The 44135-nt window shown below is 40.9% G+C and carries 38 protein-coding genes; 25 read left to right on the forward strand and 13 right to left on the reverse strand.

Annotated features, from left to right (window positions below; translation table 11 throughout):
- Nucleotides 1-517 precede the first annotated feature (517 nt).
- From ndk to der, 9 genes are all read left to right on the forward strand, one after another.
- Nucleotides 518-949 carry a nucleoside-diphosphate kinase gene (gene ndk / locus KO534_RS17485; RefSeq protein WP_215931527.1) on the forward strand — a complete coding sequence of 144 codons (432 nt, stop codon included), beginning with the start codon at nt 518-520 and terminating at the stop codon, nt 947-949.
- 169 nt (nt 950-1118) lie between these two features.
- The gene (locus tag KO534_RS17490; protein ID WP_215931529.1) at nt 1119-2264 is read left to right on the forward strand and encodes a bifunctional tRNA (adenosine(37)-C2)-methyltransferase TrmG/ribosomal RNA large subunit methyltransferase RlmN; all 1146 of its coding nucleotides are present in this window, start codon (nt 1119-1121) and stop codon (nt 2262-2264) included.
- Nucleotides 2265-2306: 42 nt separating this feature from the next.
- Nucleotides 2307-3566, forward strand: a complete 1260-nt coding sequence (pilW, locus tag KO534_RS17495; RefSeq protein WP_215931531.1) for a type IV pilus biogenesis/stability protein PilW — start codon at nt 2307-2309, stop codon at nt 3564-3566.
- A gap of 9 nt (nt 3567-3575) precedes the next feature.
- Nucleotides 3576-4538 carry a RodZ domain-containing protein gene (locus KO534_RS17500; protein WP_215931533.1) on the forward strand — a complete coding sequence of 321 codons (963 nt, stop codon included), beginning with the start codon at nt 3576-3578 and terminating at the stop codon, nt 4536-4538.
- A gap of 31 nt (nt 4539-4569) precedes the next feature.
- Complete coding sequence (gene ispG, locus KO534_RS17505; RefSeq protein WP_215931535.1) at nt 4570-5691, forward strand: flavodoxin-dependent (E)-4-hydroxy-3-methylbut-2-enyl-diphosphate synthase; 1122 nt, start codon at nt 4570-4572, stop codon at nt 5689-5691.
- Nucleotides 5692-5813: 122 nt separating this feature from the next.
- On the forward strand, nt 5814-7094 hold the full coding sequence (gene hisS / locus KO534_RS17510) for a histidine--tRNA ligase (RefSeq protein WP_215931537.1): 1281 nt from the start codon (nt 5814-5816) through the stop codon (nt 7092-7094).
- Nucleotides 7095-7165: 71 nt separating this feature from the next.
- Entirely contained in the window at nt 7166-7789 is a 624-nt protein-coding gene (locus KO534_RS17515) for a YfgM family protein (RefSeq protein WP_215931539.1), read from the forward strand.
- Nucleotides 7790-7799: 10 nt separating this feature from the next.
- On the forward strand, nt 7800-9029 hold the full coding sequence (gene bamB, locus KO534_RS17520) for an outer membrane protein assembly factor BamB (RefSeq protein ID WP_215931541.1): 1230 nt from the start codon (nt 7800-7802) through the stop codon (nt 9027-9029).
- 93 nt (nt 9030-9122) lie between these two features.
- Nucleotides 9123-10574 (forward strand): ribosome biogenesis GTPase Der, encoded by a 1452-nt coding sequence (gene der / locus KO534_RS17525; protein ID WP_215931543.1) that lies wholly within the window; start codon nt 9123-9125, stop codon nt 10572-10574.
- Between the two features lie 98 nt (nt 10575-10672).
- Here der and KO534_RS17530 read toward each other — a convergent pair whose 3' ends face one another.
- Together KO534_RS17530 and xseA are read right to left on the reverse strand one after the other, a co-directional pair.
- On the reverse strand, nt 10673-11605 hold the full coding sequence (locus tag KO534_RS17530) for a GGDEF domain-containing response regulator (protein WP_215931545.1): 933 nt from the start codon (nt 11603-11605) through the stop codon (nt 10673-10675).
- Nucleotides 11606-11789: 184 nt separating this feature from the next.
- Nucleotides 11790-13133, reverse strand: coding sequence for an exodeoxyribonuclease VII large subunit (xseA, locus tag KO534_RS17535; RefSeq protein ID WP_215931547.1), 1344 nt, complete (start codon nt 13131-13133; stop codon nt 11790-11792).
- Between the two features lie 138 nt (nt 13134-13271).
- On the opposite strand from xseA, the gene guaB reads away from it, so the two are divergent.
- The 5 genes from guaB to KO534_RS17560 all read left to right on the forward strand — a co-directional run bounded on the left by guaB (nt 13272) and on the right by KO534_RS17560 (nt 18762).
- Entirely contained in the window at nt 13272-14741 is a 1470-nt protein-coding gene (gene guaB, locus KO534_RS17540; RefSeq protein ID WP_215931549.1) for an IMP dehydrogenase, read from the forward strand.
- Between the two features lie 78 nt (nt 14742-14819).
- On the forward strand, nt 14820-16397 hold the full coding sequence (gene guaA, locus KO534_RS17545; protein ID WP_215931551.1) for a glutamine-hydrolyzing GMP synthase: 1578 nt from the start codon (nt 14820-14822) through the stop codon (nt 16395-16397).
- Nucleotides 16398-16438: 41 nt separating this feature from the next.
- The gene (locus KO534_RS17550; protein WP_215931553.1) at nt 16439-16900 is read left to right on the forward strand and encodes a GNAT family N-acetyltransferase; all 462 of its coding nucleotides are present in this window, start codon (nt 16439-16441) and stop codon (nt 16898-16900) included.
- 57 nt (nt 16901-16957) lie between these two features.
- Nucleotides 16958-17512, forward strand: coding sequence for a YaeQ family protein (locus tag KO534_RS17555; RefSeq protein WP_215931555.1), 555 nt, complete (start codon nt 16958-16960; stop codon nt 17510-17512).
- A 122-nt stretch (nt 17513-17634) separates the two neighbouring features.
- The gene (locus tag KO534_RS17560) at nt 17635-18762 is read left to right on the forward strand and encodes a 1-acyl-sn-glycerol-3-phosphate acyltransferase (RefSeq protein WP_215931600.1); all 1128 of its coding nucleotides are present in this window, start codon (nt 17635-17637) and stop codon (nt 18760-18762) included.
- A gap of 97 nt (nt 18763-18859) precedes the next feature.
- Here the strand turns inward: KO534_RS17560 and KO534_RS17565 are convergent, their stop codons facing one another.
- On the reverse strand, nt 18860-19102 hold the full coding sequence (locus tag KO534_RS17565; RefSeq protein WP_215931557.1) for a hypothetical protein: 243 nt from the start codon (nt 19100-19102) through the stop codon (nt 18860-18862).
- Nucleotides 19103-19296: 194 nt separating this feature from the next.
- Here KO534_RS17565 and tadA point away from each other — a divergent pair, with 194 nt between their 5' ends.
- Nucleotides 19297-19800 (forward strand): tRNA adenosine(34) deaminase TadA, encoded by a 504-nt coding sequence (gene tadA / locus KO534_RS17570; RefSeq protein ID WP_215931559.1) that lies wholly within the window; start codon nt 19297-19299, stop codon nt 19798-19800.
- Here tadA and KO534_RS17575 read toward each other — a convergent pair.
- Nucleotides 19797-19949: a hypothetical protein gene (locus KO534_RS17575; RefSeq protein WP_215931561.1), complete on the reverse strand. Its 153-nt coding sequence runs from the start codon at nt 19947-19949 to the stop codon at nt 19797-19799. The two genes, tadA and KO534_RS17575, sit on opposite strands and share 4 nt — an antisense overlap.
- Nucleotides 19950-20204: 255 nt before the next feature.
- On the opposite strand from KO534_RS17575, the gene KO534_RS17580 reads away from it, so the two are divergent.
- On the forward strand, nt 20205-21632 hold the full coding sequence (locus KO534_RS17580) for a polysaccharide lyase family 7 protein (RefSeq protein ID WP_252732249.1): 1428 nt from the start codon (nt 20205-20207) through the stop codon (nt 21630-21632).
- A gap of 12 nt (nt 21633-21644) precedes the next feature.
- Here the strand turns inward: KO534_RS17580 and mltF are convergent, their stop codons facing one another.
- On the reverse strand, nt 21645-23138 hold the full coding sequence (mltF, locus tag KO534_RS17585) for a membrane-bound lytic murein transglycosylase MltF (protein ID WP_289849147.1): 1494 nt from the start codon (nt 23136-23138) through the stop codon (nt 21645-21647).
- Between the two features lie 220 nt (nt 23139-23358).
- Between mltF and purL the strand changes: the two genes are divergently transcribed.
- Together purL and KO534_RS17595 are read left to right on the forward strand one after the other, a co-directional pair.
- The gene (gene purL, locus KO534_RS17590; protein WP_215931565.1) at nt 23359-27249 is read left to right on the forward strand and encodes a phosphoribosylformylglycinamidine synthase; all 3891 of its coding nucleotides are present in this window, start codon (nt 23359-23361) and stop codon (nt 27247-27249) included.
- A gap of 294 nt (nt 27250-27543) precedes the next feature.
- On the forward strand, nt 27544-27714 hold the full coding sequence (locus KO534_RS17595) for a hypothetical protein (protein ID WP_215931568.1): 171 nt from the start codon (nt 27544-27546) through the stop codon (nt 27712-27714).
- A 19-nt stretch (nt 27715-27733) separates the two neighbouring features.
- Here the strand turns inward: KO534_RS17595 and smrA are convergent, their stop codons facing one another.
- Entirely contained in the window at nt 27734-28324 is a 591-nt protein-coding gene (gene smrA, locus KO534_RS17600; RefSeq protein WP_215931570.1) for a DNA endonuclease SmrA, read from the reverse strand.
- A 152-nt stretch (nt 28325-28476) separates the two neighbouring features.
- Here smrA and KO534_RS17605 point away from each other — a divergent pair, with 152 nt between their 5' ends.
- Nucleotides 28477-30405 carry a M1 family metallopeptidase gene (locus KO534_RS17605; protein WP_215931572.1) on the forward strand — a complete coding sequence of 643 codons (1929 nt, stop codon included), beginning with the start codon at nt 28477-28479 and terminating at the stop codon, nt 30403-30405.
- A gap of 78 nt (nt 30406-30483) precedes the next feature.
- On the opposite strand, the gene KO534_RS17610 is transcribed toward KO534_RS17605, so the two are convergent.
- Nucleotides 30484-30678, reverse strand: a complete 195-nt coding sequence (locus KO534_RS17610; RefSeq protein WP_215931574.1) for a (2Fe-2S)-binding protein — start codon at nt 30676-30678, stop codon at nt 30484-30486.
- Between the two features lie 271 nt (nt 30679-30949).
- Between KO534_RS17610 and KO534_RS17615 the strand changes: the two genes are divergently transcribed.
- A complete protein-coding gene (locus KO534_RS17615; protein ID WP_215931576.1) occupies nt 30950-31555 on the forward strand; it encodes a peroxiredoxin C in 606 nt (201 codons plus the stop codon).
- A gap of 63 nt (nt 31556-31618) precedes the next feature.
- On the opposite strand, the gene rnt is transcribed toward KO534_RS17615, so the two are convergent.
- On the reverse strand, nt 31619-32245 hold the full coding sequence (gene rnt / locus KO534_RS17620) for a ribonuclease T (RefSeq protein ID WP_215931578.1): 627 nt from the start codon (nt 32243-32245) through the stop codon (nt 31619-31621).
- A 181-nt stretch (nt 32246-32426) separates the two neighbouring features.
- Here rnt and KO534_RS17625 point away from each other — a divergent pair, with 181 nt between their 5' ends.
- The gene (locus KO534_RS17625) at nt 32427-33281 is read left to right on the forward strand and encodes a flagellar protein MotY (protein ID WP_436836592.1); all 855 of its coding nucleotides are present in this window, start codon (nt 32427-32429) and stop codon (nt 33279-33281) included.
- A gap of 67 nt (nt 33282-33348) precedes the next feature.
- On the opposite strand, the gene KO534_RS17630 is transcribed toward KO534_RS17625, so the two are convergent.
- Nucleotides 33349-33990, reverse strand: coding sequence for a TetR/AcrR family transcriptional regulator (locus KO534_RS17630; RefSeq protein WP_215931583.1), 642 nt, complete (start codon nt 33988-33990; stop codon nt 33349-33351).
- A gap of 153 nt (nt 33991-34143) precedes the next feature.
- On the opposite strand from KO534_RS17630, the gene KO534_RS17635 reads away from it, so the two are divergent.
- The 3 genes from KO534_RS17635 (at nt 34144) to KO534_RS17645 (ending at nt 40034) form a co-directional block, all read left to right on the forward strand.
- Nucleotides 34144-34995 carry a crotonase/enoyl-CoA hydratase family protein gene (locus tag KO534_RS17635; protein WP_215931586.1) on the forward strand — a complete coding sequence of 284 codons (852 nt, stop codon included), beginning with the start codon at nt 34144-34146 and terminating at the stop codon, nt 34993-34995.
- 46 nt (nt 34996-35041) lie between these two features.
- Nucleotides 35042-37090: an NADPH-dependent 2,4-dienoyl-CoA reductase gene (locus KO534_RS17640; protein WP_215931588.1), complete on the forward strand. Its 2049-nt coding sequence runs from the start codon at nt 35042-35044 to the stop codon at nt 37088-37090.
- Between the two features lie 214 nt (nt 37091-37304).
- On the forward strand, nt 37305-40034 hold the full coding sequence (locus KO534_RS17645; RefSeq protein ID WP_215931590.1) for a M16 family metallopeptidase: 2730 nt from the start codon (nt 37305-37307) through the stop codon (nt 40032-40034).
- Nucleotides 40035-40098: 64 nt separating this feature from the next.
- Here KO534_RS17645 and KO534_RS17650 read toward each other — a convergent pair whose 3' ends face one another.
- From KO534_RS17650 to KO534_RS17665, 4 genes are all read right to left on the reverse strand, one after another.
- Entirely contained in the window at nt 40099-41202 is a 1104-nt protein-coding gene (locus KO534_RS17650; RefSeq protein ID WP_215931592.1) for an NADH:flavin oxidoreductase, read from the reverse strand.
- Nucleotides 41203-41279: 77 nt separating this feature from the next.
- A complete protein-coding gene (locus KO534_RS17655; protein ID WP_215931594.1) occupies nt 41280-41579 on the reverse strand; it encodes a VF530 family DNA-binding protein in 300 nt (99 codons plus the stop codon).
- 10 nt (nt 41580-41589) lie between these two features.
- Complete coding sequence (locus KO534_RS17660) at nt 41590-42543, reverse strand: SAM hydrolase/SAM-dependent halogenase family protein (protein WP_215931596.1); 954 nt, start codon at nt 42541-42543, stop codon at nt 41590-41592.
- Nucleotides 42544-42647: 104 nt separating this feature from the next.
- Nucleotides 42648-43229 (reverse strand): Fe-Mn family superoxide dismutase, encoded by a 582-nt coding sequence (locus tag KO534_RS17665; RefSeq protein ID WP_215931597.1) that lies wholly within the window; start codon nt 43227-43229, stop codon nt 42648-42650.
- Nucleotides 43230-43521: 292 nt separating this feature from the next.
- Here KO534_RS17665 and KO534_RS17670 point away from each other — a divergent pair, with 292 nt between their 5' ends.
- Nucleotides 43522-43863, forward strand: a complete 342-nt coding sequence (locus KO534_RS17670) for a Grx4 family monothiol glutaredoxin (RefSeq protein WP_215931598.1) — start codon at nt 43522-43524, stop codon at nt 43861-43863.
- Nucleotides 43864-44135: the final 272 nt, after the last annotated feature.

The raw sequence follows: 44135 nt of genomic DNA on the forward strand, positions 1-44135 counted from the left end.
CATACCATTATTCCGGCGGTCTTTTGGCCGGAATCCACTTTTATTGTTTTTACATCAATAATTTATCAATAGATTATTAAAAGTTTTCTTAACTGATCGGCATTAGCGTTATCGCTCTTTTTTATTGAGTTGCAATTAATAACCAATATTTTCAATCATCATTGCCATTCGGTTATCCATAATAACGAGCTGTAAAATACCGCTATTACCGCACAGAAAATGAAAATATAAATAAACCCCTGTTTGCCATCACCTAAACTATAGTGTTTCTTTTTTAGATATATAAACCAAAGTAAACACAGTACAACAGGTATAAGTACTAAAAATTTAATCAAGATCACCTCGTCTTCAGAATACTTCAAGTTTGATTTTAGGGAGAACAGAATAATATGCAATCTATACTAGGTATTTGCTGGCTAATTGCATATAATCCGCGCGAATTTTTTAAATGTCTTATTAATTGTCCTTAACGACAAATTTGTAAGGCGAAATATCACTTATATTTGGAGTCAAGAAAATGGCCTTAGAGCGCACTTTTTCTATTATTAAGCCTGATGCTGTCGCAAAAAATGTTATCGGCGCTATTTACAACCGTTTTGAATCTGCCGGCCTAAGATTAGTGGCGTCTAAAATGCTTCATTTAAGCAAAGAACAAGCAGAAGGATTTTACGCGGAACATAGTGAACGTCCATTTTTTGGTGCTTTAGTTTCTTTCATGACCTCTGGTCCAGTTATGGTCCAAGTATTGGAAGGCGAAAATGCAGTATTGAAGAATCGTGAAATTATGGGGGCGACTAACCCTACAGAAGCACTAGCTGGTACTTTACGTGCAGACTACGCTGCTTCAATTGATGAGAATGCTTGCCACGGTTCTGATGCACCAGAATCAGCAGCACGTGAAATTGCTTATTTCTTCAGTGACGAAGAAATCTGCCCACGCACTCGTTAAGCTCAATTTAGCTTTGAATGAAGGGAGCTGCGGCTCCCTTTTGTGTTATTTATTAAAGATCTAAATCACCCTTGAACAAAATTCGAAAAAGTGATTTGGGTATCTATGCTGCAAAAGCTGAGTAATCGGTTAAAATGGCAGTAGTTTAGTCTGAGTATTGAGGTTTATTGTGTCAACTGAAGTGGTATCTGCCCAACCTAAAAAAATTAATTTACTTGATTTAACTCGAGAAAGTTTACGTGCCTTTTTTAAGGAGATGGGAGAAAAACCTTTCAGAGCAGAACAGGTTATGAAATGGATCTACCAACAAGGTGTGGCAGATTTCGATCAAATGACTAATTTGAATATGGCGTTACGCACTAAACTTCAATCCAAATGCGAAATTAAAGCACCAGAAATCGCCTATCAACAGAATGCCACAGATGGCACAATCAAATTCGCTTTGAAATTAGAAGGCGGTCAAGAAGTTGAAACGGTATGGATCCCTGACGGTGATAGGGCAACACTATGTGTGTCTTCACAAGTAGGTTGCGCGCTAGAATGTACTTTTTGTTCTACCGCACAGCAAGGGTTTAACCGTAATCTAAAAGTGTCTGAGATTATTGGCCAAGTTTGGCGAGTGGCTACCACAATAGGTTTAAACAATGACTCTGCTAAACGTCCCATCACAAACGTTGTGATGATGGGGATGGGAGAGCCATTGCTTAATGTAAAAAACGTCGTGCCTGCGATGGAATTAATGTTGGATGATCTTGCTTTTGGTTTATCCAAACGCAGAGTGACATTAAGTACCTCTGGAGTGGTTCCCGCACTCGATAAGTTGGGTGATCAAATAGATGTTGCTTTGGCTATATCTTTGCACGCGCCAGATAACGCATTGCGTGATGTATTGGTGCCAGTTAATAAAAAATATCCAATAGAAGTATTTCTAGCAAGTGTCAGAAAATACTTGGCTAAATCAAATGCCAATCAAGGTAAAGTGACAGTAGAGTACGTCATGTTAAATGGTATTAATGATAGTACTGACCAAGCCCATGAGTTGGCCCAAGTTTTGGCAGGTACACCGAGTAAAATTAACCTAATTCCGTTTAACCCATATCCTGGTTCACCCTATACCTGTTCTAGTAATTCGCGAATTGACCGCTTTGCTAAGGTTCTTATGGAGTACGGACTAATAGTGGTTGTACGTCGAACCAGAGGTGACGATATCGACGCCGCGTGTGGTCAGTTGGTAGGGGATGTGGTTGATCGCACTAAAAGAATGTTGAAAAAACAGATGAAGGGCGAGAATATTTCAGTCAAGATGACACAATAGCGTTTTTACTGGCAACATATCAAACAGGTCTCAATGAACTACATGCTAAAATTTATCAGTATCTTACTTGTTACGTTGACACTACTAAGTGGTTGCACTAGTCAAAATAGCCAAACATCTGGTGATAATTTTGATCAATTGAAAGCATCCAAAACTCGAGTTTCACTTGGTCTAACTTATCTTAAAAATGGAAACTATAGTCAAGCAAAATATAACTTAGATAAAGCATTAGAATTTGCTCCAAGGTCTGCTGACGCTAATTTTGCGATGGCTTATTATTATCAAAGTGTGAGCGAATTAGAACAAGCCGAAAATGCCTACCAATTCGCCATGGATCTAGACCCTAAGAACGCCAACATAGCCAATAGTTATGGCGCTTTTTTATGTCAAAACGGAAATTACGAAAAAGCTAAAACATATTTTCTCAAAGCAGTGAATACCAGTAGTTATGCTTCTAGTGCCCAGACCTATGAAAATTTAGCCATGTGTAGTCAAAACCAGGGCAGACTAGAAGACAGCATTCAATACCTTCGCAGTGCGGTTAATCATCAACCAGGAAGAGCAAGTAGTCTTTATTTGTTAGCGCAAACTCTGGTCGAAACACAACAGTGGCAAGAGGCGAGAGGCATTTTAAGACGCTACGAGAAGGTTTCTCAGATTAATCCGCAAAGTTTGTTATTGGCAATGGAGATTGAAAAAGGTTTGGAAAACCAAACTGCAGCTAAAGGTTATCTAGACATGTTGTTGAGGATTTTCCCCAATGATCCCATCACCAAGAATGCCTTGGCAAAATGGCAAACCACTTCAAAAATTCACAACGATTCTGGAACACAACCGGTACTAATAGTTGTAGATGAAACCTCACCGGAGGCAGCTGAATTACAAAGTACGACTATACCCGCTGATAAAGTCGTTATAGTGTCGGAACAACAGGTCGAATCACTGAAGAATGTGAAACAAGTAAAGATTGTAGAGGATGATGTAATCAAAGAGGGAGTTATAGTAGAAGGAGCTGAAATTGAAGCTGCAACAATTGTTGTTGAATCGCCAAAAACAGCCACTGAAGTTAAGCCAGAAAAAATAGGCACACTAGAGTTACCTGAGCAAGTCCGCGAAGTACAAGCGGATTCTTCGGAACCCCCCAAATTCCATGTTGTTGCCAAAGGCGAGAATTTATATCGAATCTCGCTTCTGTATAACATCAAAATGCAACGTCTGATAGACTGGAATGGTTTGGTCGATGAGTCGGCTATTTACGAAGGTAAGAAGTTATCTTTAGTTGCCCCAAGTGTTGTAGAGTAAAACTAAACTATGATTGAAAAAGAAGAAGTGCAACAACCTGAAACGGTTATATTAGGGCCGGGGCAGATTTTGAAACTGGCGCGTGAAAAGGCTAATTTGTCGAGTCAAGATATTGCCGACAAAATGAAATTAAAAAAGACCTTAGTCGAGGAAATTGAACAAGACAACTATGACATTAATATTTCTCTTACGTTTATTAGAGGGTACTTAAAGTTATACGCAAAACACGTCAAAGTAGATGAATCAGAGATACTAGCAGCGTTTGAAAGTCTAAGTACTCAGAAGAAGGAACCAGCAAAGCTACAGAGCTTTTCTCGTCGCATGGCCAACCAGGCCAATGATGACAAGTTAATGCTAGTGACTTATTTGATTGTGGCTGCGGTTATTGCTTTGGCCGTTATTTGGTGGTTTCAGCAAAGTTCTAATGAAACAACAACAGAATCCGCTGTGAATAATTACCCAGAGACTATTCCTAAAGACAGCCTATCCAATGAAATGTCTACCCCTGATGAAATATCAAACACTGGAACTGATACCCTAAATCCTGAATCCTTGGAAGATGGCATTGCATTGCCCTCAACTGCTGAAGAACCTGCAAATAATAAGACACTAACCGTCGCTGAACAGGCAAGTCTAGTCGAAAAGCCTGCGGAAATTTTAGAACAATCAGCAAAGGTAACCGAGCCGGTAGAAGTTGAAGTCACACCTGCTATTGAAACCGCAGCACCAGTCGAGCTTATCTTTGAGTTTGCCGGAGATTGTTGGATGAATTTGGCCGATGCAACGGGTGAAAACATTGCATACGGTGTCAAAGTAAAAGGAAGAGTCATGCCGGTAACGGGAATCCCTCCTTTTGAGGTGACTTTAGGTGCACCTGAGGTAGTGAATATACGCTATGCAGGCGAACCATTAGACATGTCCTTTTTACCAGCCGGTCGAATTGCTAAATTTGAATTACCCTTGTCTGAATAATTGGACAAATTAAAAGAGCTAAGTGTTAACTATGTTTGCTGAATCTCCCATTAAACGACGACTTTCTAAACGTATCAATGTAGGTAATGTACCTATAGGTAGTGGTGCACCCATTGCTGTGCAGTCAATGACCAATACTTTGACTACTGATGTTGACGCAACAGTGGCGCAAATTAAGCGTATTCAAGCGGTAGGTGGCGAATTAGTGAGGGTCTCGGTTCCTACCATGGATGCCGCTGAAGCCTTTAAGGTCATTAAACAACAAGTTTCTGTTCCTTTGATAGCTGATATTCATTTTGATTACCGTATTGCATTAAAAGTTGCAGAATATGGCGTCGATTGTCTGCGAATTAACCCTGGTAATATTGGAAGTCTCGACAGGATCCGTTCAGTAGTGGATTGTGCCAGAGATAAGAATATCCCAATCCGTATTGGGGTAAACGGTGGCTCTTTGGAAAAAGAGATACAGGAAAAGTATGGAGAGCCTACGCCAGAAGCTCTGCTTGAATCGGCAATGCGTCACGTAGACATTTTGGACAAGCTTAATTTCGATCAATTTAAGGTCAGTGTTAAAGCTTCTGATGTGTTTTTAGCTGTAGGGGCCTATCGTTTATTAGCCAAACAAATTGAGCAACCTTTACACTTGGGGATTACCGAAGCAGGTGGTCTGCGAGCTGGTGCGGTAAAAAGCTCGGTTGGCTTAGGAATGTTATTAGCCGAGGGAATTGGCGATACAATTCGTATTTCCTTGGCTGCCGATCCTATTGAAGAAATCAAAGTGGGTTTTGACATATTGAAATCCTTACGAATTCGTTCAAGAGGCATAAATCTTATTGCTTGCCCAAGTTGTTCTCGACAAGAATTTGATGTGATAAGTACCGTTAATGCTCTAGAGCAAAGACTCGAGGACTTATTGACTCCGATGGATGTGTCAATAATCGGCTGTGTAGTAAATGGCCCTGGAGAGGCTGAAGTGTCCGATTTGGGGTTAACTGGCGCCCGTAATATGAGTGGTTTTTACTTAGACGGGAAACGCCAAAAAGAGCGTCTCTCGAATGATGATCTAGTCGAGCAACTAGAAAAACGTATTCGAGCTAAAGCCAATCAATTAGATCAAAGCCGTAAGATAGAGATAAAACAGCTAGGCGAGTAAACTACCATCGCGAAATTCACATCAATTATTATTGGATTTTCGGCTACTATATTTTACGTTTATCCATAAAGCCCCTATAATGCGGGGCTTTTTTTAATTTTTGCAATAAGAGAATATTTTTAGTGTCGAAACAAATTCAGGCTATTCGAGGAATGAACGACTGCTTGCCAACTGAAACCAAGCTTTGGCAGTATGTAGAGTCGAATATTCGTCAGGTCGTGGCTAGTTATGGGTACCAAGAGATTCGTACGCCTATAGTCGAAAGCACAGATCTATTTAAACGCTCTATTGGTGAAGTCACCGATATAGTAGAAAAAGAAATGTATACCTTTGCCGACCGTAATTCAGACAGTCTTACTTTACGCCCAGAGGGCACCGCTAGTGTTGTGCGTGCTGGAAACGAACATGGATTGTTGTACAACCAACAACAGCGTCTTTGGTATTTGGGACAAATGTTTCGTCATGAAAGACCGCAAAAGGGACGATACAGACAATTTCATCAATTTGGTGTTGAGGTTTTTGGTTTAGCCGGCCCAGATATTGATGCTGAAGTGATAATGTTAAGCGCAAGACTCTGGAAGAAGTTTGGAATAAGTCAAAACGTTACTTTGGAAATTAACTCACTAGGGTCAGCGGCAGCAAGAGTTGCGTATAAAGAACAGTTGGTAGCGTTTTTGAAGACTCGTGAATCCGAGTTGGATGAAGACAGTTTACGACGTTTACAGAGTAACCCTCTACGTGTCCTCGACAGTAAAAACCCCCAAGTACAAAATGCCGTAAAAGATGCGCCAAAATTAATTGACTGTCTTGATGAAGAGTCAGAAAAACATTTTAAAGGATTGTGTGAACGTTTAGACAACTTAGGTATCGAATATCGAGTTAACCCTGCTTTGGTTCGTGGCTTAGATTATTATAATCGAACAGTATTTGAATGGGTAACTGATAGCTTAGGAGCGCAAGGCACAGTCTGTGCGGGTGGGCGCTATGACGGTTTAGTTGAACAGCTTGGTGGTAAGGCTACTCAAGGCGTGGGTTTCGCTATGGGGTTGGAGCGGCTAGTGTTGATGTTACAGACATTGGGATTAGACAAAAATCTCGATTCTCAAGTCGACATTTATATCACTGCAATGGATGAGTCTGTCGAACTTTATGCACGCCAGACCAGTGAAACTTTGCGAGACGCTTTACCGCAAATAAAAATGATGAATCATTGTGGTGGAGGGAACTTTAAAAAACAAATGAAGCGTGCTGATCAAAGTGGCGCAACAATAGCGTTAATAATTGGTCAGGATGAAATGGCGACTCAGACAGTTGCGATTAAACACTTGCGTGAACAGCAACCACAACAAGCCGTTTTAGTGAGCGAATTAGCAGAATTTATACAAAAGCAATTTAACATTTAAAACTATAAATTTTAGAATTAACATTATGCGCTATCAAAATTTCGATGGCCAAGCAGTAATAGGAATGGATGATGGAACAGTACGAAACTGAAGAACAACAAATTGAAGCCATTAAACGCTTTTGGAAAGAAAATGGCGTCGCACTTGTCATTGGTGCTCTTTTAGGCTTAGGTGGACTTTTGGGATGGCGTTATTATAACGATTCGCAAATAGCTGCCAAAGAGCAGGCGTCTTTTGCTTATGAGCAAGCTTCACAAGAGTTGTTAAAAGGTGAAGTGGGTTTCAGTAAAGCCAAAACATTTATAGATGCCCATAGCGATAGTGGTTACGCGATGCTTATGGCGTTAGAAATGGCACAACAGGCTATCGAACGTAAGGATCTTGCCGAAGCGGCCAAACACCTAGAATTGGTAGCAAGCAATGCTAAATTATCAGCCATTCAGTCGGTGGCACAGCTGCGTTTAGCACGTATTCAAATTGAACAAGGTAAACTAGAACTTGCCTTAAAAAGTGCAGACAAAATTACAGACGAAGCGTTTAAAGGCCAAAGTCAGGAAATTCGAGGTGATGTTTACCAAGCGCAACAATTATTTGATAAAGCTAGGGCGGCATATAGTGCAGCTCTAGAAACGAATGGGCGCGACCAAGTTTTGAAAATGAAGCTAGATAATTTAGCCATTGCAGCTAACGGCTAAGGTGAAAATAGTGAAGCATTCTTTTTTATTCTTGCTGTTAACTAGTTCTATTTTGTTATCGAGCTGTACCACAATTAGTAATTGGTTTTACGATGAAGAAGAGTTGGAAATCCGTAGGCTTAAACCTATTGATGCGCAGTTTACCCCAACTGCAATTTGGTCAGTGAGTTTAGGTTCTGGTATTGGAAAGTTCTATTCGAAACTGAGCCCCGCCGTTGCTTACGACAAAGTTTTTGCCGCAAGTCGCCAAGGCGTAGTGGCAGCTTTTGATCAAGCAACAGGAAAAAAAGTTTGGTCTAAAGACTTTGCTACTTACGATGACGAAGGGCTTACATCTGGATTAACTAATCTATTTTCAAATGGTTTATCCGCTAAAATTGCTGGTGGTTTAAGTGTTGCCTATGAAACCGTATTTTTTGGCACCGAGAATGGTGAAATTATTGCTCTCGATGCCAATACTGGTGAGCAAAAGTGGATTACCACAGTTAAGGGTGAAGTTTTAGCGACTCCCGCTGTTGACTCAGGAATTGTCCTAGTTAATACCGGTTCAGGATTAATATTTGCGCTCGATGCAGACAGTGGTGAAGAAATTTGGTCTAGTGAGTCTGACGTCCCACCGTTATCTCTACGTGGTGTTTCTTCGCCCACTGCAGTGAATGGCGGTGCTATTATCGGCACTGCTACTGGTAAGCTTATAGTTAACATCCTTGAAACAGGGCAGACAGCTTGGGAGCAAGTGATTTCGGCAGCTACTGGCGTGACTGAATTAGAGCGAATTGTGGATATCGATAGTGAACCGCTAGTGGCGGGAGGCAATGTTTATGTTATTTCATATGATGGCTCACTTGCCGCTGTTGAATTGCGTACGGGCCGAGTTATTTGGAAACGGGAATATAAGTCTTATCGCCGCATGTCTTTAGCGGGTAGTACTTTATACTTGGTCGATGTAGACAGTAATTTGTTTGCGTTAGATAGCCGCAATGGCGTGGAGTTATGGAGACAAGGAGCCCTTAAAGAACGTTTGTTAACTGGCGCTTCGCCAGTGGGAAATTATTTGGTAGCAGGTGACAAATACGGTTATTTGCATTGGTTTAACCAAGCTGATGGAAAAATTGTGGCTCGCTTAGAAGTTGGAGGTGATGATGAGGACGAAAGTATTTATCACTCACCTGTAGTAGATGGCGATACGCTATATACCCAAACTAGAGATGGTAAATTAGTCGCCGTCACCACACCATAAAGCAGTTTGTGTGATTTCTTCTAGGGATCACACCATTAAATTTTAACGGCTTGGAATATTTCCAAGCCGTTTTTGTCTACAGGATATGTAATTATGTTACCCGTTGTTGCCTTAGTTGGGCGCCCAAATGTTGGAAAATCTACCTTGTTTAATCGTCTCACTCGTACACGAGACGCCTTGGTGGCTGACTTTCCCGGCTTAACTCGGGATAGAAAATACGGGCAAGCCAAATACGAAGGGTTGCAATTTATTGTTGTTGATACCGGCGGCATAAGTGGCGATGAACAAGGTATCGATGTGGCAATGGCGGAACAATCACTATTGGCAATTATAGAAGCCGATGTGGTGTTGTTTTTAGTTGATGCGCGTACTGGTATGACGGCGGCGGACCAAGGTATCGCAGAACACCTTCGTAAGCAGGAAAAACCAGTTTATGTGGTGGCTAATAAGGTTGATGGGATTGATGGTGATAGTGAAAGTGCCGATTTCTTTGCCTTGGGTTTGGGTGATGTAAATCAAATTGCCGCCGCACATGGCAGAGGTGTCACTCAATTATTGCAACATTCGTTGGCACCTATCGCTGAACAATTTCCTGATATGCACATTCCTGAAGAAAGTGATGAAGAGCTGCAAGAAGAAGACGCAGATGCCCAATTGGCAAAGTTACAGGCTCTACCTATAAAATTAGCCATTGTTGGTAAGCCCAATGTAGGTAAGTCAACGCTTACTAATCGTATTCTAGGTGAAGATCGAGTAGTGGTTTATGATCAACCCGGTACGACGCGGGACAGCATTTTTATTCCAATGGAGCGAGATGAGCGAGAGTACATTCTGATTGATACCGCTGGTGTAAGAAGACGAAGAAATATATCAGAAGCGGTAGAGAAATTTTCTATTGTTAAAACACTTCAGGCTATTGAAGAGTCTAATGTCGTATTGTTTGTGGTTGATGCGCAAGAAGGGATCACCGATCAGGATTTAAGTTTACTAGGGTTTATTCTAAACGCTGGTCGTTCTTTGGTCGTGGCGGTTAATAAGTGGGATGGTTTAAATAAAGATGTGAAAGATGAAATCAAGCGCGAGTTAGACCGCAGATTAGGTTTCATTGATTTTGCTCGTTTACACTTTATTTCTGCTTTACACGGCACCGGAGTAGGGCATCTATTTGAATCAGTTCAAGAAGCCTATGCTTCTGCCACGAAGCGCGTCAATACGTCTATGTTGACACGAATTATGGATATGGCCCAAGAGGATCATCAACCTCCTGTGGTGCGTGGAAGACGGGTTAAAATGAAATATGCTCACGCTGGTGGTTACAATCCCCCTCTAATCGTTATACATGGAAATCAGCTAAAGGATTTACCGGATTCCTACAAACGATACTTAATGAATTATTTCCGAAAATCATTAAAGGTCATGGGCACACCTATCAAAATTGAGTTTAGAGAAGGCGCCAATCCCTATGAGACAGATCATAGTACTCTGAACGACTCGCAACGTCGTAAACGTCGACAACTTATGCGAATGCATAAAAATACTAAGTAGCCACAAATCTAAGTATTAGGAATACTTTTGGGGAGTAGAAGTTGGTCTATCGATTCGTTGTACAAGATATGTTGAACTCTTAGTACAAGGTGGCTACTTTAGTAAAACTGGTAGCCAATTTCACTTTCATTGTAAGGGCGTTTACTTTGTGACAGGTTTTGAATAACCAATTCTATTAAATTTGTATTTTTCTGTAGACCTTCAATTGAGGCTAAACCAGAAACAATATCTATTTTTTCAAACGCAGACTCGTCACTGTCGCACTTAAACTGTGAAATTGAAGTCATGACTTTTTGAATAATATGTTTGGCTCCAAATATGTATGTATCAGGCAATAATACCGCTAATTTGGTTTCACTAAATCTCATTAATGTATCTGTAGGTCGACTTAACTCTTTTGAAATCAACTCAGCAAACATTTTTATGTGTTTTGCTGCTACTGGCAATGTTTTGGATTTAAACAGCTCCCCATTTTTTACTTCAAACATTACAAGGGATAACGGTGCGTCATTTCTTTTCGCTAGTGCCATCTGCTTTTGGTAAAAGTCGTTAAAATATCGCCGGTTGTATAAACCTGTTTGTTGATCTACAAACACTAAGTTTTCTATCAAATCGTGTTGCATCTTAATTTGGATATGCGACCGAATGCGTTTGACCAATGTTTGAATCACTATAGGTTTGCAAACAAAATCTGTCGCTCCCGCATCCCAGCATCTAATTTCTTGGTCTGTATTAGTGTCTTCAGTGGAAAATATTATTGGGCAATTGAGCATACTTGGAATAGCTTTGAGCATTTTGCAAGTTAACATTCCGTCCAAATCGGGCATGTGTAAATCCAAAATGACCAAGTCAGGAGCATGAACGGCACAAAAACCGATGGCGTCCTCACCTGATGGAGCAGAAAATGTACGGTAATATGGGGATAAAGCTTGCACAAAAAAATCAACTGTCGATGGGTCATCATCTACAACCAGAACAACTGCATTCAACATTTCCGAATCAGTAAATGATAAAGAATCGTTGTTTATCATGAGAAAACTAAACCCTATTCGTTAACTATGCGCAAAATTTGGTCCGTTAACTTAGCGTAAAATGTAACCATTTCCTACTTAAATTAGTTAAAAAATTTAGTAAGGTAATTAAACTTCTCACGTACTTCGGCTATGCTAAGCGATGCGACAGAATCGAGTAAGTAATGTCGTTAATTCGTGTAATTTAGTCTATTTGTTTAATTTCACTATATATTTTACCGTCTTCTAATCGAGTGACTATTTTATCTCCCTCTTGAACTTGACGAGTGCTTTTAAGTATTGTTTGTTCCTTAAAGCTAATGCTGTACCCTCTAGCTAAGGTAGCTAGTGGGCTTACCGTATCCAGTACATGCATATTATTTGCTAGTTTTTGCTTTTTGTTTTCGATGAGTTGATAGCAACTTTTTTGTAATTTAGTTTGCAACTCTTGCAATCCTAATTGGTGCCGTTGAAGTTGTTTTTGTGGCGAAGACAACACAAGTCGATTATGGATGTATTGCTGCTGCTGTTGGCCGCGGAGTAGTTGCTGATTGAATACAGAATACAGAGTGGCTTGAAGTTGGTCGACATACTGACTTTTTTGTTCAAGCTGTTTTTGAGGATGATTTTGCAGTAGGCGCTGCATAGCCGTTTGATGGTGGTGTGACCAAACTTGTTGTAAATGGCGAAAGGCTTTTATTAATTTATCCTGTTGGATTACCGTCTTATCGAATAATGCTGTGTGATCTTGACTCACCAATTCGGCCGCTGCGGATGGAGTTGGTGCGCGTACATCCGCCACAAAATCTGCAATACTCACATCGACTTCATGGCCTACCGCACTTATTATGGGAATAGATGAGTGAAATATTGTTCGTGCTACTTGTTCATTGTTAAAACACCATAGGTCCTCTAGTGAGCCGCCACCTCTTCCCACAATTAATACATCCACTTCATTTCTTTTATTAGCCAACGAAATCGCTGCACAAATCATTGAAGCTGCATTATCACCTTGCACTTGGCTAGGATAAATAATCACTTCGATAGCCGGATTGCGGCGTTTTAATACCGTTAAAATATCATGAAGTGCCGCACCGGTGGGAGAGGTGACAATACCTACTTTTAAAACAGAAGCGGGAAGTGGTTTTTTATGTTCTTGCGCAAAAATTCCTTCTGACGCTAGTTGTTGTTTTAACATCTCGAATTGTTGTTTAAGCCTACCTTCTCCCTCAGGCTCCATATGCTCAACAATTATTTGGTAATCACCTCTTGGTTCATACAAACTAATATTGGCTTTAACTAATACCTTGTCCCCTTCTTTAGGTCTCTGGTGCACTCTACGATTAGCCCCCTTAAACATTGCCCCTTTAACTTGAGCGCGGTCGTCTTTAAGTGTGAAGTACCAATGCCCAGAACTAGCAGAAACGAAATTGGATATTTCCGCTGAAAGCCAAATTTGCCCAATTTCAGCCTCTAAAACAGAACGGGCCAATCGATTCAGCTTGCTTACTGTAAGAATGTTTTTTGCGGTGTTTTGTGCGGAAAACATGAATTGAAGGGATCTCTAATATAACTTTGCCAATTAGTTTACCTGATTTACTGCCAATTCTGATATATATCTAGACTGATATACCTAAAACCGCTAGAATTGCGCCGCAATTAAATCCGCATTTATAGGTGATATTGCATGTTAAGAATCGCTAAAGAAGCCCTAACCTTCGATGATGTTTTGTTAGTACCAGGGCATTCAACAGTTCTCCCTCATACCGCTAATCTGAATACAAGATTGACTCGTGGTGTAAGTCTAAATATCCCCTTAGTTTCTGCTGCAATGGACACGGTTTCAGAGGCACGTTTAGCTATTGCCTTAGCGCAGGAAGGTGGTATCGGATTTATACACAAAAATATGACACCTGAACAGCAGGCCGAACATGTTCGGATTGTGAAAAAGTACGAAAGTGGTGTGGTATCTGACCCCGTTACTGTGCTTCCAACCGCCACTATTGGTGAGATCAATGCATTAAGTAAAATACACGGATTTTCTGGTTTTCCAGTGGTCGACGAAGATAACAATCTTATCGGCATTGTGACAGGCCGCGATTTACGCTTTGAAAACAGTTTAGAACAACCCATTTCTAGTGTTATGACTAAGAAAAATGATTTAGTCACTGTTAAAGAAGGTGCTCCCTCTGACCAAGTATTGGAACTGATGCATGAACATCGCATTGAAAAAATACTAGTAGTGGATGATGCGTTTAAATTGACCGGTATGATCACCGTTAAAGATTTTCAAAAGGCAGAAAGTAAACCTAATGCTTGTAAAGATGAATTAGGTCGTTTGCGGGTAGGCGCTGCAGTAAGTGTCGGCCCCGGTACTGATGAACGCATTAAAGCTTTGATTGAAGCGGGTGTCGATGTATTGTTAATTGATACTTCACACGGTCATTCTCAAGGTGTGATCGATAGAGTCACTAAAGTGCGCAAAGACTACCCAGAAGTGCAGATAATCGCTGGTAACGTTGCCACCTCTGAAGGGGCTAAAGCGTTGGCTGATGCGGGAGTGGACGCTGTTAAAGTCGGTATAGGTCCCGGATCAATTTGTACCACCAGAATAGTAACAGGTTGTGGTGTTCCACAAATCACTGCGGTATCAGATGCGGTTGAAGCCCTAAAAGGCACTGATGTACCGGTAATTGCTGATGGTGGTATTCGATTTTCTGGAGATATCGCAAAAGCATTAGCGGCAGGGGCGAGCTCTGTGATGGTCGGCAGTATGTTGGCTGGAACAGAAGAAGCACCTGGAGAAGTTGAGTTATATCAGGGCCGCTATTACAAGTCGTACCGTGGTATGGGGTCTTTAGGTGCAATGGATCAAAATAATGGTTCTTCTGATCGTTATTTCCAAGACAGTAAAAGTGCCGAAAAGCTAGTTCCAGAAGGTATCGAAGGTCGCGTTGCTTACAAAGGCCCAATAGCGAATATCATTCACCAACAAATGGGCGGATTACGCTCGGCTATGGGATTGACAGGTTGCGCCACTATTGATGAATTACGCACTAAACCACAATTTGTCAAAGTCACCGCTGCAGGAATGGGCGAGTCTCATGTGCATGATGTGAGCATTACTAAAGAAGCGCCAAACTACCGTCTAGGGTAAATGTTTTGTTTTAATTGAACGCTTTTTGTTAGGCAATTAGCGTTCACATTTCTATTCTATTTTTAAAAGAGTATCCCAATGAGCTTAGATATCCACGACCAACGTATTTTAATCCTCGATTTTGGATCGCAATACACCCAATTAATTGCACGCCGAGTCAGAGAAATTGGTGTTTATTGTGAGCTTTGGGCGTGGGATGTCAGCGAAGAACAAATTCGTGAGTTTAATCCTAATGGGATTATTCTATCAGGTGGCCCAGAGTCAGTGCATGCAGACAACTCACCCCGCGCGCCAGAATACGTGTATCAAGCAGGGGTACCAGTATTAGGTATTTGTTACGGCATGCAAGTGATGGCACAGCAACTTGGTGGTGCGGTGCAGGGCTCCAATAAACGTGAGTTTGGTTATGCACAGGTTGAAGTCGTTGCTGATATGGCTTTGTTGAATAACATTGAGGACCACATAGGTGCCAATGGCAATGCGTTACTTGATGTGTGGATGAGCCACGGAGATAAAGTCAGCGCGGCTCCTCCAGGTTTTACCACTACTGCGAAAACAGATAGCTGTCCTTTTGCTGCGTTTGTGCATGCAGAAAAACAATTTTATGGGGTGCAGTTCCACCCAGAAGTCACACATACACGTCAAGGGGAGCGCATTTTATCGCACTTTGTTTTAGACATATGTGGCTGCGAAAAATTATGGACACCCGCAGCAATCATCGAAGATGCCATTGTCAAAATGAAAAAGCAAATCGGTGACGACCAAGTTATTTTAGGGCTGTCAGGTGGGGTTGATTCTTCGGTCGTAGCTATGTTGTTACATCGTGCAATTGGCAAAAATCTTACATGTGTCTTTGTTGATAACGGTCTACTCCGTCTTAACGAAGGTCAACAAGTGATGGATATGTTTGGCGATCATTTTGGATTGAATATTCGTAAGATTGAAGCGGAAGATAGATTTCTTGCAGCACTTGCTGGCACCGATGAGCCAGAAGCGAAACGCAAAATTATTGGGCGTATTTTTGTAGAAGTGTTTGACGAAGAGTCTAAAAAACTGGTGGATGCTAAATGGTTAGCTCAGGGGACTATTTATCCAGATGTCATTGAATCAGCTGCTTCTGCAACAGGTAAAGCTCATGTGATTAAGTCACACCACAATGTGGGTGGATTACCTGACGATATGGAAATGGGATTAGTTGAGCCATTACGTGAATTGTTTAAAGATGAAGTACGCAAAATTGGATTAGAGTTAGGCTTACCCTACGACATGTTGTATCGCCATCCTTTCCCTGGGCCGGGTTTAGGAGTAAGAGTCTTAGGTGAAGTGAAAAAAGAATATTGTGATTTGTTACGTCGAGCTGATGCGATTTTTATTGAAGAATTACACGCTGCTGATTTGTATCACAAAGTTAGCCAAGCGTTTACGGTATTTTTACCCGTGAAATCCGTTGGGGTCATGGGCGATGTGCGCAAGTATGATTGGGTGGTGTCGTTACGAGCAGTTGAAACCATTGACTTTATGACCGCACATTGGGCTCATTTACCTTATGACTTTTTAGGCAAAGTGTCTAACCGTATTATTAATGAAATTGATGGAATATCTCGAGTAGTTTATGATATTTCAGGAAAACCACCGGCAACTATTGAATGGGAATAATTCAGTCGTTAAATAGATAAGTTAAAAAGGTCAATAGTTCTATGGGGAAAATAACAATAAGAGCTGCAGAACAAGCAGACTTGCCAATATTGAAAGAGTTTGAACAAGGTATAATCTCCACTGAACGACCGTTTAATAGTTGTTTAAAGCCAGAGAATATTTGTTATTACGATATAGGTGCGTTAATAGCGGGTGACAATTCTAAGGTGCTGGTTGCCGAAGAAGACGGAGCTCTGGTTGGTTCTGGTTATGCGAGAATTAAAGAATCAAAAGCGCACTTGATTCATGATTTTCATTGTTACCTTGGGTTTATGTATGTCGCCCCTAGCCACAGAGGACGAGGGGTTAATCAATTGGTTATTCAAGAACTGATTAAATGGGGTAAACTCAAAGGCATGCAAGATTTTTATCTTGAAGCCTATGCAGACAATAGCTCAGCACTTAAAGCCTACGAAAAAATAGGATTTAAAATTTCGCTAGTTGAAATGAAGTTATCCCAGTAACTCAGTGTTGCTCAGCCCGCACAGCAATTATGAAAATATCTACGGAAATCTCTACTTATGGCGTTAAAGCCAACTATTTATAAATTCAAATTATCTGTATCCGATCTCAATCATAATTATTTCGATACCCTTAATTTAACTGTCGCATTACATCCATCAGAAACCAAAGAACGAATGATGGTTCGTGTTTTAGTGTTTTGTTTGCATGCATACCAAGATAATCAAAAGTTAATGTCTTTTACTAAAGGACTAAGCGCCATTGACGAGCCAGATATTTGGTTACGTAGTTTAGATGACCAATTGCATTTGTGGATAGATGTAGGTGAGCCAAGTTTTGAACGTATCAAAAAAAGCTGTCGTGTAGCGCAACAAACTTATGTCTATAGTTTCAACTCAAAATCCAAAGAATGGTGGAAACAATCACAAAAGCAGTTTGATAATTTGCCTGTGAATGTATTGTGTTTTGATTGGCATGAAGTCCAAGGTTTAAGTGAGCTGCTTACTCGAACGATGGAGTTATCTATCACCTTAAGTGATGAGTCTATTTTTGTCGCTGCTGCAGATTCGCAAGTAGAAGTAAATTGGCAAACATTGCAATCAAAACAAAACTAATTTTAATGGGCTTTGTTTCAAACTCGGTCATGGTTGCACATATTTACATTAAATAATTTGCCCGTTGGTCGTTTAAACGGCAAAATATGCCGCCTTTTTTCAGTAGAGACAATACTAACAAGATGCCTACTAAGTTTGATTCAATTCGCCCTTATGACGACGTGGACTTATCCGTTGTTTTATCCAAGCTTTTTAATAACAAAGAGTTCATCAATAGTATTGTGGCTTTTAAATTTAGTGGCTGGCCAAAATTCATGCACCCAGCGCTAGGCTATTTTACCCGTCGATACATAATCAATCAGATAAGTGAAATAGATACCCTTAGAGGTTTTCAACGTTTAATCGAGCCTTATATTGAAAAAATGATTAATACCACTACCGAGTCTTTTACGGTGAGTGGATTAGATAAATTAGATTTATCGAAAGCATGTTTGTTCATGAGCAACCATAGAGATATTGCATTAGATCCTACATTCGTAAATTGGGCATTACATTTGAATGGACAAGATACAGTACGAATTGCAGTAGGTGATAACTTATTAAAAGAAGAATGGGTTGCAGATTTAATTAGGTTAAATAAATGCTTTATTGTTAAACGCTCTGCAACTGATAGACGCGAGAAATTATCTGCCGCAAAATTATTGAGTGAGTATATTGAATTTACCTTAAAGTCAGATCAACAACACATTTGGATTGCGCAACGTGAGGGTAGGGCTAAAGATGGAAATGATCTCACCAATCCTGCCATATTATCTATGTTGGCATTAAACAAACCTAAAACTATTGAGTTTTCAGAGTACATTCGAAACCTACGTATTGTACCTGTTTCGATATCTTATGAATTTGACCCTTGCGATATCAATAAAGCCAAAGAGCTACAAAAAGTTGAAGAGGAAGGCAGTTATGACAAACCTGATAATGAAGATGTGAAAAGCATAGTCAGTGGCATTACTGGCCAAAAAGGTAGAGTGCATATCCATTTTGGTGAGTTAGTAGAAGATGAATTTAACAACGCCAAAGAAGTCGCGGCCCATATCGATCAGCAAATACTGCAGGGATATGATACTTTTTCAACTGGACCCGTTGCGGCAAAAATGCTCTCGAAAGAAAATAAAAGTCATGCCGAAACTGACCTATATACCCAAGCTGCTATGGATTATTTGCAGGGTAGAATAGCCGGCTTACCTGTAGAAGAACAAAACAAACTTCTTCATATGTATGCTTGTTCATATGTTAGAAAAAACGACTAATTTATCGGTATTTATTTCAGTTTACGGTTTTAAATACATAGTTGTGTACAAACAGTACTAATATTTGTGCATTCCACGAATGGCAAAAAAAAGGTTGCTAAGCAACCTTGTCTTTTTTCAAATCATCAAATTGACGGTTTAGATCGTATTTTTCGTCGGTTACGATTTTTTCAAGGGTTTCAATTCGGTCACGCATTGCCGCTACTTCACGCTCTAAGTCATTTGTTTGATTAACTTGAGCGGCAGCTTTCTTGTCTTTGCTTTTGCCTCTTGGGCCATTTACTAGCTCAACTATTGCCCAACAAACTAAAGCAACTATCGCGATGGCTGTCATATTCATGTTTTATCCCCTTTACCTTGATACGTTTAATAAAAAGTTTATGCTTATGCGTATAACAAAGCAAATAATTGACCATAATTAAAAGTCTATATTTATCAGATGGTTAAGTGGTTTTTATGAAAAGTCGATATTATGTTTTGGTGAAAATAGCCAATTTAGTGATGTAATTAACCAAAAGTAGAGAAATACAACCATTGAGTATTGAACAGGACGAATTTTGGATGCGCCACGCTTTGTCATTGGCAGATAACGCACAAGAACAAGGCGAAATTCCGGTGGGGGCGGTGTTGGTCAAAGATAATCAGATTATCGGAGAAGGGTGGAATCAATCCATTAGTTTACATGATCCTTCGGCACATGCTGAGATGATGGCACTACGCGACGCCGGTAAAAAAATGCAAAATTATCGATTAATAGACAGTTGTTTATACGTAACCCTTGAACCTTGCACTATGTGCGCAGGGTTATTGATCCACAGTCGTATAAAACGACTAGTATTCGCCGCGTCAGACTTTAAAACAGGAGCGGTAGGGAGTTTGTTCGATTTACTCAGTGATCCGCGAATGAACCATAAAGTTGAAGTAAACGCAGGGGTATTAGCTCAAGAGTGTGGAGACAAACTATCAGCTTTTTTTAAACTGCGAAGAGAACAAAAGAAATTACTGAAGCGCGAAGGAAAAGGTGACAGGTTGTTTTAACAGGCTTGTGATAACTCTTCAGTCGCCTCTATGATTTGAAAGTTTTGGCGACGTGATATGACTTTTTGATGAACTCGTTTTAATAGCTGACGCCTTCGGCTATTACTCCCTAAGCGATTTCTATTAACTGTTGTGTGACGTTTTTTCATTTTTAACTCCTAAAATATTGAATATATAGACTCGACAATTACTCACAAAGTTTCAACTAAGATAAGTTAACTTTGTTAAAAATTTATGACACTAGGATTGTTTGAAGCTAAGTCAGCAGTATTGCCTATATATTGACGATATTACTCGTTAAATAGTTAATGATAGTATCTATTTATTGCAGTCAATATTTAACCAAAATTTCCCACTTTATTGCTAATTACGATTTGCATTAAAAATGGATGGTAGGTGTATCAATGTTTGAAATGTCACTTAGAAATAAAATCACCAGTTTGCTTTTCTGTTTTGTGCTGTTTTCCTGCAGCGGCGGCTCTGATTCAATCGCTACATCAGTGGTATCGCCAGATCCTGTCACAGAGGCTCCAGAATCTCCGATTAGCTGTGTTAACGAACAATATCCTATTATAAACGTAAGTTTTGAAGGCGAAGTTGACGCTGACTTTACTGCAGCGAAAACAATTGATGCAGATACAACACCTGAATCACGGTGGTCTTCTTTGGGGACTCAACAAGCGCTTATATTTGATTTAGGTGCAATAAAGTCGATTGGCTCGCTAAAAATTAAGTGGCATCAAGGCGCACAGCGACAAGCTTACTTTAAGATAGAGACTTCAATTGACCAGAGCAGCTGGCAAAATGTATTAACTGATTCAAGTTCAAGTGGCAAACACAGTGGTTTTGAACAAGTTGACTTAACCTCGAGTAACGCGCGTTTTATAAAACTTACTGGTATGGGCAATTCAGATAATGATTGGAATAGTATCGTTGAAGTACAAGCGCATAGCTGTGAAGGCGCAGATGGAAAAATTTTAGATTCGTTTCCCAATGAATTGGGTATTGAACTTCTTGACTGGTACCTAAGCGTTCCCACTGATGAAGATAACAACGGTACTTCTGATTCAATAGACGAAAACACGCTCGCTGCAGGCTATACAAATTCTGAGTATTTTTATACCTCAGCAGATAACGGCATAGTGATGCGATCACCTAGTTACGGGTTTAAGACATCAGCGAATACCAGTTATGTACGAGTTGAACTACGGGAAATGTTACGCCGTGGCGACTCTTCAATTCGCACTCAAGGTGTTAACAAAAATAATTGGGTATTTGGATCGACATCTAATCTAACTCAGGCTAACGCCGGTGGCGTTGATGGTGAGTTGAATGTGACTCTTGCGGTAAATAAGGTCACTACAACGGGTGAAAATTATCAAATTGGACGTTTAGTTATTGGGCAAATACATGCCAATAATGATGAGCCAATTCGTTTATATTATCGAAAATTACCTAACAACAATAAAGGCTCAATTTATTTTGCCCATGAAAGCCGTGTTGAAGATAGTGATGAGGTCTATGTCGAAATGATTGGTTCAAGAAGTAACAGCGCGAGTGATCCTGGCGATGGTATTGCGCTGGATGAAAAGTTTAGTTATCGCATTAACGTGACCGCGAATTTATTAACGGTGACTATTATCCGCGAAGGAAAAGATGACGTGGAAACGTCTTTGGATATGTCAGATAGTTTGTTTGATACTCAAGATCAATATCACTACTTTAAGGTGGGGGTTTATCACCTAAATAACAGCAGCGACATCGATGAGTATGCGCAAGCGACGTTTTACGCAATTCGCAACGCCCATAATGGTTACGCAGCTAGCGAATAAATCAGGGGGTTATTATTCAGCTACTTCCGAATCATTTGCCAATGTCGAATCTTCTGGCGTTATTTCAGGTGGCGTTTCAGGCTCTAAAATTTGTGGTTGTTGTTCATCTAACCACACAAGTGTGTCGTAATAACGCCTAATGTTGTCTACGTATGCAACCGCCTCATTACCTCGTGCATAACCGTAACGAGTGGTTTTGTAATATTTTTTCTGTCGTAGCTGGAGCAGTCGTTTTTTTACGTCAACCCACATATCGGGGTTGGCGCCTTGGCGATCAGTTAATACTCTTGCGTCTTCTAAGTGGCCTAATCCCACATTGTAGGCAGCCAGTGCAAACCATAAGCGGTCAGGGTGGGTAATTCGGTCTGGTATACGCTTAAGCAGATTGGTTAAGTATTTAGCACCACCTTTAATACTTTGCTCAGGATCTAGACGCGATACTATGCCTAAGTCTTTAGCCGTCGCGAGTGTCAACATCATCATGCCACGCACGCCAGTGACCGACTTTGCATCGGGACGCCAATGGCTTTCCTGATAACTCATTGCTGCTAATAAACGCCAGTCAAGATCGTTAGAGTATTGTTCAAACCAAGGTTTGAATTTAGGCAAAATTTCTCGAGATGACCTTATAAATGCTCTGGTATCTACATAATTAAATTGTCTTACATGGCCAAAATATTTGTCTTCTAACGCGGCTAATGTGCCATTGTTTTGAATAATGCCAAAGTATTCAATTAAGGCGGCCAGTAAGGAATCATCCCGATCCTTGTTAACTGCCCAAGCTACGTCTTGTTCGGGACTAATTGAAAAACCAATTGATAGTTCAGGATAGCGGCGGCGCATTAAGGCCAGAATGTTGGAATCAGCTATGGTGTAGTCAAGTTCTTCGTTTAACACCATCTCAAGTAGTTCTTCCATGTCGGTGTCAGCCGTTTCTTGCCAACTCAGTTGCGGATCTTCTTGTTGCAACCTTAATAAAGAATCATGATGACTACTTCCCGCTGCAATCACCAATTTGCCTTTTAAGTCTTGGATGCTTCTTGGCCACTCTTTACCTTGCTTGAAGACTAATTTTTCACTGACACTTTGATAGCCTGGACCAAATTTAAATCTTTGAAATCTTTCAGGGTTAACGCTCATACCAGCCGCGATCATGTCTAAATTAGCGTCAGTTAACTGGGGAAACAAATCATCTAAATTGTAATAAGGTAAGACTTCAAGTTTTACACCAAGGTAGGCAGCAAAACCTTCGGCTAATTCATACTCAAAGCCAACGGGTCCTGTCGCACCGTTGTAATAGGTCGTGAGTCCATAGGTAGTGCCAACTTTTAATACCCCTGCTTCTAATACGTCCCCCAAGCTAGAAGAATGTTTGATGTCATTACAGCCACCAATAATCAGTATTAGAAATAAAGCGAGACCATGCTGTAAGCGAATAACTATACCCTCAATATTTAGGAAGCATTTTATATGAGATCCTATTGTGAACAAATAATAAGATTTCATCCAGTGCTTTGTGCATACCATAGTCTAACAAAACTTGACTGTTTGGTCATGCACTCCAACAAGTAAAGTTATGAAATAAAACAAATAAAACTGGAATTTTAGCTACTCTGGCGCTTATAAATTTAGATAAATTACCCTATAATCCGCGCCTTAAAATTCCTCAATCATCGATTCGTATTCTTTAACAATTTTTACGAATTCTGCTATAGGTCATGACTTTATGTTAGTGCTGCGCGGTACACCTGCTTTATCCGATTTTCGTATTGAAAAATGTCTTGCTCAATTTGCTGAAAATGTTTTGCCAGTTTCTGGTATTTACGCCGAATATGCACATTTTGTAAAGGTTTCTGAACCGCTCACTGAGCAAGAAGATTCAATATTAGCCAAGTTGTTAACTTACGGCCCAAGTATTCAAGAACACCAACCAAAAGGTACGTTGCTGTTAGTTACCCCAAGACCAGGCACAATCTCTCCTTGGTCTTCTAAGTCGACAGATATTGCTCATAACTGTGGTCTAGGTAAAGTTCAGCGCTTAGAAAGAGGTGTGGCTTATTATTTACAAGCTGAAAATCTAACTGAGGCCGAGCTCGCAACCATTAAAGCATTACTTCACGACAGAATGACTGAAGTCGTGATGTCTGATTTTCAAGCTGCAGAGTCATTGTTTGTGCAAAGTGATCCTACCGCATTGACTTCTGTCGACATGCTAAGTCAAGGTAAAACGGCATTAGAGCATGCAAACGTTAGACTCGGTTTAGCGTTAGCGGAAGATGAAGTGGATTATTTATTTGATAGTTTCAGTCAATTGGGTCGTGACCCAAATGATGTTGAATTGTATATGTTTGCACAAGCCAACTCAGAGCATTGTCGCCATAAAATTTTTAACGCAGACTGGACAATAGACGGCCAAGTTCAGCCCAAGTCATTATTTAAAATGATCAAGAATACTTATGAGCAATGCGGTGAAAATGTTCATTCAGCCTATAAAGATAATGCAGCGGTAATGGAAGGCAGTTTTGCTGGGCGATTTTTCCCTGACGCTTTAGGTAATGAATATCGATACCATCATGAAGACATCGATATTTTGATGAAAGTTGAAACCCACAATCATCCTACCGCTATCGCACCGTTTTCTGGGGCTGCCACAGGCTCTGGAGGTGAAATTCGTGATGAAGGCGCAACCGGTAGAGGTTCAAAACCTAAAGCTGGTTTAGTAGGTTTTTCAGTGTCTAACTTACGAATTCCTGGTTTTGAGCAGCCTTGGGAAACAGAATTTGGCAAACCTGCGCGTATTGTCAGTGCCTACGACATCATGATTGACGGCCCTCTTGGCGGTGCTGCGTTTAATAACGAATTTGGTCGCCCCAGCATTTTAGGATACTTTCGAACCTACGAACAAAAAGTCACAAGTTTTAACGGCGAAGAAGTGCGCGGTTACCATAAACCCATCATGCTCGCTGGTGGTTTGGGTAATATTCGAAAGTCACATATTCAAAAAGGTGAAATTACGGTTGGTGCCAAGCTTATTGCGCTAGGTGGACCAGCGATGAATATCGGTTTAGGAGGAGGCGCAGCTTCTTCTATGGCGTCCGGCCAATCTAGCGAAGACTTAGACTTTGCCTCTGTACAACGGGGAAATCCAGAAATGGAACGCCGCTGCCAAGAAGTTATCGATAAATGCTGGCAAATGGGTGAAAACAATCCTATCCAGTTTATCCATGATGTAGGGGCGGGTGGTTTGTCTAACGCGTTTCCTGAATTAGTCAGTGATGGTGGACGGGGAGGTCGTTTTGAACTCAGAAACGTGCCAAATGATGAACCTGGCATGTCCCCTTTAGAAGTCTGGTGTAATGAGTCACAGGAACGTTACGTGATGTCGGTCGCACCCGAAAACCTAGAAACCTTTGCAAATATTTGTCAACGTGAACGAGCGCCTTTTGCAGTGGTGGGTGAAGCAACTGAAGAGGAACATTTGACCCTAAGTGATCAACATTTTGAAAATAACGCCATTGATATGCCGCTGGAAGTGTTACTTGGTAAAACCCCTAAAATGCATCGAGATGTAACATCAAAGACGTTAGACGCTAAGGCAGTAGATACCAGCCTGATGAATTTATCGGACGCTGCGCAGCGAGTTTTGACTTTACCTACAGTGGCTGAAAAAACCTTTCTAATTACCATTGGAGACCGCTCAGTAACAGGGTTAGTGGCACGAGATCAAATGGTGGGTCCATGGCAAGTGCCAGTAGCTGATGTGGCAGTAACCGCTAGTGCTTTTGATACTTATCAAGGTGAAGCTATGTCAATGGGCGAGCGCACACCTATTGCTCTAATCAATTACGCAGCGTCGGCTCGAATGGCAGTCGGAGAGGCGTTAACCAATTTAGCCGCTGCGGATATTGGTGATTTAAAACGCATCAATTTATCGGCAAATTGGATGGCCGCAGCAGGTCATCCCGGAGAAGACGCAGGTCTATACGAAGCGGTTAAAGCAGTCGGTGAAGAACTTTGTCCTGCTTTGGGAATTACTATTCCTGTGGGCAAAGACTCGATGTCTATGAAAACCACTTGGCAAGATGAACAAGGAGATAAGTCGGTTACTTCGCCACTATCTTTGGTGATTACGGCCTTTGGAGCAGTTCAAGATATTCGCAAAACCTTAACACCAGAGTTGAACACCAAAGAAGCCGATAGCGAATTATTATTAATTGATTTAGGCCAAGGAAAAAATCGTCTTGGAGCATCATGTTTAGCTCAGGTGTATCAGCAACTCGGTAATCAGGCTCCAGACGTAGACTCAGCGCCAATCTTAAAAGGATTCTTCTTAGCTATTCAGCAACTAGTGAATGAAAAGCGGTTATTGGCTTATCACGACAGATCTGACGGCGGTTTGTTTACGTCTATCGTCGAGATGGCGTTTGCCGGAAAAACTGGTGTAAGTATTGATTTGGATGAGCTTAACGGCTCAGCAATCGAATTATTGTTTAATGAAGAACTTGGTGCTGTTGTACAAATAGCTAAAGCTGATAAAGAGCTGGTATTAAACGTATTTGCCAGACACGGTATCCAGCAATTAGTTCACACTATAGGTAACCTCAACAATACTGACCAGATCGAATTTAAACAAAATGGCCAGATTGTGCTTGAAAATAGCCGAGTATTTTATCGTCAAACATGGGCACAAACCACTCTGCACATGCAAAAACTCAGAGACAATCCAAGTTGCGCCGAACAAGAACACTTAGCTAAGGCAGATGTCAAAGATCCCGGTTTACATGTCAAATTAAGTTTTGACGTCACAGAAGATGTAGCTGCCCCGTTTATCTTGAAAGGTGTGGCTCCGCGTATTGCCATCTTGCGTGAGCAAGGGGTTAACTCGCATGTAGAAATGGCCGCCGCATTTGACCGTGCAGGATTCAGCGCAATCGATGTACATATGAGTGATTTATTGTCAGGGAAACAGTCGTTAGATCAGTTTAAAGGGTTAGTAGCCTGCGGTGGTTTTTCCTACGGAGACGTATTAGGTGCCGGCGAAGGTTGGGCTAAATCAATTTTGTTTAATAACCAAGCTAGAGATCAGTTTGCTGAGTTTTTTGCGCGCCAAGATTCGTTTTCTTTAGGTGTGTGTAATGGGTGTCAGATGATGTCTAATTTGAAATCGCTGATCCCTGGTGCTGATTTGTGGCCGCACTTTGTCACCAATCAATCAGAACGATTCGAAGCACGTGTTGCTATGTTAGAAGTTAAATCATCTAAATCGGTATTTTTTGACGGTATGCAGGGTTCGAGAATGCCTATTGCTGTTTCTCACGGGGAAGGGCGCGCAGAATTTGCCACTGATCAAGGTGCATCAAAAGCGTTGCAAAGTGCCGCGGTTGCGTTGCAATACGTAGATAACTTCGGAAACGTTACCCAAAGCTACCCAGCAAATCCGAACGGATCACCACTTGGCATTGCAGGATTAACCAGCAGTGATGGAAGAGCCACCATTATGATGCCGCATCCTGAAAGAGTATTTAGAACGGTCGCTAACTCTTGGCACCCTCAAGATTGGCAAGAAGACAGCCCATGGATGCGTATGTTTAGGAACGCTAGAGTTTATCTTGGGTAGATTTGAAACTTTCTCTCAAAAAAACAATCAATATCCTTATTAGTGGATATTGATATGCAGTATTTTTAGACGTTGTATTTTGTTAATGACCGGAGTGATAAGCACTCCGGTCAGCTTAAAATTCTGATAATTTCAAGTTAATAATGAAAGAAAAAATAAAATCCTTGTATATCAGTAAAATAGTGATTAATATTTAGTCACATGTTGACAGGGAGTTCGTCTTCTGCATGTTAATAAAGTGTAAATCAATATGTATTTAACAAAATTACAAATTAAAAATAATAAGAGACGCTCATGAATCGTTCAAACAAAGGTTTTGGCCTAGCTGGTGTGTTAGTCACCGTTATTTTTCTCATTGTTGCCGCTATTTTCAGCGCTTCTGCCAAATCCTCAACACTTCCGCAAATTTCCATAGATACAAACCCACACTCTCAGTCTCAAGTCCAAATAAAGAACACGCAGTAGTTTTCTGACTCAATAAAAACTATTTTCTGCGATGTAACTCGCGATTATTCGCTTTATCGTGCTGGTTCTTTTTTAGTAACACATAAACTGCACTATTGCCGCCGTGATGGGGCTGTGCAGTGTGATATGCAATGACTTCTGGCATTTGTTGCAACCATTGATGCAGATAACTTTTAATTAATGCCGGAAAGGGTTTAGAGTGCAAACCTAGTCCATGCTTAATTAATAAGGTGCGTTCGCCTTTTTTATGGCTTTCTATGATTTGAGTGAACAGTGACGTTCTAGCTTGTTCGAATTTTTTTTGTTGAAGATTTAACACAAAATCAATTTTGTATTTGCCCATTCTTAAGTTTTTAAACACACCTTGTTGTACACCGTCTAACTTAAAACTTATGTGATCGTAAGGATCTACAGGTTCAACTTTTTCAACGCTTAAATAATTATTAGTGAGGTTATGAGCAGACTCAATCGCTTGTCGTTTTAATTGCTGCGCCAAGGTATTCTTTTGTTGGCAGGTTGCCACAGTATCTGTTTGTTTGATAGGTTTTACGTCTTCCAACTCTTTTAAGAAGTCGTCTAGACCATCTTCCAATAGTTCAGTATTTCGCATTTTAGTTTCCTATTTAAAGAATACATCTAGCTTTGGCAACTTGTTATTACATTACCTGAAGAGTGAATCGCTTTTACATATTTTTATGTGGCCGTAAATATGACACACTTTATGACAGTAAATTATAAAAGTAGTTTCTATCAGGTAAAATCATGATCATAAAATATTTCGTTGTTGGGGCACTGGCCTTAATCATTGTTAGCGGATGTTCTGACGATAGTTCATCTAATACTGCAGTTAGCCCTAAAGTAGATCAATCTGCTTCGACAGAAGCCGATGTAAGGAAAACTAAAACCGAGACCACAACCATAGAAATCGGCAAGGATTATCATTCTTTCGGAAATCCAGAGTCAATCAAGGTTAAACACTTAAATTTGGATTTAACTGTAGATTTTACCAAAAAAATATTACTCGGAACCGCTCAGTTAGATTTTCAGAAAATCGATCCAAAAGCAAAACAATTGGTTTTGGACACCCGTGACTTAACCATTAATGGTGTTTCAGCAAACGGGAAACCCCTTGATTTCACAGTGGCCAAGGCCGACTCATTTTTAGGTGCGGCTCTAACAATTGATGTTCCAGCCGATGTCAATGACGTGGTAATTAGTTATCAAACTTCACCCGAAGCGTCTGGAGTTCAATGGCTCACACCTGAGCAAACTGCAGGTAAAGAACATCCGTTTTTATTTACTCAAGCTCAAGCTATTCATGCCCGTAGTTTTATTCCGTTACAGGACTCTCCACAGGTAAGAATGACTTACGATGCGACTATTCGCACACCTAAAGATTTAATCGCGGTAATGAGTGCGTCTAACGACCCTGATACCGAGCGTGACGGCATTTACGAATTTTCTATGCCACAGCCTATCCCTTCCTATTTGATTGCGTTAGCGGTGGGTGATTTATATTTTAAATCCATGGGTGAACGCACCGGAGTCTATTCCGAAAAAGGAATATTAGACGCCGCCGCCGCTGAATTTTCAGATACTGAGTCCATGCTTATCGCTACTGAAAAAGCGTTTGGACCCTATAGCTGGGATAGGTATGACTTATTGATTTTACCGCCATCGTTTCCATTCGGCGGCATGGAAAACCCTCGTTTGTCTTTTATTACGCCAACTGTGATCGCTGGGGATAAAAGCCTGGTTTCTCTTATTGCTCACGAACTAGCACATTCGTGGTCGGGCAATACAGTCACTAACGCTACTTGGCGAGACCTGTGGTTAAACGAAGGTTTTACCACCTATTTAACTTATCGAATCATGCAGATGATTTATGGTGATGAACGTTTTGAAATGGAAGCTGTATTGGGCCGTCAAGATCTACAAGCCGATGTCGATTCGTTAGCGGCGAGCGATCAGATCATGGCGATTGATTTGCGAGGCAGAGATCCTGATGTGGTATTTAGCAATATTCCTTATGAAAAAGGCGCGTTATTCTTACGTGAGTTAGAGCACAAAGTTGGCAGAGAAAATTTTGATAAATTTTTGTTGGGTTATTTCGAAAAATTTGCCTTTCAAAGCATCACCACAGAGCAGTTTGTGAGTTATTTAGAACAGACCTTACTCAAGGACCACAGTACAAAACTCTCTAAGCAAAGAATTCAACAATGGGTTTTTGAGCCTGGTATTCCTGATGAGGCTCCGGTTCCAGAATCAGATGCTTTTAGTGTGGTAGACCAGGCAAGAAACGCATGGCTAACAGGAGCGATTCAAGCAAGTGAAATTGATAGCGAAAAATGGGTTGTGCATCAATGGTTGTATTTCCTAAATAATATGCCAGATAAACTTAGCCAAGAACAATTGGCAAATTTAGACAAAGCATTTTCTTTAACCAACAGTAAAAATAATGAAATTGCCCATAGCTGGTTATTGATCAGCGTAAATAATTGGTATCAACCCGCTTTTAAACGCTTGCATCAATACCTAACGTCAATCGGCCGTAATAAGTTAGTAAAACCTCTATATAAGGCCCTTTCACAAACACCAGAAGGAAAATTAATGGCACAGAAAGCCTTTAATGAAGCCAAAGAGGCCTATCATCCGTTAACAGTTAAAGCTAATGAAGGCTTTGTTGAATAGAGATTATTAGTGGTGCAAAACGTAAAAAGCCAATCGTGATGATTGGCTTTTTACGTTTAAATTAGTTGAAAGAGGGGATTAACACACTTCTTTAAATAAAGACTCGTCAATAATAGTGCTGTCGATAATGGCTTGCGCCATTTGTACACATTTGCCGCATTGCGCGCCTGCATTCAACTTTTTCTTCAGTTGACGCATATTACCCACACCGTCTTCTAAGACAGCCTGCTTAATTGCTTTATCGGTGATGCCGTGGCACAGACAAACGTACATAAAATACCCTTATAAACTTCATGCAAATAAGAATAATTGTTATTTACATAAAGATCAACAATTAAATCCAAACTGCTGCAAGATTCCTATCGAACGAAAAACCAACACAGCTGAGTAGTGATGATCATTTCTATGGGATTTATTTTTACGCTTACTGTTGTTTTTTAACAATGTGCACTCATATGCTTGGTAGCACCTACAATCTTACTTTGGTTCACGTATTTAGGAAATTTTGCAGTGATCCATTCAATCATATAATCAGGAGAATTTAATGAGTGTATTAGTTAGTCGTCCAGCCCCAGATTTTACAGCCGCTGCGGTACTTGGAAGTGGTGAAATTGTTGACAGTTTTACGCTAAGTGAAGCCATTAAAGGTAAAAAAGCAGTATTGTTTTTCTATCCTTTAGATTTCACTTTTGTTTGTCCATCTGAGCTTATTGCTTTTGACAAACGTTATGAAGAATTTACAAAGCGTGGCGTAGAAGTAATAGGTGTTTCTATCGATTCCCAATTTAGCCACAACGCATGGCGCAATACTCCTATTAATGAAGGTGGTATTGGACCCGTTAAATATACGTTGGTTGCTGATGTTAAGCATGACATCTGTCAGGCATATGATGTTGAACATCCAGATGCAGGTGTGGCTTTCCGTGGTTCGTTCCTAATTGACGAAGAAGGCCTAGTACGTCATCAAGTAGTTAATGACTTACCTCTTGGCCGTAATATTGATGATATGTTACGTATGGTTGATGCCCTAAACTTCCACGAAGAGCACGGCGAAGTATGCCCAGCTGGTTGGACTGAAGGTTCAAAAGGTATGGTAGACAGCCCAGAAGGTGTAGCAAGTTACTTAGCTGAGAACGCTGACAACTTGTAATAATCATTCTGCTTAAACAAAAAACCGCTTCAATTTGAAGCGGTTTTCTGCTTTTTATTGAACTCAATTATGCGCTTCTAAACCACCTAAACTTTGCCATCTATTAAGTATGTAGCAAAATAGCTCTGCGGTTTTTTCAGTATCATACAAAGCTGAATGAGCTTCGTTCTGATCAAAACTAATTCCTGCCGCCATACAAGCTTTTACTAACACTGTTTGCCCAAGAGCTAAGCCTGATAGTGTTGTGGTATCAAATGAGACAAATGGATGAAAAGGGCTACGTTTAATATGACTACGCTCAATTGCAGCATTCACAAAACTTTGATCAAAAGCTGCGTTATGGGCAACAATCACCGAGCGCTGACAATCTGCCGCTTTTTGTTCTTTACGAATCTTTTTACACAGATCTTTCATCACTTCCGTTTCGTCCTGTGCGCCTCTAAGGGCGCAATAGGGATCAATACCATTGAAGTCTAAGGCGGCTTTTTCTAAATTTGCCCCTTCAAAAGGATTGACATGATAGTGAAAGGTCTTATCTGGATAGAAAAATCCGTTTTCGTCCATCTTGGTGGTGACAGCGGCTATCTCTAATAGGGCATCGTTATTGGCATTGAAACCAGCTGTTTCAACATCAATTACTACAGGAAAGTATCCCCTAAAGCGATTTTTTAACTCAAATGATTCTGACATGGAAACCTAAAAAATTTTGGTGAATCACAATTATGACAAGGTTCTTTTTGAGTAGCTAGTTTAAAAATAACGGTGCCGCATTTTTATCATTGTTAATTAGTTAAACGTTTTGTGCAATTTGTCGATATAATTGTCAGAAGCGGGGGGCTCCTAATCCATGTTGAATAAAATGTTTAAAGCAATGTTTTGTGCCATCTTAGTCGCAATGTCAGTTAATTCGGCGGCAGCATTACGTCAATATACTGCCAAAATAGAAGATTCTGATTGGCAACTGAAAGACGAAACTCGTTTGTTATGCACCTTAAGCCATAAACTTCCAGGTTATGGCGAAGCCTTGTTTAGTAGTTTTGCTTCTAAACAATTAAACATGGAATTTGAATTGGACATGTTACGTCTGCCTAAATCTTACGGGGTGGCCGCAGTGTATTCAGTACCTCCCAAATGGATGCCTGGGCAAGTTCAGCGAGCCATTGCCGACATGACAATTCGTAAACAATATGATGGCGACCTTCCCGAACAAGCCGCTTGGACTATGTTAACCGAGTTAGAAAAAGGATATTGGCCCACTATTTATTATCAAGATTGGTATAACCCCTACGATAAAGTGGCTGTAGGTTTAAACGCCAGTAATTTTGCTATTCCTTACACACAATTTGCTGAATGTGTTGCCAACCTATTGCCGTATAGTTTTCAAGACATTGCGTACACGGTGCTTAATTATGAGTTTAACAATACTAAGTTAACTAAATATTCGCAGAAACGTTTAGCTATGATTGGCGAATATTTAAAAGAAGATACTGATTTAGAATTGGTTTTGTTAGATGGATATACTGATAGTTATGGTGGTAGGGAAATCAATAAAGAAGTATCTATTCGCAGAGCCGTAGAAATAAAAGCATTTTTCAGCTCTATGGGAGTGGCTCCAGACCGTATAGAAGTCACAGGGCACGGTGAAAGACGCCATTCTTCTCCCAACATTAACGAAAGCACGCGAGCTAAAAACCGCCGCGTAGTCATAAGAATGTCAAAGCCTTAAAACCGGGTTATGAGTTTCATCTATCGTAATCTAGTTCCTGTTATTAATACACCTAAGGCTTAGATATCTAACCTTTAACTTCGGAAATGTGCTGGGTAAACAAATTCACAGCACAATCACACATTGCATCGATATGGCTGCGATCAGCATAAATACCATCTATCAATAATCGTGCTATGCCGTGCATCGTACCCCAAGTGACTTGGGATAACCGCAAAGTATCCTCGCCGCTAGGCATTAATCCTTGAGCTTGCCATTTTTTAGTCATTTCTACCTGATGATGAAAACTAGGGAAGGCCGCCTTACGTAACTCTTCGGTGGCACTGTTTTGTTTCCAAATGGTGCGACCAAACATCAAATCATATAACTCAGGGTTATCGGCAGCGTAACTAATATAACCATGAAAAAACTGCCGATACTTTTCTTGAGGCAGCAATCCTTTTTGATTAAATATAAATTCAGCGTCTTGATGCCAACGTACAAATCCTTGTTCCGCAATCGCACAAAGTAACTGATTCTTATCCTTAAAGTGGTGATAGGGGGCAGTGCGAGAAACCCCCACTTTGTCAGCCAATTTACGTAAAGATAAGCCTTCTATGCCGGTCTCTCTTAACAGAGCATTCGCGGCGTTAAGCAGGGTGCTGCGTAAATCACCATGATGATAACTGGGTTTATTTTGTTTTGTTTTCTTTGCTGTTTGTTGACTCATAACCGACTATTAATAAATTTGATAATTGTTATCTTGACAGCGTCAACATATGCTTTTATCTTGACGCTGTCTAGTTTAATTTTTTGTTAACAGTATGGGCAAAGCATACACAACATCAATATTAAACTCATAACTAATCCAAGGAGAAAAACTGTGCACAATATCGATTTATCTGCGCTAGAAACCTTAACTGTGAGTATCGAAAATCACATCGCTCATATCCAATTGAGTCGCCCAGAAGCGTTGAATAGCATGGTGCCAACCTTTTGGCGTGAACTACCTGCTGTAGTGCGAAAAATTGACGCCGAATCTCAGGCGCGAGTAATCGTTATTTCATCACAAGGTAAACACTTTAGTGCCGGTATGGATTTATCTGTGTTCACTAATATGGCCAAAGACTTTCAAGGTGAGCCAGCTCGTCGTGCTGAACGTACTCGCAGATTAGTGTTGGAGTTACAAGACAGCTTTAACGCCCTTGAAGAAGTACGTATGCCGGTTTTAGTAGCAGTTCAAGGCGGCGTGATTGGTGGGGCGGTAGATATGATATGCGCGGCAGATAGCCGTTATTGTACTCAAGATGCCTATTTTACTATTAAAGAAACCGAATTAGGCATGACTGCCGATGTAGGCACTTTGCAACGTTTACCGCATTTAATGCCTCAAGGTTTAATTCGCGAGTTAGCTTATACAGGTCGTAATATGCTCAGTGACGAAGCCAAACAATGTGGCTTTGTTAACCAGGTATTTGCCGATCAACAAGCCATGCTTGAAGGTGTCATGAAAATTGCTGCCAGAATAGCGATGCACTCTCCAATGGCTGTAGCGGGATGTAAAGAAATGATCAATTACACCCGTGATCACAATGTTTCAGACAGTTTAACCTATATGGCAACTTGGCAAAGTGGCATGTTCCAAATGCCAGACGTTCAAGAGGCAATGGCAGCAGGGCAACAGAAACGCTTACCTGTATATGCCGACCTACATAAAAAATCTTCTGGCATGTAAGTCAGTAAAATCAAAATATAACGAATTCGAGTAATAGGAAATATATATGACTGCCAATACCGCACTAGCTCAAGGTTATGAAAAATACCCACATCTACTTAAACCTCTAGATTTAGGGTTTACTCAGCTTAAAAATCGCGTATTAATGGGCTCCATGCACACCGGTTTAGAAGAAGCGCCTAACGGCCACGTGCGTATGGCTGCTTATTTTGCCGAGCGAGCGAAAGGGGGAGTTGGCCTGATTGTTACCGGTGGAATCGGCCCAAATGACGAAGGTGCTACCCACAAAGATACCAAACGTTTAGACACAGACAAAGCTATAGCAGATCATAAAACGATTACCGACGCCGTACATGAGCATGGCGGCAAAATCTGTATGCAAATATTACATACTGGTCGTTATGCTTATAATCCAGCCCTAGTCGCACCATCAGCAGTACAGGCTCCAATTAACCCGTTTAAACCCAAAGCCCTTGATGAACAAGGCATCGAAAAGCAAATTCAAGACTTTATCGATACCTCAGTTCAAGCTCAGAAGGCTGGCTACGATGGTGTGGAAATAATGGGGTCAGAAGGTTATTTCCTCAATCAATTTATTGCTGCGCGAACTAATCATCGAGATGACGAGTGGGGCGGTTCATATCAAAATCGTATCCGTTTACCTTTAGAAGTAGTACGCCGAGTGCGAGAAGCTGTTGGTGAGCATTTCATTATTATTTACCGTTTATCTATGTTGGACTTAGTAGAAGGCGGGTCAACTTACGATGAAGTGGTCGAGTTAGGCCAAGCTATCGAAAAAGCCGGCGCTACTATTATCAACACTGGTATTGGATGGCATGAAGCGCGTATTCCAACTATTGCGACTAAAGTACCACGAGCTGCTTTTACTTGGGTAACCGCTAAATTTAGACAAGCTTTGTCTATTCCTGTGATTACCTCAAACCGAATCAATACCCCTGAAGTGGCTGAAGAAGTGTTAGCTCGAGGTGATGCTGATATGGTATCAATGGCCAGACCGTTTTTGGCCGACCCTGAGTTTGTCGTGAAAGCTATGGAAGACCGCTCAGACGAAATCAATACCTGTATCGGTTGTAACCAGGCCTGTTTAGATCACGTATTCGAAGGAAAAATGAGTAGCTGTTTAGTGAACCCTCGCGCCTGTCACGAAACTGAACTGTTAATTACGCCTAGTACTCAGGTTAAAAACATCGCAGTAGTAGGCGCAGGACCGGCTGGTTTGGCTGCAGCAACTACCGCGGCGCAGCGTGGTCATAAGGTGACTATTTTTGATTCTGCAAGTGAATTAGGTGGGCAATTTAATATAGCCAAACAAATTCCAGGTAAAGAAGAGTTTTACGAAACCCTGAGATACTACGCACGTCAGCTTGAATTACATAAGGTATCAGTCAAACTGAACACCCGCGTTGATGTCAACGAACTTAACAACAGTGAATTTGATGAAGTCGTCATTGCAACAGGTATTGCACCGCGCACGCCACCTATTGAAGGCATAGATCACCAAAAAGTCTTGAGTTACATCGATGTTATTGTAGATAAAAAGCCTGTTGGTAAAAAAGTCGCCATTATAGGTGCTGGTGGAATTGGTTTTGATGTCTCTGAGTATTTATCCCATGCCGGCGAGTCTACCAGTCAAAATATCCCAGCCTTTATGAAAGAATGGGGAATTGACATGACCTTTGGTTCACGCGGCGGTATTGAAGGTGTTAAACCCGCACCAGAAGCCTCGCCTAGAGAAATCTTTTTACTGCAACGTAAAACCACCAAAGTAGGAGCAGGTTTAGGTAAAACCACTGGTTGGGCTCACAGAGCAGGACTACTCAGTAAAGGTGTAAGCATGTTAGCTGGAGTCGAATACCTTAAAATTGACGACGCAGGCTTACATATTAAGGTTAATGATCAAGTACAAGTGCTTGATGTAGATAATGTCATTGTTTGCGCCGGACAAGAGCCACTAAGAGAGTTAGTTGACGGTTTAAGCAAACCTCATCACCTAATCGGTGGAGCAGATGTCGCTTCAGAACTTGATGCAAAGCGAGCTATTAAACAAGGCACAAAATTAGCTGCTGAACTGTAGCATGTAAATGTCAATAGCTAGGTGCAAGCCGACTCAATGAGTCGGCTTTTTTATGGGCTTTTATTTTCATAGCGTTGCAATGACATGGTATTAAAATTACCCAAATAGTTAGCGCAATAAGTTGTTTTAATAAAGAAAGTTAATTATTGTCTATTGGCTTAAATCTAAGCGGCTGCCTTTTAGTGGTAGTTGCAATAATTAAAAGGATAAACGGATGTTCAAAAGACCATTTTTTATTGGCGCAGTATTAAGTATTACGCTGGTCGCATCACCTTTGGCTTTTGCCAAAGCAAAGTTTGATAAAGTATCCGAAGTTGAAGGGATCAGTGAATATAATCTCGACAATGGCTTACGTGTTTTATTATTCCCTGACCAAACTAAAGAAACTGTAACAGTCAACGTTACTTATCATGTGGGGTCAAAGCATGAAAACTATGGTGAAACTGGCATGGCTCACTTGCTGGAGCACTTAGTGTTTAAAGGTAGTCCAAAACATAAAGACATCCCAGCGGAATTAAGCTCTCATGGTGCTCGCCCAAATGGCACTACTTGGACAGACCGTACCAACTATTTTGAAACTTTTGCTGCCAATGAAAAAAACATCAATTGGGCTTTGAGCATGGAATCAGATCGAATGGTGAATTCCTTTATTGCCAAAAAAGATCTTGATAGTGAAATGACAGTCGTTAGAAACGAGTTTGAACGAGGTGAAAATAGCCCGTTTCGCATTACCTTACAAAAAATGGCTGCCTCAGCTTACATGTGGCACAACTATGGAAAGTCCACCATAGGCGCAAAAGCCGATCTTGAAAATGTGCCTATCGACAGACTAAAAGCATTTTATAAAATGTACTACCAACCAGACAACGCGACTTTAATAGTGGCAGGTAAGTTTGTTGAAGCCGAAATGCTGGAATTAGTGAATAAATACTTTGCGCCTATTCCAAAGCCAGACAGAGTGATTAGGCCTTTATACACAGCTGAGCCAGCCCAAGATGGCGAAAAAAGTGTCACCATAAGGCGAGTAGGCGACGTTCAAATGACAGGCGCCGCTTATCATATTCCTGCAGGCTCTCATGAAGATTACGCAGCCATTGATGTACTGAGTCAAATTTTAGGCGACACCCCAAGTGGGCGCTTACATAAAGCATTAGTAGAACAAAAACTAGCCAGTCGTGTGTTTGGCTTTAACTTTCAGTGGCAAGAACCCGGTTTAGCAATTTATTTTGCTGAAGTGGATAAAAAAGCGGATATAACTAAAGCCTCTGACGCCATGGTTACTGTGCTTGAGGATTTAAATAACCAGCCTATTACCGATGCAGAAGTGGAACGAGCCAAACGTACTCTATTGAAAAACATTGAGTTATCTTTTAACTCGTCAGAGCGTATCGCATTAAACCTAAGTGAATGGCTAGGAATGGGAGATTGGCGCTTATACTTTCTACACCGTGACAGAATTGAACAGGTGAATACCGCAGACGTACAACGCGCAGCCAATCGCTATTTGCAACGAAATAACCGTACTGCTGGGCATTTTATTCCTACAGATACACCAGATCGTGTTGAAATTCCCGCCGTCGCTAGTGTAAATGACATGGTAAAAGACTACAAAGGTCGCGCAAAAATTGCCGCCGGTGAAGTATTCGAACCCAGCTTCGAAAACATAGACTCACGTACTGTTGAAACTGAGTTAAGCAATGGTACCGAACTATCTTTATTGTCTAAAAAGACCCGTGGTGGATCTGTAGTGGCCTCTATTAAGATGAGTCTGGGTACTGAGGAAAGTTTGCAAGATATTGGTATTGTTGGCAATGCTACTAGCGCTATGTTGATGCGAGGTACCAGTGAATTATCTCGTCAAGAAATTCAGGACGAGTTTGATAAGTTAAAAGCGCAGGTTTCATTGGCAGGAGGTACAGATTGGTTGGTGGCTAATATCACTACGACAAAAGAAAACTTGTCGTCGGCACTGACACTTATGCACAAAGTGTTGAGCGATCCTGGTTTTGATAAAACAGAATTTGAACAATACAAATCAACATTAAAGGTTGATATTGAAAAAAATCTACAAGATCCCCAACGACTAGCATTTAACGAATACGGTCGTAAACAAAATCCTTATAAGAATGGTCATCCCCATTATCAGCGTACTTTCCAAGAAAGCTTAGACGCTCTAAATGATCTTAAATTAACTGACTTATCCGCTTTTCATCAATCATTTTATGGCGGCAATCACATGAAAATTGGCGTTGTGGGAGATTTCGATCAAAACCAAATCAAATCAGTGTTAGAAAGCCTATTCGGTGATTGGGTTGCGAAAAGTACCTATGAGCGGGTTCCAGACACATACCAAAACGTCACTGCCAGCCCTAGCAATTTTGATACACCAGATAAAGAAAACGCGACTTTTGTGGCTGCCATTATGCTTCCTGTTGGTGAAAACAGTGAAGACGCACCGGCATTAGAGTTAGGAAACTATATCTTTGGTGGTGGCTTCTTAAACAGTCGCTTAGCCACAAGGTTAAGACAAAAAGACGGGTTAAGTTATGGTGCAGGTTCGTTTATTAATATGAATTCACGGGACCAGAAAGCCACTATGGGGGCTTACGCCATTTGTGCACCGCAAAACTTAAGCAAAGTCGAAAATGGTTTCAAGGAAGAGCTACTTCGCTTGTTAAAGGATGGCTTTACTGAAGAAGAAATTGAAAGTGCTAAATCTGGACTGTTGCAGGGTAAAAAAGTGAGTCGTGCACAAGACAGAGAGTTGGTAGGTACCTTACGTCGAAATTTAGCCGTTGACAGAACAATGCAGTGGTATAAAGCTTATGAGGCAAAACTTGATGCACTCACTGCTGAAGATGTCAATCGTGTGATGAACAAGTATCTTAAACTTGAAAACTTCTCAATTATTAAAGCGGGTGATATGAGTAAAGTGGAAGGTTAACTTAACTATACTTTATTGAATGAATTGCAAAGCGCCCATTTTAATGGGCGCTTTTTTCTATCTCTTAAGACAATGTGGCTAACGCCTCTCCCGAATATTGCTCAAGTTTATCTATATCACCTTGGCGAATTTTGTTGGCCCAATTGGGATCTTGCAATATAGCGCGTCCAACGGCCACCAAATCAAACTCACCTTTATCTAGGCGTTCGATTAAATCGTCAATTGAGCGTGTGCTCGATCCTTCGCCTGCAAACGCGCCAAAGAAATCACCATTTAAGCCTACCGAGCCAACTGTGATAGTCGGTTTGCCGATGAGTTTTTTGGTCCAGCCAGCAAGGTTAAGATCAGAGCCTTCAAATTCTGGCTCCCAGTAACGTCTGGTAGAACAATGAAAAATATCCACACCGGCGTCACTTAGTGGCGTTAAAAACTCTTCTAATATTTGTGGTGTTTCTGCTAAACGTGCAGTGTAGTCTTGTTGTTTCCACTGTGAATAGCGTAAAACGATTGGGAAATCAGGGCCGGTTTTAGCGCGAATCGCTTTGACAATTTCTACTGCGAAACGACCACGGTTAGCCATGCTGCCACCCCATTCATCGGTGCGCAAATTAGTTCCACTCCAAAAAAACTGGTCCACCAAATAGCCGTGGGCGCCGTGGATTTCAATACCGTCAAAACCGACACGTTTTGCATCTGCAGCGGCGTCAGCAAAACCTTCAATTAACTGATGAATTTGCGCCACTGTTAGTGGTTCTGAAACCTGTTTACCGGGTGCCAATAAACCTGATGGTCCCACGCTAGGTAATTCAGGGTGGGGGGCTTTGCTTGGGTTACGCGCCATACCAACGTGCCATAACTGAGGCATAATTTTGCCGCCAGCAGCGTGCACTTGTTGTACTACATTTTCCCAACCTGCAAGTGGTTGTTGACCATGTATTTGCGGAATTTTACCGTCCATAGTGGCCACAGGATCATTAATTGTGGTGCCTTCTGTTATGATTAAACCTGTTCCGCCTTCTGCGCGGCGGCGATAATAACCGGCTACATCTTCAGTAGGAATACCATCTGGAGAGAAGCTACGTGTCATCGGTGCCATGGCTATTCTGTTTTTAAGTGACAAGCTTTTTAAACTAAAAGGCTTAAAAAGTGAGTCTACATTTTTACTCATTTAGGTTTCCTTAAATTGACTGAGATTCTAAAAACAGTTGGTTTTGCCGTTGCTAAACAGATAAAAACCAATACTGCTTAAGAATCGTTATTTGGATTGTTCTTAGTGAGGTCTGGCCACACAAATTTTTCAGTAGATTGCTCAAGTGCGTCATTGGATGAATTGTGAACCGTAGTCAAATATAACTGTTCGACTTTTTCTCTGGCCCAAGGGGTTTTGCGCAAAAACTTTAAGCTCGACTTAATTGACGGGTCTTTAGTAAAACAATTGATTTTGACCTCTTGCCCCATTCTTTCAAAGCCAAGTTGTTTCTCCAAAGTTTCGAGAATAGTTTGTAATGTTAGGCCATGTAGGGGGTTATTTTGTTGTTTAGTCATAGGTCTTTCTTTATTTGCTGGGCATTTTCGGCGTTATTTTATGAGCTATTTCAACGCGCCATTCACCGCCTGATTGGATATCGAATTTAGCAGCAAAGTTAGCTTGGTTAAGTGCTAAGGCTAAGTTTTCTAAACTATTCACATAAAGTAATGGCTGACCTTCTTCGACACCTGCAAACGAGCGTTCAAAGCTGATTGGCCCAGACATAACATTTTTATTGCCTTTGGATATCTTAACCGTAAAGTTTTGCGAATACAGTGGCGCGTAGTGTTCGGACTGCATTAGCGACAGTAAAAACGACATGGGGATATTAGTCCAAACATTGCCATAGGCTGGGTCTAAAATGGGGATCCCACCTACCAATGTGTCACCCTCAATGCGCGGCGTTTCAAAGGGAATACTGGTGACTTCCGGTTTGAGCCTTGGACCCACTTGTTCAAAATTAATAGCGCCTGCTGCTAAACGTGCGCCTGTGTAGGCGTAAACATCTCGGCCATGAAAAGTGTGGGACGCTTCACTGCCTGCGAGACGATTGACCTTTTCGTCTATTTGACGTATTTCGGCAATACCTAACCTTTGAGCCACTAAGGTTAAGGTGCCATTGTCTGGGGTAACAAAGTAATGATTACTTTGGGTTTTAAGTACGACTGATTTGCGATCACTGCCTACTCCAGGATCAACAACAGAAACAAATACTGTATGTTGCGGCCAAAAATCGGCAACTGCATCTAACCTGTATGCGCCTTCCCAAATATTGTAAGGGGGAATATTGTGAGTTAGGTCTTCAACTTTTAAGTTTTTATCTACCCCTAAAGCCACACCGTGCATCGCTGAAACTGCTTGGTCGTTCAAACCAAAATCGGATTGAAAAACCACTATGCCATTGCCGCTTGCAAAGGCTATCTGAGAAACTTGTATGGATAAGGTCACTACAATCAGGCTAATTATTTTATGAACTGACATAAGGCTCTCGTTTGTTTCAGTTGAATAAGTATTGTGTTCTGAAAAACAGTGGAAAAAAAGCCCTGATTAACAGGGCTTTTATTTAATATTTTTATAGATAGCTATTATGCGAAGTTTGCTGCTGCAAAATCCCAGTTAGCTAGTGCCCAAAAACCTTCTAGGTACTTAGGACGCACATTGCGGTAATCAATGTAATAAGCGTGTTCCCATAAATCTACAGTCAGTAGTGGGGTTAAGCTTGCATCAGTTAAAGGAGTAGCCGCATTGCTAGTGTTAACTATGTCTAAGCTGCCGTCAGCTGTTTTAACTAACCAAGTCCAGCTTGAACCAAAGTTGTTGACTGCTTTGTCGTTCAATGCTGCTTTGAAGTCTGCAAATGAACCCCATTTAGCATTAATGGCAGCTGCTAGCGCACCAGTGGGTTCGCCGCCGCCATTTGGGCTTAAGCTGTTCCAGTAAAATGTATGGTTCCAGATTTGTGCTGCATTGTTAAATACGCCGCCTTCAGAACTCTTAACGATTTCTTCAAGGCTTTTACTCGCCATGTCTGTACCTTCAACTAAACCGTTTAATTTAGTCACGTAGGTAGCATGGTGTTTACCGTAATGGTATTCCAAAGTTTCGGCAGAGATATGCGGTTCTAACGCGTTTTTTTCATAAGGAAGAGCGGGTAATTCAAAAGCCATGTTGTTTCTCCGTAAAGGGTGGGTGTATTTAAGTTCTGAATTTGTAAATGCTAGTACTTTATATCGCAATGTAAAAGCACTGCTTTGTTATTTGTTAAAACTAAATTTTTGAATACACAGATATTGCGACTTGATATTGTTTTTCAAGGGTAAATTTAGTTTATTCATCTAAATTAGAAAGATTCAATTGATTAAAACTGTCTAACAATAATTCAGTAGAGTATTAATCATTAGTTGAAAACGTTAAACTTGTCGCCAGATCACCAGTAACCAAATTTAAGAGAGAGCCGCTATGGACACGATTGAAAAAATTAAACAACAAATTGAAGAAAACCCTATTCTTTTATACATGAAAGGCTCGCCCAAATTACCTAACTGTGGTTTTTCAGCTCAAGCTACTCAGGCACTCATGTCTTGTGGTGAGCAATTTGCTTATGTTGATATTCTACAAAATCCTGATATCCGCGCAGAGTTACCTAAATACGCGGATTGGCCCACTTTTCCTCAGCTATGGGTTGAAGGTGAGTTAGTAGGTGGCTGTGACATTATTATGGAAATGGCACAACAAGGAGAGTTGCAAACATTAATCAAAGAATCCGCAGCCAAAAGAGCGGATGAAAGTAGCGCTGAATAAAGGCGATAACCAATACAAAAATAGAGCGTATTGCGCTAATGCTGTTCACTTAAGGTGAACAGCAGGTTTTTTTGATGGAACGCCAGTCGGTCTGTTTAACATTGGATTCCCGATAAAAGCATTCGGGAATGACAAGAGGGGATTCCCGATAAAAGCATTCGGGAATGACAAGGGGGGGATTACCGATAAAAGCATTCGAGAATTACAAGGGAGATTGCCGCCATTCCGGCAGCCTTCAATGCCTTCCCACACACTCGTCATATATGGACCCA

The organism is Paraglaciecola arctica (assembly GCF_018861065.1).
GTDB lineage: Bacteria > Pseudomonadota > Gammaproteobacteria > Enterobacterales > Alteromonadaceae > Paraglaciecola > Paraglaciecola arctica_B.

Excerpts from the sequence above, each read along its gene's own strand:
- KO534_RS17655 (WP_215931594.1), bottom strand. The coding sequence starts at position 41,579 with ATGACTAAACAACAAAATAACCCCCTACATGGCCTAACATTACAAACT.
- xseA (WP_215931547.1), bottom strand. The coding sequence starts at position 13,133 with ATGTTTTCCGCACAAAACACCGCAAAAAACATTCTTACAGTAAGCAAG.
- KO534_RS17595 (WP_215931568.1), top strand. The coding sequence starts at position 27,544 with ATGAATCGTTCAAACAAAGGTTTTGGCCTAGCTGGTGTGTTAGTCACC.
- KO534_RS17555 (WP_215931555.1), top strand. The coding sequence starts at position 16,958 with ATGGCGTTAAAGCCAACTATTTATAAATTCAAATTATCTGTATCCGAT.
- rnt (WP_215931578.1), bottom strand. The coding sequence starts at position 32,245 with ATGTCAGAATCATTTGAGTTAAAAAATCGCTTTAGGGGATACTTTCCT.
- KO534_RS17670 (WP_215931598.1), top strand. The coding sequence starts at position 43,522 with ATGGACACGATTGAAAAAATTAAACAACAAATTGAAGAAAACCCTATT.
- KO534_RS17645 (WP_215931590.1), top strand. The coding sequence starts at position 37,305 with ATGTTCAAAAGACCATTTTTTATTGGCGCAGTATTAAGTATTACGCTG.
- KO534_RS17500 (WP_215931533.1), top strand. The coding sequence starts at position 3,576 with ATGATTGAAAAAGAAGAAGTGCAACAACCTGAAACGGTTATATTAGGG.
- mltF (WP_289849147.1), bottom strand. The coding sequence starts at position 23,138 with ATGAAATCTTATTATTTGTTCACAATAGGATCTCATATAAAATGCTTC.
- KO534_RS17630 (WP_215931583.1), bottom strand. The coding sequence starts at position 33,990 with ATGAGTCAACAAACAGCAAAGAAAACAAAACAAAATAAACCCAGTTAT.
- KO534_RS17625 (WP_436836592.1), top strand. The coding sequence starts at position 32,427 with ATGTTTTGTGCCATCTTAGTCGCAATGTCAGTTAATTCGGCGGCAGCA.
- KO534_RS17550 (WP_215931553.1), top strand. The coding sequence starts at position 16,439 with ATGGGGAAAATAACAATAAGAGCTGCAGAACAAGCAGACTTGCCAATA.
- KO534_RS17640 (WP_215931588.1), top strand. The coding sequence starts at position 35,042 with ATGACTGCCAATACCGCACTAGCTCAAGGTTATGAAAAATACCCACAT.
- KO534_RS17515 (WP_215931539.1), top strand. The coding sequence starts at position 7,166 with ATGGAACAGTACGAAACTGAAGAACAACAAATTGAAGCCATTAAACGC.
- guaA (WP_215931551.1), top strand. The coding sequence starts at position 14,820 with ATGAGCTTAGATATCCACGACCAACGTATTTTAATCCTCGATTTTGGA.
- guaB (WP_215931549.1), top strand. The coding sequence starts at position 13,272 with ATGTTAAGAATCGCTAAAGAAGCCCTAACCTTCGATGATGTTTTGTTA.
- KO534_RS17575 (WP_215931561.1), bottom strand. The coding sequence starts at position 19,949 with ATGAAAAAACGTCACACAACAGTTAATAGAAATCGCTTAGGGAGTAAT.
- KO534_RS17560 (WP_215931600.1), top strand. The coding sequence starts at position 17,635 with ATGCCTACTAAGTTTGATTCAATTCGCCCTTATGACGACGTGGACTTA.
- ispG (WP_215931535.1), top strand. The coding sequence starts at position 4,570 with ATGTTTGCTGAATCTCCCATTAAACGACGACTTTCTAAACGTATCAAT.
- KO534_RS17615 (WP_215931576.1), top strand. The coding sequence starts at position 30,950 with ATGAGTGTATTAGTTAGTCGTCCAGCCCCAGATTTTACAGCCGCTGCG.
- KO534_RS17530 (WP_215931545.1), bottom strand. The coding sequence starts at position 11,605 with ATGATAAACAACGATTCTTTATCATTTACTGATTCGGAAATGTTGAAT.
- KO534_RS17660 (WP_215931596.1), bottom strand. The coding sequence starts at position 42,543 with ATGTCAGTTCATAAAATAATTAGCCTGATTGTAGTGACCTTATCCATA.
- KO534_RS17605 (WP_215931572.1), top strand. The coding sequence starts at position 28,477 with ATGATCATAAAATATTTCGTTGTTGGGGCACTGGCCTTAATCATTGTT.
- KO534_RS17665 (WP_215931597.1), bottom strand. The coding sequence starts at position 43,229 with ATGGCTTTTGAATTACCCGCTCTTCCTTATGAAAAAAACGCGTTAGAA.
- purL (WP_215931565.1), top strand. The coding sequence starts at position 23,359 with ATGTTAGTGCTGCGCGGTACACCTGCTTTATCCGATTTTCGTATTGAA.
- ndk (WP_215931527.1), top strand. The coding sequence starts at position 518 with ATGGCCTTAGAGCGCACTTTTTCTATTATTAAGCCTGATGCTGTCGCA.
- der (WP_215931543.1), top strand. The coding sequence starts at position 9,123 with ATGTTACCCGTTGTTGCCTTAGTTGGGCGCCCAAATGTTGGAAAATCT.
- KO534_RS17580 (WP_252732249.1), top strand. The coding sequence starts at position 20,205 with ATGTTTGAAATGTCACTTAGAAATAAAATCACCAGTTTGCTTTTCTGT.
- pilW (WP_215931531.1), top strand. The coding sequence starts at position 2,307 with ATGCTAAAATTTATCAGTATCTTACTTGTTACGTTGACACTACTAAGT.
- KO534_RS17610 (WP_215931574.1), bottom strand. The coding sequence starts at position 30,678 with ATGTACGTTTGTCTGTGCCACGGCATCACCGATAAAGCAATTAAGCAG.
- smrA (WP_215931570.1), bottom strand. The coding sequence starts at position 28,324 with ATGCGAAATACTGAACTATTGGAAGATGGTCTAGACGACTTCTTAAAA.
- KO534_RS17650 (WP_215931592.1), bottom strand. The coding sequence starts at position 41,202 with ATGAGTAAAAATGTAGACTCACTTTTTAAGCCTTTTAGTTTAAAAAGC.
- KO534_RS17565 (WP_215931557.1), bottom strand. The coding sequence starts at position 19,102 with ATGAATATGACAGCCATCGCGATAGTTGCTTTAGTTTGTTGGGCAATA.